We start from the raw sequence: 57,671 nt of genomic DNA on the forward strand, positions 1-57,671 counted from the left end.
CCCCGGTCTCTTCTGAGACCGGGGTTTTTCTTTTGCCTCGCCGCCCCCAAGCCCCTGTAGGAGCGCGCTTGCGCGCGATCGGACCTCGCCGCAACACCCCATCGCGCGCTAGCGCGCTCCTACAGAAAGCTCGAAACTCCAAACACAGCCAAGACTCCGCGAACCTCCGGTGGGCGGAGGCTCATGGCAGCCTGTGGGGTGGGGGATACGCGCGGACGCAATCACTCGTATGACGCTGGCGGATGCAATGATGCTTCCGCCCACGAAGGATCAATCCGCAAGATGACGGTTCGTGACACACGTCCATCCCATCGATAGGCGGAAAAGGCAATCTCTCCGCCCAGGCGGGGCGGTTCCAAGGCTCACCGTCGCCGTGACTATCGTTAGGGATATCCCGACACCACAAATAAAAAGCCCGGACCGCGATGGCCCGGGCTTTTTTCGTTGTGATCCCTCAACGGATGTTGATCTGCGTAACGATCGTATTCCACGGGGAGTTCAGCGACGTGTTCTGATATTTGAACGTACCCGACTGCTGGCCATCGAGGTTGTATTCGTTGAGCCAACCGGCCACCGTTTGTCCGGCGGTACAAGGCCAGGTGTACTGGTTGCCGGTGATGCAGACAGATGTATGGCCGATCTGGGCCGAGCCTGGCAGCTGGCCACCATTCATCGAAACGAAGGGGTTGCCGCCGTAGCCGATCTCAAGCACGGCCGTACGCAACTGCGCACCACCATGGTCGCAACTGGTCGAAAGCTGGCCCGCAGACGGGTACTCCCACCCACAGTTCGAGGAACCGACAGCGTAGACGATGATGCGGGTCAGGGGAGGCGCAGGGGCGAAGGGTGCGGCAGAAAAGCCGTTCGTCATCGGCGGCGCGACAATGTCGCCACGCTGGAGAAGCGGTTCTAGCGCAGTGACGGCTGACGGGACATCTGCGGCCTGCTGGGCCTGGGAGGCTCCACAGACGATCATCGCTGTGGCGAATAGGACGGCACGGTAGGTCATCGATAGGGGTACTCGTGAAAGGGTACGAAAGCGATCGTCGAACGCGTCGATCGCCGCGGGTGCCAAGGAGATTCGCCGGCTCGAATAAACGTGTCCGAAGAGGGGCCTTGCACGAAACCTTCGCCGCGCCATGGCGAAGGCCCGAGCATGATCCGTGCATCGCGCGGTGAAGGATGTCGGCAATCGGGCGATCGATAGGCTGAATTGGCAGCAAGCGCCGTTGGCCGATGCGCGACCGCCGCATGACACCTCACCGATAAGGCGGCATGATGGTTCCGTACGACGTAGCGACGGAAAGACCATGGATCCACGACTCAATCGACGCCAAGAAGAACTCATCGCCCTTGTGCAGAGGGAAGGCTTCGTCGGCGTCGACGAACTGGCCAGCCATTTCGACGTGGCGCCGCAGACCATCCGGCGTGACCTGAACCTCCTGGAAGACGGTGGCCTGATCCGTCGTTACCACGGTGGTGTCAGCGCGCCTTCCAGCGTGGAAAACGTGGCCTACGACGCGCGCCAGTCACTGCAAGCCGTGGAAAAAGGCCGGATCGCCCAGGCCATCGCCCGGGAGATCCCGGATGGCTCATCCCTGTTCATCAACCTGGGCACGACAAACGAAGGCGTCGGCCGGGCACTGCTTGACCATCGAGACCTGCGCGTCATCACCAACAACCTCAATATCGCGATCCTGCTGAGCCAGAATCCTACCTTCGAGGTGATTGTCGCCGGCGGCGTGGTGCGTCGACGCGATCATGGTGTCACCGGCGAGGCGACGATCGAGCTGATACGGCAGTTCAAGGTCGACTACGGCATCATCGGCATTTCAGGCATCGAGCTCGACGGCACCCTGCTGGATTTCGACTTCCACGAAGTCCGCGTCGCGCAGGCGATCATCGAACATTCCCGCCAGGTCTTCCTTGGTGCGGACCACAGCAAGATCGGCCGCAACGCGATGGTGCGCCTGGGTGACTTCTCGCGGGTCGATGCCTGGTTCACCGATCGCACGCCGCCGGACGAGTTGCTTCCCGTGCTCGAAAGCTCGAACACGCAGCTCCACATCGCCGGCGACTAGCCTTCCTGCACCGCGAGGGCCGGTTCATCCGCGCGAGCCCTCGCAACGACATCTGTCATTCAACGCAGGGTTCCCACGCATATCCCGCGCCGTCGTTCCGGATACGCCCCAACCCCGGAAATGGCGCGTGCGCTGCACCGACGATATCTCCTCGCCGCGCCATCGCATTGAGGAACGCTTTGCGCGTCGCGTGCGCTCGCATAGGATCGCTGTCGTAACAGACGGTCACGCCGGGCGTGACCAGTTGCACCGCGGCGACATGGAACAGATCCCCGCAAAACACGATATCGCCGGCATCCGTGCGTACCCGATATCCGGTGTGCCCACAGGTGTGACCTGGCAGGGGTTCCGCCGAGATATAACCGAGCCAGGTCGTTCCCGGCTCGAACGGCCGGTAGCGTCCTTCCCGGAGATACGGGGCGAGTGTCCGTCGGGCATGTTCGAACGTCGCGCGAACGCTGCCGTCGACATCGGCAGGTTCACCGTTATCCAGCCAGAACTCGGATTCGTCGCGAGGCACATGTACGGTGGCCCGTGAAAACACGGCCTCGCCATGGTGCGTCAGGCCGCCCATGTGATCCGGATGAAGGTGCGTCAGAAGTACGATATCGATGTCGTGCGGATCGTACCCGGCGGCCATGAGCTGCAGGGTCATCCTCCCGAGCGTGGCGTCCTGGAGATGGCCCGCCCCGGTATCGATCAGCGTACGGTGCGTACCGTCGTCCACTAGGAAGGCGTTCACGTGACTGGGAACCACGGCGTCCAGGTGGGCATCTTCCAGCAGATCGCCCAACGGCGTGTCACCACTGCGTAGGACATCGTGGGCGCATAGAGGAAAATGCCCGTCGCACAGGGCGGTGATCGTCAGCGCGCCGAATACCGTCCGGTGAAAGGTCGCGTCGTCCCTGGTGGATGACGAAGGCTGTCGAAGCAGTACGGGGAGGTTGTCACACATGGGAAGGAATGCCTGGGTAAGGGATTCCAGCGTGCCGTTCCCATCGCATCGCGCACACTGACAGCCGTGTGCGTCAGTCCTTCAGGAATGTTCGGGCTCGCCGCCCAGCATGCGCATGGCGATATCGGCGAGGGCGCGCACGCGATCCATGCCGCGCATGTCTTCGTGGTAGCCCATCCAGATATGCCGTGACGGCGGCTCCTCGCCAAGGTCGATGCGTCGCAGGCCGATCGTGGTGTCGCCCACTGCGCGGGGCAACACCGCAAGCCCCATGCCCCGCTGGCATAGCCGGGCCTGTAGGGCGCGATGGTTCGACACGATGACCGGGCGTGCATGCGGCAACATTTCTTCCAGCCAGTCCACTTCGGGATAGCGGTGGACCGAGGTATCCATCAGTACAAGATCGGTCCCGCGTCCGTCGCCCCGTGTGGGTGTCGTGGCATCGTCCCGTGCGTACAGTCCGTAGTCGATCCGGAGGAGGCGGCACTGCACGACACCCGGTTCCTCGAAAGGCACGACACGAAAGACCACATCGGCTTCTCGACGGGAAAGGTCATAACGCCGGGAACTGACCATCAGCTCCGGCCGGATGCCGGGATGATCCTGAAGCACGGCTTCGATGACCGGCGGCAGGATATAGGTGGCGAACCAGTCGGCGGACGAGATCCGTAGCGGACCGGCCAATGTACCGTCCTCCCCGGCCAGCCGGCGCTGGATCGCCAGGGCGGAGGCTTCCATCTCCTCGGCAAGCCGGAGTACGCGAGCGCCGGCGTCCGTGAGCAACACACCGTCCGTATGCCGCTGGAACAGGGGCTGGCCCGTGTCCTCCTCGAAGGCCCGGACCCGTCGTCCGACGGTCGGGTGGCTGAGGCCCAGCGTCCGTGCAGCGGCGCCCAGCGAGCCCTGGCGGGCCACGGCGAGAAAGATACGAACGTCACTCCAGTCCACGGCCGGGCTCCTGTCGGCGAAGATTCCGACTGTGCGTGAGCCGGGGAGGGCTGGCAAGCCGGCTTTCCGGCTGCCGGCTGACTTGCCGATTCGCTGCAATGCAGCGTGCGATGTTCGTTTGTGTTCGAATATGCTCATTTCAACGCGGGCTAGGCGCCGCTGATCGTGTGAAATGTTCGTATTTGCGCAAGTTTTGGCAAATCGGTCCCCGAAACGAACGTACCCGAGCGTAGGGTTTCACCCCTCAGCGTCGTCTCGCCTCCAGCCAAGCGGAGTGCGTGATGGTCGAGCAGGTCGATGTTCTGGTGGTAGGTGGTGGCGTGAACGGCGTGGGCATTGCCCGCGATGCCGTAGGTCGCGGCCTGAGCGTGTGGTTGTGCGAGCGCGACGATCTCGCCTCGCATACGTCCAGCGCCAGCACCAAGCTGATCCATGGCGGCCTTCGCTACCTGGAGCAATTCGAATTCGCCCTGGTGGGAAAGGCGCTGGCGGAGCGCGAAGTGCTGCTGCGTGCCGCGCCGCACATCATCTGGCCGTTACGTTTCGTGTTGCCGCACCAGCCTCACCTGCGTCCGGCGTGGATGATCCGCATCGGCCTGTTCCTCTACGACCATCTCGGCCGCGGCCGTCGCACCCTGCCGGGCTCGCGCCGCGTCCGCTTCGGCAAGCACGTCACCGGTGAACCGCTGCGCGACGAATTCACCCAAGGCTTCGTGTACTCCGACGCCTGGGTGCAGGACGCCCGCCTGGTGGTCCTCAACGCCATGGATGCCGCCCGTCGCGGTGCCCACATCGAAACACATACCCGCTGCGTCAGCGCTCGTCGCGACGGCGATGGCTGGACGGCCGAACTGGAAGCCCGCGACGGTTCCCGTCATTTCGTCAAAGCCCGCGCCCTGGTGAATGCCGCCGGTCCCTGGGCCGCCTCGTTCCTCGACGACGTGGCCCATGTGAAGCACGATCACTCGCTACGCCTGATCAAGGGCAGCCACATCGTGGTGCCGAAGATCTTCGACCATCGCTACGCGTACATCTTCCAGCAGCCGGACCGGCGCATCGTCTTCGCCATTCCGTACGAGCGCGATTTCACGCTGATCGGCACGACGGACATCGAATACAAGGACGATCCGTCGCATCCGACGATCTCGGACGACGAAACCGCCTACCTCTGCGAAGCGGCCAACCGCTACTTTAAGAAACAACTCACGACAAGCGACGTGGTCTGGAGCTACAGCGGCGTCCGTCCGCTCCTTCAGGACGATTCGGGCAAGGCCTCCGAAGTGACGCGCGACTACCTGCTCGATATCGACCAGCACGGCGCGCCGCTGCTCAACGTATTCGGTGGCAAGCTCACCACCTTCCGCAAGCTGTCCGAGGAAGCCGTGGACCGTCTCGCCCCCCTGCTGGGCAACACCAAGCCGGCCTGGACCGCCGACGCGCCGCCGTTGCCCGGCGGTGACGAACGCGACATGGACGAACTGATCGCCGACCTGCGCTCCAGCCGCCCGTGGCTGACCGAAAACCACGCCTGGCGCCTCGCCCATAGCTACGGTACCCGTGCGCGCGACCTGCTTGGCGAGGCCAGCGGACTCGACGCGCTGGGCCAGCATTTCGGCGCCGACCTCTACCAGGCCGAAGTCGATTACCTCGTGCGCCACGAGTGGGCGACCGAGGACGAAGATATCCTCTGGCGCCGTAGCAAGCTCGGCCTGCGTATCGACGCGCAGGGCGTGCGCCAGCTCACCGATTACCTCGCCCGTCGTTTCCCGAAGAACGAAAAAACAACGAACCCATAGTACGGGGACGGGCTCCACACCGTGCAACCAATGGAGAGTCAGGTCATGCGGCAACAGATAGGCGAATTGATATCCGAGGCGTTGGCGATGTTCATCATCATCGCCTTCGGTGATTCCGTGGCGTGCATGTATGTGCTCTACGATCCCAGTCCGTACCAGAACGCCTATTGGGGCGTCTGTATCGCGTGGGGCCTGGCGGTGACCATCGCGATCTACGCGACGGCTTCGGTATCGGGCACGCATGCCAATCCCGCGGTGACCTTGGCCCTGGCGATATTCCGCGACTTCTCGTGGAAGAAAGTGGTGCCGTACTGGGTCGCCCAGGTCATCGGTGCCTTCCTCGGCGCGGCCATCGTCTATGCCCTGTTCGGGCCGGTGATCGACCACTTCAACGCCACGCATAACCTCACGCGCGAAGCGGGTGGCGCGGCCGGCGTGTTCTTTACGCATCCGGGCCTGGCCATCACGCCGATGCATGCGCTGTCCGACCAGATCATCCTGACCGCGTTCCTGCTGTTCGGCATCTTTGCCATCACCGAGCAGTACAACGAGACGGCGCCGGGTGCGAATTCCGGTGCGCTCATCATCGGCCTGCTGGTCGCCACCATCGGCGCGTCGATGGGTTATCTCGAAGCCTGGGCGATCAACCCGGCCCGCGATTTCGGTCCGCGCCTGTTCGCCTACTTTGCCGATTGGGGCCCGTCGGCCCTGCCGTCACCCGACAACTACTGGTGGATCCCCATCGTGGGTCCGCTGATCGGCGGTGTCGTCGGCGGTGGCGCGTACCAGCTGCTCGTGCATCCCTTCCTGCCGGCCCGGCAGCGTGCGCTTGAAGAAGCGTGCCTCGCGGCCGCCAAGTCTTCCACGCACAACGTTAAGTGAGGCCAGTCATGAGCAAGAAATACATCCTGGCGATCGATCAGGGCACGACCAGCTCGCGCACCATCCTGTTCGATCACGACGGCAACATCGCCGGCACCGCGCAGCGCGAATTCACGCAGATCTTCCCGCAACCGGGTTGGGTGGAACACAACCCGCGCGAGATCATGACCAGCGTGCTGTCGACCATGACCGAGGTCATCAGCAGCTCCGGCATCGATGCGTCGCAGATCGAAGGCATCGGCATCACCAACCAGCGCGAGACGGCGGTGGTCTGGGAGAAGTCCACGGGCCAGCCCATCTACAACGCCATCGTGTGGCAGTCGCGGCAGACGGCCGATATCTGCGAAAAGCTCAAGGCGGCCGGTCACGAGGAGATGGTCCGCGAGAAGACGGGCCTTCTGATCGATGCCTACTTCGCCGGCACCAAGGTGCGCTGGATCCTCGACCACGTCGAAGGCGCGCAGGAGAAAGCGGAAAAGGGCGAGCTGCTGTTCGGCACGATCGATACCTGGGTGATCTGGAACCTCACCGGCGGCAAGGTGCACGTCACCGACTACACCAACGCCTCGCGCACGCTGATGTACGACATCTACAAGCGTCAGTGGGACGATGAGCTACTGAAGATGCTCAACGTCCCGAAGTCGATGCTGCCGGAAGTGAAGTCGTCCAGCGAGGTGTACGGCACGACGCTCGCCAAGCATTTCTTCGGTCGCGAGGTCCCCATCGCGGGTGTCGCTGGCGACCAGCAGGCCGCTCTGTTCGGCCAGGCGTGTTTCGAACCGGGCCTGGCGAAGAACACCTACGGCACCGGTTGCTTCATGCTGATGAACACGGGCGAGAAGGCCGTGCGTTCGAAGAACGGCCTGCTCACTACCATCGCCTGGGGCGTCGACGGCAAGGTGGAATACGCGCTGGAAGGCAGTATCTTCGTCGCCGGCTCGGTCATCCAGTGGTTGCGCGACGGTCTGCGCATGCTGGGCAAGGCATCGGATTCGCAGTCGTACGCGGAACGCGCGAAGGACAACGACGGCGTGTACTTCGTGCCTGCTTTCGTGGGCCTCGGCGCGCCGTACTGGAAGAGCGATGTGCGCGGCGCCGTGTTCGGCCTGTCACGCGGCACCACCAAGGAGCAGTTCATCCGCGCCGCGTTGGAGTCGATGGCCTACCAGACGCGCGACGTCCTCGAGGCGATGCAGAGCGATTCCGGTATTCAGCTGAAGGAACTGCGCGCCGACGGTGGCGCCATCGCCAACGACTTCATGGCGCAGTTCCAGGCCGACATCCTCGACGTGACCCTGCTGCGTCCGAAGGTGCAGGAAACCACGGCACAGGGGGCTGCCTACCTCGCCGGTCTTGCGGTGGGCTTCTGGAAGAGCAAGGACGACATCGCCAAGCGCTGGGCGGTGGACCACCAGTTCAAGCCGTCGATGTCGAAGGAACGCCGCGACGACCTGTACGAGGGCTGGAAGCAGGCAGTGAACGCGACGATGGGCTTCAAGCCCCGCAATTAAAGCGTTTGTAGGAGCGCGCTTGCGCGCGATGGGGTACTCGGTAAGAAGCCTCCATCGCGCGCAAGCGCGCTCCTACAGAAAGACGACGCAAAAAAAGGGGCGGCGCATCACTGCGCCGCCCCTTCTTTATCGATGCCTCAAGCCAGCTCGTAACCGAACTGTCCCTTGAACTCGGCCGCGAACTGCTCGTACGTGAAGTACTGGTTCTGCGTGCCCGGATGTTCGACCTTCAGCGCGCCCATCAGCGACGCCATGTTGCCGATGGTCTTCCAGTCGTAGCCCTTCATGATGCCGAAGATGAGGCCGGCGCGGTAAGCGTCGCCGCAACCGGTGGGGTCGACGACCTGGCGCTCGCGCGCCGGACCGATCTCGATGACTTCGCCGTTGACGTGGATCTGCGAACCGCGCGGGCCGAGGGTGACGATGTAGGCCTCCACCTTGGACGCGATGTCGGTCGCGCTCCAACCCGTGCGCTGCTGCAACAGCTGCGACTCGTAGTCGTTGACGATGACGTACTTCGATTTTTCGATCATCGAGCGGAACTCGTCGCCGTTGAACAGCGGCATCGCCTGGCCCGGGTCGAAGATGAAGGGCACGCCGCGCGCGGCGAACTCGTCCACATGCTGCAGCATGGCTTCGCGGCCATCCGGCGCGACGATGCCGAACTCGTAATCCGGGATGTCACGCACATGGTTGTCGTGCGCGTTGGACATGGCGCCCGGATGGAAGGCGGTGATCTGGTTGTTGTCCAGGTCGGTGGTGATGAAGCACTGCGGCGTGAACATGTCGTCGTACTGGCGCACGCCGTCGAGACGGATGCCGTGCTTTTCCATGTGCGTACGGTACGGACCGAAATCCTGGCCGACGGTGGCCACCGGCATCGGGTCGCCGCCAAGCAGCTTCAGGTTGTAGGCGATGTTGCCCGCGCAGCCGCCGAACTCGCGGCGCATGGCCGGCACCAGGAACGACACGTTCAGGATGTGAACCTGATCCGGAATGATGTGGTTCTTGAACTGGTCCTGGAACACCATGATGGTGTCATAGGCGAGCGATCCGCAGATTACGGCAGTCATGCGTTGGTGACCCTGAAGTGATTGGCGCGGCCGTGACCCGGCCGCCGCGAACTCGGACCGCGCGGGGTCCGGTAAACCCATCGATGGTACCCAAAAACTTTCCCGCAGGCGATATCCGGGTACGTACAGATTTACGGGATCGGTACAGCATTCTCACGCATCATCCGGACTTACAAGGCTTTCTTAACGTCTTTGCCCTTGCGTGGGCGAGGGCGCCAATCTAGACTTCCACGCTTACTTTTTCCCGCAATTGGCGCCCGCCGCATCATGTTTAAGAAGTTCCGCGGAATCTTTTCGAACGATATTTCCATCGATCTCGGCACGGCGAATACGCTTATCTACGTGCGGGGCCAGGGCATCGTCCTCAATGAGCCGTCGGTTGTCGCGATCCGCCAGGACCGCGGCCCGGGTGGCCCGCGTGCCGTCGCGGCCGTGGGTGGCGACGCCAAGCGCATGCTGGGTCGTACCCCGGGCAACATCGCCACGGTGCGTCCGATGAAGGACGGCGTCATCGCCGACTTCACCATGACCGAGGCGATGCTGCAGCACTTCATCAAGCAGGTGCACCGCTCGCGCATGCTGCGCCCGAGCCCGCGCGTGCTGGTCTGCGTGCCTTGCGGCTCCACCCAGGTGGAACGCCGCGCCATCAAGGAATCGGCCGAAGGCGCCGGCGCCCGCGACGTGTTCCTCATCGAGGAGCCGATGGCCGCCGCGATCGGTGCCGGCATCCCGGTACACGAGGCCCGCGGCTCGATGGTCCTCGATATCGGCGGCGGCACCTCCGAGGTGGCGGTGATCTCGCTGAACGGCATCGTCTACTCGCAGTCGGTCCGCGTCGGCGGCGACCGCTTCGACGAAGCCATCATCAACTACGTGCGCCGCAACCACGGCACGCTGATCGGTGAATCCACCGCCGAGCGCATCAAGCTCGAAGTGGGCTGCGCCTTCCCGCAGAGTGAGGTCCGCGAGATGGAAATCTCCGGCCGCAATCTCGCCGAAGGCGTGCCGCGCATGTTCACGATCAACTCCAACGAAGTGCTGGAAGCCCTGCACGAGCCGCTCTCCGGCATCGTGGCGGCGGTGAAGGCGGCGCTGGAGCAGACCCCGCCGGAGCTCTGCTCCGACGTGGCCGAGCGTGGCATCGTGCTTACCGGTGGTGGCGCCCTCCTGCGCGACCTGGACCGCCTCATCTCCGAGGAAACCGGCCTGCACGTTCAGGTGGCCGACGACCCGCTCACCTGTGTGGCCCGTGGCGGCGGCAAGGCGCTGGAGATGATCGACCAGCACGGCAGCGACTTCTTCGCCTTCGAATGATGACCGCGCGCCCCGCGCATTTGGCCGGAGCGCGCTGACCCATGGCCCTGAATCGCGACGACAAGTCGCCGCTGTTCTCGCCTGCGGTGGCGGGTACCCTGCGCCTGATCGTCTACCTCGCGCTCGCCTGCGTCATCATGGTGATGGATCACCGCAGTGGCTGGCTGGCCAACGTGCGGTATGGCCTGTCGCTCGTGGTGGAGCCCATCTACCGCGTGGCGGGTCTGCCGTCGCAGGGCTTCCACGCGGCCACGGTGGCCTTCGCCGATCGCCAGGCTCTCACCGAGGCCAACCAGCGCCTGCGTGAGGACTTGCTGCTGGCCAACGCCAAGCTCAACCGCATGGCCTCCGTCGCCGAGCAGAACCAGCGTCTCAAGGAGCTGCTGGACACCCAGCACAGTCTTTCGCTGAACGTGCAGCTGGCGCGTCTGGTCGGCGTGGACCTCGGCGTGTACCGCCATCGCATCGTTCTGAACGTGGGCTCGCGCGACAAGGTGCAGCCCGGCCAGGTGGTGATCGATGCCCGTGGCGTCATGGGCCAGATCGTCGAGGTGATGCCCACCACCTCCGTCGCCATGCTCATCACCGACCCGAACCACGCCATCCCCGTGACCATCGAACGTACCGGCCTGCGCACCATCGCCTATGGCTCGCGCGCGGGCGACATGCTCACGCTGCCCAATATTCCGGTCGCGGCCGACGTGCAGGTGGGCGACAAGCTGGTCACCTCCGGCCTTGGCGGTCGTTTCCCGCCGGGCTTCCCCGTGGGCGAGATCCGCGACGTGGCACAGACCCCCTCGGGCACCTTCCTTTCCGCGCAGGCGCGGCCCGCCGCCGACCTGGACCGCAGCGAGGACGTCCTCCTCCTGCACGACCTGGCCGAGCCGGCCGGTCCGCCGCCGCCCGCGCCGAACGCCGGTCCGCCGGCCAGCCTGGCGCCGGATCTGAACGCGCCGCCACCGCCGACCTTGCCGTCGGTGACCGCGCCCAGCGCCACGCCTACGCCCACCCGTGCGGCCAGTTCGGGGACGCAGCCATGAACAAGGTTCGCGTCCGCGTCTTGTGGTTCTCGGCCACGCTGGTCCTCTCGCTGTTCCTGATGCTGATCCCGATGCCGGGGTTGCTGGCGCCGTTCAAGCCGTACTGGCCCGCGCTGGTGCTGCTCTACTGGTGCCTGCAGTCCGGTGATCGTGTTTCGCTGGGCATGGCGTTCTGCCTGGGTATCGCCGCCGACCTGTTCGACGGCATGCTGCTCGGCGAGCAGGCCCTGCGCCTCACCGCCATGGTCTTCATCGCGTTGCGCTTCCGCTCGCGCCTGCGCTTCTTCCCGATGTGGCAGCAGTCGCTGGCCGTGCTTGGTCTGCTGGTGAACGATCGCATCCTGCTTTTGCTGGTGCGTGTGTTCGGCGGCGACCCGCTGCCGCCGCCGGAGTTCTGGATTTCGCCGCTGGTCGGCGCGGCCCTGTGGCCGTTCGTGTTCCTGATCCTCGACGACCTGCGTGCGCGCCTGCGCATCCATGACGCATGAGTCGCAAGCGCGCCTCGCTGAAGGAGCTTCGCGGCGAAACGGCGCTGTTCCGCCGGCGCGCGTTCGCCGGCTTCGCGCTGATCCTGCTCGGCCTGTGCGCGGTGGTCACGCGCTATGTCTACCTGCAGGTCTACCACCACGACGAGTTCGTGGCCCGCTCGGAGCAGAACCGGATCAAGCCCCGGGCCATTCCGCCCGCGCGTGGCCTGATCTACGACCGTAACGGCGTCCTGCTGGCTGACAACGTCCCCGCTTTCCGTCTTGAGGTCACCCCCGAGCAGGTCGGCAACATGGACGAGATGCTGGCCCGTCTCGGTGCCGTGGTGCCGATCAGCGACGATGACATCACTACCTTCAAGAAGCAGGTGAAGCAGAGCCGTCGTTTCGACGGCGTGCCGCTGAAGCTTAAGCTCACCGAAGACGAGATCGGCCGCTTCGCCGTGAACCGCTGGCGCTTCCCCGGCGTGGACGTGGTGCCGTACCTCACCCGTCGCTATACGCTCGGTCCGCTGATGGCCCACGTCATTGGCTATGTGAGCCGCATCGACGCCGACGACCTGCAACGCGTGGACGAAGCCCGCTACAAGGGCACCACGCATATCGGCCGCATCGGCATCGAGCGCTCGTACGAGGATCTGCTACACGGCGCGCCCGGCTACGAACTGGTCGAGGTGAACGCCGACGGCCGTACCCAGGCCGTGCTCGACACCACGCCACCCACGCCGGGCAAAAACATCTACCTCACCATCGACGTGCGCCTGCAGAAGGCCGCCGCGGAGGCGATGGCGGGGCGTTCCGGTGCGGCCATCGCCATCGATCCGCGCAATGGCCAGGTGCTGGCCTTCGTCAGCGTGCCCGATTTCGATCCCAACCTGTTCGTCAACGGCATCAGTTCGGTGGACTACAAGGCGCTGACCACGGCCCCGGACAAACCGCTATACAACCGCGCGCTGCGCGGCGTGTATCCGCCGGGCTCGACGGTGAAGCCGTTCATCGCCCTGGGTGGCCTCACGCTGGGCCTGCGCCGCCCGTCGGACACGGTGCTGTCGACCGGCGAGTTCTGCATTCCCGGGCAGTCGCGCTGCTATCGCGACGACGTGCGTGGCGGTAACGGCACGGTGAACATGGTCCGTGCGATCGAGCTGTCGACCAACACCTATTTCTACAAGCTTGCCCTCGACATGGGCATCGACCGCTTTTCCGACTGGATGGGCCGCTTCGGCTTCGGCAGCAAGACGGGCATCGACCTCGTGGGCGAAGTGACGGGCATCCTGCCGTCGCGCCAATGGAAGGCCACGCGCAGCAAGTCCGGCTGGTTCCCCGGCGAAACCATCATTGCGGGCATCGGCCAGGGATATTGGGCGGTCACGCCGTTGCAGTTGGCCCACGCCACTGCGACCTTCGCCGGCCGCGGCATTCCGTATACGCCGCACTTGATGCTTGATACGCAGGACGGCGTGGATGCGCCGCGCGAACGCCAGGCTTTCCCGCCCACCGGCCCGTCACTGATCCGCAAGCCCGCCGACTGGGACACGGTGAACGAGGGCATGGAAGCGGTGATCAACTCGGGCAAGGGTACGGGCCGGAAACTCGGTGGCGGATTCCCGTACCTCATCGCGGGCAAGAGCGGCACAGCGGAGCGCTTCTCGCGTAAGACCGACGCCTACGACACCAACAAGAACACGGCCTACCTGGCTACCCGACACCGCGCGCTGTTCATCGCCTACACCCCGGCGGACGATCCGAAGATCGCCGTGGCCGTGGTGCTCGAGGCCGGTGCGTGGGGCGCGGCGGATTCCGGTCCCATCGCACGCAAGATTCTCGACCAGTGGGTGGTCGACGAGGGCGGCCAGCGTCCGGTCGACACCACGCCGGGACAGGTCGTGACCGCCGACGCGCTGCCCGAAGCCGCGCCGGCCGAAAACTCGTCCGTGCAGGGCGCGCAGCCCGCCGAGGCCTCCAGCGTGCTTGTGCCGCCCGAAGACGACGGGGAGGACCAGTAACCATGATCGAACAGCTTTCCGTCCGCCTGAAACGCTTCGGCCTGCGCCTGCTCACCCGGCCGCGCCTCGACCTGCCGCTGCTGCTGGCGCTCATCGTGCTGGCCGGTGCCGGACTCTCCACGCTGTATAGCGCGGGCGGGGGTAACTATTCGCTGGTCGGCGGCCAGGCTGCGCGTTTCGTGCTCGGCGGCGTGCTGATGGTGATCATCTCGCGTATCCCGCCGCCCGTACTGCGTTCCTGGACGCCCTGGCTTTATGCCGGCAGCACGGCCTTGCTGCTCGTGGTGGCGGTGCTTGGCGAAGGGCGCGGCGCGTATCGCTGGCTTGATCTTGGCGTGATGCGCTTCCAGCCCTCCGAGCTGCTCAAGCTGACCATGCCGATGATGGTGGCCTGGTACCTGCACCCGCGCCAGTTGCCGCCCAGTTGGAAGGACATCATCGTGGTGGGCCTGCTCATCGCGGTACCCGCCGGCCTCATCGCGGAGCAGCCCGATCTCGGCACGGCCTTGCTGGTGGCTGGCGCGGGTGCGTTCGCGCTGTTCCTTTCGGGCATGGCCTGGTGGCGCATCGGCCTGCTGGTGGGCAGCGCGGCGGCCGCCGTGCCGGTGGCCTGGCAGTTCCTCCACGAGTATCAGCGCAATCGTGTGCGCACGCTGCTCGATCCGGAATCGGACCCGCTCGGCAACGGCTGGCACATCATCCAGTCGAAGATCGCCGTGGGCTCCGGCGGCATGTTCGGCAAGGGCTGGCAGCACGGCACGCAGTCGCGCCTGGACTTCCTGCCTGAGCACACCACCGACTTCATCTTCGCCGTGTTTTCCGAGGAATTCGGGTTGGTCGGCGTCATCGCGATCATGGTGCTTTACGCCTTCATCATCGGCCGTTGCCTGTGGATCGCGATGAACGCCCGCGACACCTATTCCCGCCTGCTGGCCGGCGCCATCGGCATGAGTTTCTTCGTGTACGTGGCGGTGAACGGCGGCATGGTGGCCGGCATCCTGCCGGTAGTGGGCGTGCCCATGCCGCTGGTGAGTTACGGCGGTACATCGGCGGTGTCCCTGCTCACCGGTTTCGGCGTGCTGATGTCGATCCACGCGAACCGGAAGCTTCACGACTCGGCCTGAACGAGGGCCGAAGCGTGCCCCGGAACCGCCATCCACGCGTGCTACGCTTCGGCGCATGGATGATGTTCTGACTGCGCGCCGCGCCCGACCCGCTCGACTCCTCCCGCGCCTCGCCGGCGCGATGATGGCTCTTCCCCTGATGTTCGCCGCCGCGTCGGCGCATGCCGAGACCCATCCCGGGCAGGCCGCGCTGGTGCGCGAGGTGGCGCGCGATACGGGCAAGAATCCTGCCGCGCTGAACAAGCTGCTCGACAGTGCGAAGAAACAGCAGTCGATCATCGACGCGATGAACCGCCCGGCCGAGGGCAAGCAGTGGAAGGACTACCGGCCGATCTTCCTCACCGAAGAGCGCATTGCCGCCGGCGCGGAGTTCTATCGCACGCATCGCCAGCTGCTCGACGCCATCGGTCGCAAGTACGGCGTGCCGCCGGAATACATCGTCGCGATCGTCGGCGTGGAGACCTTCTACGGCCGCAACACCGGCAAGTACAAGGTGCTCGACGCGCTCACGACGCTGGCGTTCTACTATCCCAAGCGCGCCCCGTTCTTCCGCGGTGAGCTGAAAACCCTGCTCGAACTGCCGTCCAACCACCTGGGCGGTCCGCTCGACACGCTGACCGGCTCCTATGCCGGCGCGCAGGGCTGGGGCCAGTTCATGCCCACGTCCATTCGCGAATGGGGCGTCGACTACGACGGCGACGGCCGTATCGACATGAAGGGCTCGATGGGCGACATCTTCGCCAGCGTGGCCAACTATTTCGCCCAGCACGGCTGGGAAACCGGCGGCCCGGTCGCCGCCCGTGCGCAGCCGGACCGTCGCGCTCGCGCGCCTGAAGTCCCGAAAAACTGGAAACCGGTGGCTCCGGTCGAGTCCTTCGTGGCCGACGGTTTCGCACCCGTGAAGCATCTCGACCCGGGTCGCGACGCGCAGGTGCTGCGCCTCGACGGCCCGTCGGGTGACGAGTACTGGTTCACCTTCCAGAACTTCTACGTCATCACCGCCTATAACCGCAGCCCGATGTACGCCCTCGCCGTCGATCAGCTGGCGCAGGAGATCCGCGCCCGCGTGAAAGGTCCAAACGCGCGATGACGGGGCTGGTCGGGGGGCTGGCCAGGTACTTCATCGTCGTTCCCACGAACGAGGTCTCCACCTCGTCGCCGCCTCACGTCGTTCCTGCGTACGCAGGAACCCAGGGCGAAGCGCTCGATGTCGCTGCTTCGTCCGAGCGCCCGACGCTGGGTTCCCGCGCACGCCGTAACAACGGCCGTATCGGTAGCATCGTCCGCTGGCTGGTAATCCTGCTGCTCGCGATGTTCCTCGTCGGCTGCGGCGGTGGAAAGAACACCCGCCCCAGCTCGCGCGGCGGCAAGTCGTCCTCCCGTGGCTATGACGACATCAGCAAGTCGCAGTCGTCGCGCTATCGCTCCAGCCGCGACAGCGTGCCCACCGACATTCCCGACGTCAGCAAGCTTCCCGAGCCGGTGCCGAAGGTGGAGCCGCGCTCGCTCTACGGCAACAAGACGCCGTATTCCGTGCTGGGCCAGACCTACAACGTGCTCGACAGCCCGCGCGGGTACGTCGAGCGCGGCATCGCCTCGTTCTACGGCAACAAGTTCCACGGCTACAAGACCTCGAACCTCGAGGAATACGACATGTACCAGTTCTCGGCGGCGCACAAGACGTTACCGCTGCCGAGCTACGCGCGTGTCACCAACCTGGAGAACGGCAAGAGCGTGATCGTGCGCATCAACGATCGCGGGCCGTTCCACGAAAACCGCGTCATCGACCTGTCCTTCGCCGCCGCCGTGAAGATCGGCGTCTGGCCCAAGGGCACCGGCCTGGTCGAGGTTCGCGCCATCGATCCGCGCGATCCGTCCTCGTCGGCGGCTCCGCCCATCGTCGCGGCGGCACCCCGGCCCGCGCCGGTCACGGCACCGCCGCCGCCATCGCGTCCGGCGTATTCGCCTCCGCCGCCCTCGGGCCGCACGGCGCCGTCGCCGTCTGCGGTGGCGACGGGCGTGGCGCTGGCATCCGCACCGCGTCCGGCGCCGACATCGACCACCTCCACGCCCGTGGCCACCGGTAACCCCGACGATGCAGGCCCCGTGGCCGGCATGACCGAGGTCTCCGCCGCCGAGGCCTTGCCGCCGTTGGCGGCGGCGGGGCAGGGCGCCCGACCGGCGTCGACCGGTTCGGTCGCCGCGCCGGCGAGCCAGGCACCGGCCAGGCCGGTCGTGGCCGCTGCCGTGCCTGCGACACAGCCGACCGCCGTGCCCGGCAAGCCCAGCATCTACCTCCAGGTCGGCGCGTTTTCCGACGCGGCGAACGCTTCCCGCGTGGCCGACCAATTGAACCGGGCGGGTCTTGGCCCGGTCAGTGTCATCGAGACCTCACTCGGTGGCCGCACCGTGAAACGCGTCCGCGTCGGCCCGCTGGCCGATGTGGACACCGCCGACCGGGTCACCGACCAGATTGCGAAAATGGGCCTGCCCAGGCCCCAGGTCGCGGTAGACTGACCCTCTTTTTTCCTGCTTTTGACTGGACCGTTGAAATGATGAAGCTCTTGCCCCGTTCCCTGTTCGCTTTCGCCGCCGCCGCGCTCGTCGCCGGCGTGACCGTGGCGCAGCAGACGCCGCCCCGTCCCAGCGTCCCGCGTCCGGTGATGCCGGAAGCACCGGTGCCGCCGCCGCCGGATGTCGAGGGCAAGAGCTGGGTGCTGATGGACTACAATACCGGGCAGATCATCGCGTCGAAGGAACCGGACCTCCAGGTCGAGCCGGCCTCGATCACCAAGGTGATGACCGACTACGTCGTCTCCGCCGAGGTCGCCAACGGCAAGATCCACATGACCGATCCGGTCACGATCAGCGAGAACGCGTGGCGTGGCGGCGGTGCCGGCACCGACGGTTCCACCAGCTTCCTCAAGCTCAACAGCCAGGTGCCGCTGAAGGACCTGCTGTACGGCCTGATCATCCAGTCGGGCAACGACGCCGCCATCGCGCTCGCCGAGCACACCGCGGGTTCCGAGCCGGCGTTCGCCAACCTGATGAACGCCTATGCCAAGCAGATCGGCATGACGCACTCGAACTTCGAGAATGCGTCGGGCTACCCCATTTCCAATCACTACACGACGGCCCGCGACATCGCGATCCTTTCGCGTGCGCTCATCCACGACTTCCCCGAGGACTACGCGATCTCGGCCGTGAAGGAGTTCGAGTGGAACGGCATCAAGCAGCACAACCGCAACCTGCTGCTGTGGCGCGACAACACGGTGGACGGCATCAAGACCGGCCACACTGCCGCCGCCGGCTACTGCCTTGCCGCCTCGGCCAAGCAGGGCGACGCCCGCATGATCGCCATCGTGATGGGCGCCGGCAGCGAGAAAGGCCGCGCCGATGCCGCGCTGGCGCTGATGAACTACGGCTTCCGCTTCTACGAGGCACACAAGCTCTACGACGCCAACAAGCCGCTGGCCACGCCGAAGCTTTGGAAGGGCGCCGAGAACACCCTGCCGCTGGGCGTGAGCGAGAACGTGCTGGTCTCGGTTAAGCGTGGCGACTACGACAAGCTCAAGGCCAACCTCGACGTTCCCTCCACCCTGATCGCCCCGTTCAAGAAGGGTCAGCAGGTTGGCACGCTGCGCGTGACGCTCGACGGCCAGCCGGTGGTCACCGTTCCGCTGGTCGCGCTGAACGACGCGCCGGAAGGCGGCTTCTTCTCGCGCCTGTGGGACACGATCATGCTGTGGTTCCACAGCGACAGCGACAAGAAGTAAGGAGCGCGCCATGCGTGAGATCGACTTCAGCCAGGCCCAGAAGGACGGCAAGGGCTTCCAGTTTCCCGGTGAGTTCGAGATCACCGCGATCGGCAACGCCAACGCCGGTCTCGACAAGCACGTGCCGGTGCTGCTCCACGGCATCGGCCTGGAGGTGCTCCACGAGACCCTGTCGACCAAGCTCACGCCGGCCGGCAACTACCAGTCGGTGACGGTGACCTTCGTGGCGCCCAGCCGCGAGAAGTACCTGGAAGCGCACAGCACCTTGCGTGCCGACGAAAATATCCGCTTCACGATGTGACGCCCCCGTAGGAGCGCGCTTGCGCGCGATCGGGCAGGGCGATACGCCCCCCCGATCGCGCGCAAGCGCGCTCCTACCGTCTTTAGGTCGGGCCCTTGCATCCGTGAAGCCCCACCCGCAAATTCCCTGAATCCGCCTACCCGGGCCCAAGTCGTTTCCCCCATGACCCTCCCCCTCAACGTCCGCAGGCTGGGGCGCGTCCCCTACGAATCCACCTGGAAGGCCATGAGCGCCTTCACCGACAACCGCACCGACGACACCGTCGACGAGTTGTGGGTGCTGGAGCACGATCCGGTCTTCACACTGGGCCAGGCGGGTCTCGAAGAACACGTGTTGTTCGCCGGGGATATCCCGGTGGTGCGCGTGGACCGGGGCGGGCAGGTCACCTACCACGGACCGGGCCAGATCGTGGCCTACCCCATGATCGACCTGCGCCGCGTAGGCGTGGGCGTCCGCGAGCTGGTCGACCGCATCGAACAGGCCCTGATCGACACCCTTGGCGAGTGGAATATCGGCGCCGAGCGCAAGGACGGCGTCCCGGGCGTCTACGTGGCCGGCGCCAAGGTCGCCGCGCTGGGCCTGCGCATCCGCCGGGGTTGCAGCTTCCACGGCCTGGCCTTCAACGTAAACATGGACCTGGAACCCTTCCACCGCATCAATCCCTGCGGCTACAAGGGTTTGGAGACCACCCAGGTGATAGACTTGGGCGGTCCGTCGCGGCTGGCGGACGTGGAAGATGTCCTGATCCAGGAATTCTGCAAGCAGTTCGGCTTCCACGCCGTGCCGGCCGACGCCACCCTCCCCGAACTCCCCGCGCGCCTTGCGGTCTGAAGGCCTAGTTACCATGAGCCAGACAGCCACTTCCCCCTCCCGCAGCATCCCCATCGCCGTCGTCGACAAGCCCGGCGAGAAGATGCTGGGCAATGACAAGATCGCGCTGAACCGCGCGGGCTTCGATGCCGATCAGCCTGCGCTGCGCAAACCCAGCTGGATCCGCGTGCGTCTGCCGCAGGGCAACGCCGTGCAGCAGCTGAAGTCGCGCCTGCGCGAAAACTCGCTGGTCACCGTGTGCGAGGAAGCCTCGTGCCCGAACATCCACGAGTGCTTCTCCAAGGGCACCGCCACCTTCATGATCCTCGGCGAGGTCTGCACCCGCCGTTGCTCGTTCTGCGACGTGGCCCACGGCCGCCCGCTGGCGCCGGATCCGCTGGAGCCGGCACGCCTGGCCGAGACCATCCGCGACATGCGCCTGAAGTACGTCGTGATCACCTCGGTGGACCGCGACGATCTGCGTGACGGCGGCGCCGAGCACTTCGCCTCGTGCATCCGCGCGGTACGCCATGCCAGCCCGAACATCCGCATCGAGATCCTCACCCCGGATTTCCGCGGCAAGGGCCGCATGGAGCGTGCGTTGGAAGTGATGAAGGACTTCCCGCCGGACGTCTTCAACCACAACCTCGAGACCGTGCCGCACCTTTACCGCGAAGTGCGCCCCGGTGCCGATTACCAGTGGTCGCTCGACCTGCTCAAGCGCTTCAAGGCGCAGCACCCCGACGTCCCGACCAAGTCCGGCATCATGCTGGGCCTTGGCGAAACCTACGATCAGGTCATCGAGACCATGCGCGATCTACGCGCCCATGACGTCGACATGATCACGATCGGCCAGTACCTGCAGCCGACGGCGCACCATCACCCGGTGGTCCGCTACTGGACGCCGGACGAGTTCGAGGCGCTGCGCGTCGCCGGCGAGGAGATGGGTTTCTCCCATGTCGCTTCCGGCCCGTTGGTGCGATCCTCCTACCATGCCGACCTGATGGCCCACGCCGCTGGCGTCGTCGAATAACCGAATAGCACTCCGAGGCTTCCATTACATGACCCTTCGCCCCGTGTCGCTCGCCCTCCTGCTGGTCCTCGCTACCGCCGGCGCGCAAGCCCAGAATGCTTCCCAGCAGCCGCAGCCGGGCGCGACACCGGCGGTGAAGAGTCCGACGCCGCCCGCGGCGAAGAGCCCCGCGCCGCAGCCGAAGGACGCCTCGGAGGCGGCCACCTCGCCCGAGCCGCAGCGCAAGGAGTCCACCCTTCCGCTCAAGCCCACGGCCGCCGAGGCGCAGGCCTCGCAGCTGTCCGCGCGCTTCCTGACCCGCTTCCACTACCAGGCCCAGCCGCTCGACGATGCGATGTCGGCGAAGATCTACAAGGCCTACTTCGACTCGCTCGACAGTGAGAAGGTCTTCTTCACCCAGGAAGACATGGCCAAGTTCGAACCGCTGAAGACGCAGTTCGACGACGCCATCTGGAACCAGGACCTCTCCGGTCCGTTCTCGGTGTTCAACCTGTACATCACCCGCGCCGTCGACCGCATGAACTACGCGCGCGGCCTGCTGAAGAAGGGCTTCGACCTCACGGGCAACGAGAGCTTCAACTTCGACCGCAAGAAAGCCGCGGTGCCGAAGGACCAGGCCGAGCTGGACGACATCTGGCGCAAGCGCACGATGAACGACTGGCTGCGTCTGAAGCTGGCCGGCAAGACCGACGACGACATCCGCAAGACGCTCGACAAGCGCTACGCGAACTACATCACTCGCGTGCGCCAGCTCGACGACGAGGACGCGACCCAGGCCTTCATGACGGCCTACGCGAACTCCACCGACCCGCACACTGATTACCTCGGTCCTCGCGCGGCCGACGCCTTCGACATCGCCATGCGTCTCTCGCTCGAGGGCATCGGCGCCGTGCTGCAGGCGCGTGACGACTACACCACCATCCGCGAGCTGGTCCCCGGTGGCCCGGCGATCAAATCCGGCAAGATGAAGCCCGGCGATCGCATCGTTGCGATCGGCCAGGGCGAGACCGGCACGATGGTCGACGTGGTTGGCTGGCGCCAGGACGACGTCATCAAGCTGATCCGCGGCAAGAAGGACACCACGGTTCGCCTGGAGATCCTGCCGGCCGACGCTGGTGTGGACGGCAAACACGAGATCGTGACCCTGGTGCGCAAGAAGGTCACGATGGAAGAGCAGGCCGCCAAGTCCAAGGTCATCGACGTGAAGGATGGCGACGTCACCCGCAAGATCGGCGTGATCGAACTGCCCACCTTCTACCAGGACTTCGGCGCCCGTCGTCAGGGCGACGCCAACTTCAAGAGCGCCACGCGCGACGTGAAGAAGCTGCTGACCGCGCTGAAGGCGCAGAAGGTCGAAGGCATCATCATGGACCTGCGCAACAACGGCGGCGGCTCGCTCAATGAGGCCACCGAACTCACGGGCCTGTTCATCGACACCGGCCCGGTGGTGCAGGTGCGCGACGCACGCGGCCAGGTCGAAGCCCAGGGCGACGACGAGCCGGGCATGTCGTGGGACGGCCCGATGGCTGTCATGGTCAACCGTGGCTCGGCCTCGGCGTCGGAGATCTTCGCCGCCGCCATCCAGGACTACGGCCGCGGCATCATCATCGGCGAGCCCACCTTCGGCAAGGGCACCGTGCAGAACCTCGTCGATCTCGACAAGTTCGGCAAGGCCACCACGGGCGAGGACGCCAAGTACGGCGAGCTCAAGATGACCATCGCCGAATTCATCCGCATCAACGGCGACAGCACGCAGCTGCACGGTGTGACACCGGACGTCCGCTTCCCGGAAAACGGCGACGCGAAGGAATTCGGAGAGTCGACCTACGACAACGCGCTGCCGTGGCGCCACATCGATCCGGCCGACTACAAGCCGGTGGCGAACCTCAAGCCCATCGTCGGTCCGCTCAACCAGAAGCATGAGACCCGTGTCGCGACCTCGCCCGCTTGGAAGCTGATGCTCGACGAGCTGGCGCAGTACAAAAAGATGCGCGACAAGACGGACATCTCGCTGAACTTCGCCACCCGTCAGGCCGAGCGCAAGCAGTTCGACGCCACGCAGGCCGATTTCCGCAATCGTCGCAAGGCGATCTTCGGCGACGCCAGCGAAGACACCACCGACGACGCGAACAACGGCGACGACGGCCTGAACGCCAACGAGCGCAGCATCAAGTCCGACCTCAAGCAGGAAGCCGACGCCAAGAAGGCCAAGGACACCCCGCTCGACGAGGCCGCCCACATCGTCAGCGACGAAGTGGCCCTCATCAAGGGCGACGCGAAGCTCGCTTCGCAGGTGCTTCCGTACGGTGGCCGCAAGGTCGACGCCGCGCAGACGGCCCAGGCCGAAAAGCCGGCACCCACGTCGCCGTAACCCTGTAGGAGCGCGCTTGCGCGCGATGGGGCGCCTCGATGCCCCCATCGCGCGCAAGCGCGCTCCTACAACAACAGACCCACACCATGTCCGATCCCGTCCGCCTTTCCCATCGCGTCTGCGAGCTGTTCGGGCTTTCCCGCGCCGATGCCGAGCAGTTCATCCAGAACGGCTGGGTATCGGTAGATGGCCAGGTGGTCGAGGCACCGCAGCACAGGGTCACGACCGAGCGCGTCGAACTGGATCCAAACGCTCGCCTGGACGCCGTGGAGCCCGCCACGATCCTGCTGCACAAGCCGGCGGGTATCGATATCGACGATGGCGGCAAGGTCATTCTTTCGTTGGTGACGCCGGAGACCCGTTGGGTCGACGATCCCAGCGGCGAGCGCCTGCTGCGTCGCCATTTCCATCGGTTAACTGCGCTGGTGCCTCTTGATGCCGAGGCCAGCGGCCTGGTCGTGCTCACCCAGGACGGCCGCGTCTGGCGCCGCCTGACCGAGGACGCCGCTCTTATCGAGCACGAGTACGTCGTGGAAGTGTCGGGTCAGATCGCGGCCGGCGGCCTGGAGCGCCTCGGTCACGGCCTCCGCTTCAACGGCTACGCGTTGCCGCCGTGCAAGGTCAGTTGGCAGAACGAGACCCGTCTGCGCTTCGCGATCAAGGGTGTCGGGGCGGGACAGTTGCGCGATATGTGCAAACAGGTCGGACTGGAGGTCGTGTCCATCCGCCGCCTGCGCATCGGGCGCGTCGCCCTGGGCAAGGGCCCGAACGGCGCGATGCCGGCAGGGACGTGGCGCTACCTCCCCGTAGGCGACCGCTTCTAACCCAGCCCTTGTAGGAGCGCGCTTGCGCGCGATCCCGCGTAGCGGGCCAGATTACCAATGCGAAATCAGTCCCAATCTTCCTCGGCGGCTTCACGCCCCTGCTGGCGGATGATCCATTCCTCGCGCGCGTCGTTGATGGACTGGCGCACGCTGTCGAGATCCACCTCGCTCTCGTCCGGCGTGAATTCGCCGGTCAGTTCGGTATCCGGAAGCAGGTCGCCCGCCTCGAACAGGGCCCACATCTCCTCGCCGTACCAGGTATCCAGCAGCTCCGGCGCCCAGCGTCCGAAATAGGCGGTGAGGTTGTTCACGTCGCGCAGCAGCATCGTGCGCGCGGCGTTGTTGCCGCCGGCGCTGACCACCTGCGGGAAATCGATCACCACCGGGCCGTCCGGGCCGACGAGCACGTTGTACGGCGAGAGATCGCCATGAATCAGGCCACAGCACAGCATCAGCACCACCTGGCGCACCAGCACCTGGTGGAAATCGCGGGCCTGCTCCGGCGTGAGTTCGACTTCGCCCAAGCGGGGGGCCGAGAAACCGTCGGGGTCGGTGACCAGTTCCATCACCAGCACGCCGTTGAAATAGCCGTAGGGTTCCGGCACGCGGACCCCGGCGGCGCGCAGCTGGTAGAGCGCGTCGACCTCGGTGTTCTTCCAGGCGTCTTCCTGCTGCTTGCGGCCGTACTTGGTGGCCTTGCCGATCGCGCGGGCCTCGCGGCTGCCGCGCACCTTGCGGCCTTCCTGATACTGCACACGTTGCTGGAAGCTGCGTTGCGCCATGTCCTTGTAAACCTTCGCGCAGCGCACGTCGTCGCCGGTACGAACGACGTACACGGCCGCTTCCTTGCCGCTCTTGAGCGGTCGCAGTACCTCGTCGATGACGCCGTCATCGATCAGCGCCTGCAAGCCTTGGGGAGTCTTCACGTATTTCTTGGGTGGTGTGGGCGCCGAAAGGGCGACCTCTAGCCATAAATTTTCGCATTTCCGCGCCATTGCCACCACGCCGCCGTCCAAAAACCGGGTATTCACATGGCCGTTGCTAGCCTTTGCCGCGAATTCCACGGAGGCAAGGGCCCGCCCATGATCGATTTTCTCGACCGTCTCGGCATTGACCACGCGACTCGCGTGCTGATCCTCGGCTACGGCATACGCATCGGCCTGTCGCTCGTCGCGCTGGTCATAGGTTTCTGGATCGCCGCACGCCTCGCCAACGTTGGCCGACGCGCCCTGGAGCGCGCCCGGGTCGACGTCACGCTGGCCAATTTCCTGCGCAATGGCATCTACGGCCTGCTGATCGCCTTCCTCATCGTCCAGGTGATGGGCATGGCGGGCATCCCCACGGCCTCGTTCATCGCAGCCCTCGGTGCGGCTGGCCTGGCCATCGGCCTGGCCCTGAACAGCTCGCTGTCCAACCTCGCTTGGGGGGTGCTGCTGATCATGTTCCGCCCCTTCCGCATCGGCGATTACGTGCTGGTCGGCGGCGTCGAGGGCACGGTGCAGAACATCAACCTGATGCACACCTACATCATCACCGCCGACAACCGCGAGGCGGTGGTGCCTAACGCGAAGGTGGGTGGCGACGCCATCATCAACTTCAACGTGCGCGGCACCCGCCGCTTCGAGTTCAAGGTGGGCATCGGCTACGGCGACGACATCGGCAAGGCCATGGAGGTGATCCAGGAACTGTTCGCCGCCGACCCGCGCATCCTCAAGGACCCGGCGCCCGGCGTGTGGACCGATACCCTCGGCAATTCCAACGTGAACCTGGTCATCCGCGGCTGGGCCACCGTGGCGGACATGTACGGCGCCCAGACCAACCTCCTGCGCCGCATCAAGGAACGCTTCGCCGAGGAGGGCCTCACCATCCCGTCGTCGCAGACCGATATCCGCCTGATCCAGCCCGGCCAGGCACCGAACTGACACCCACTGTAGGAGCGCGCTTGCGCGCGATGAGGCCTGCGAGGGCTTCGCAGATCGTTGTTCCTTCTTCGATTTGGGCCGGGGATCGCGCGCTAGCGCGTTCCTACAGAGAGGTTGGGGCGGCTTCAAACGCCCCAAACAACCGTTTGAATCGTGGGAATCGCCTCGCGAGGGATTACAATCGATGGGTTGCGCCGCAGCACGGCGCCCATCATTCCCCCGCCGCCGGGTTTGCCGCCCGTCGACGCAAGTTCCTGAGGAGGTTCCATGGCCGACGTCAAAGAAGCCCGCGTCCCCGATATCGGTGGAAAAGCGGTTCCCGTCATCGAAATCATGGTCAAGGTCGGCGATCGCGTCGAAAAGGACCAGAGCCTGGTGACGCTCGAATCCGACAAGGCCACGATGGAAGTTCCGGCGCCGTTCGCTGGCGTCATCAAGGAACTGAAGGTCAAGGTCGGTGACGAGGTCGACGAAGGCGCCGTGATCGCGCTGGTCGAAGCCGAGGGCGATGCCCCGGCCGCCAAGGCCGAAGCCCCGAAGCCGGCGGAAAAGGCCGCCACGCCCGCTCCGGCCGCTCCGGCACCGGCTCCGGCCGCCGCCAAGGCTGCTGCACCGTCGAAGGCCTCCGGCCCGGTCGACGTCAACGTCCCGGACATCGGCGGCAAGCCGGTGCCCATCATCGAGATCATGGTCAAGGTCGGCGACACGGTCGAAAAGGACCAGAGCCTCATGACCCTCGAGTCGGACAAGGCCACGATGGACATCCCGGCGCCTGCCGCCGGCGTCATCAAGGAGCTGAAGGTCAAGGTCGGTGACGAGGTCAACGACGGCGACCTGATCGCCATCCTCGAAGGCCAGGGCAGTGGCGAAGCCGCCGCGCCGGCGCCGACCAGCCAGCCGGTCGTGTCCGAGGCTCCGGCCCCGGCGCCAGCCCGTGAAGCCGCCCCGGCTCCGTCGAAGTCCGCCGAGGCGCCGGCCGGTGGCGCGCCGCGCACGCCGCCGGTGTCGTTCGATGCGTCCGTCATCATGCCGGGCAACGCCCCGTACGCCAGCCCCGCCGTGCGCGCCTTCGCGCGTGAGTTGGGCGTGGACGTCGCCGAGGTGAAGGGTAGCGGCCGTGGCGGTCGCATCCAGCGCGAAGACATCACCGCCTACGTCAAGAACGTGATGACCTCCGGTACGCGTCCGTCTGCCGGTGGCGCCGTCGCCGGCGGCAACGGCCTGACCCTGCTGCCGTGGCCGAAGGTCGACTTCTCGAAGTTCGGCGAGGTGGAAGAAAAGCCGCTCTCGCGCATCCAGAAGATCTCCGGCGCGAACCTCGCCCGCAACTGGGCGATGATCCCGCACGTCACGCAGTTCGAAGACGCTGACATCACCGAGCTGGAAGCCTTCCGCAAGAAGCTCGGCGAAGAGAACAAGGACCTCAAGGTCACCCCGCTGGTGTTCCAGATCAAGGCGGTGGTCGCGGCCCTCAAGAAATTCCCGACCTTCAACGCCTCGCTCGACGAAGCGGGCGAGAAGCTCACGCTCAAGAAGTACTTCCACGTCGGCATCGCCGTGGACACGCCGGACGGCCTGGTCGTGCCGGTGATCCGTGACGCCGACAAGAAGGGCCTGCTCGAACTCGCCGCCGAACTGGGCGAGATCTCGAAGAAGGCGCGCGACAAGAAGCTCACCGCCGCTGACATGTCCGGTGGCTGCTTCTCGATCTCCTCGCTCGGCGGCATCGGCGGCACGGCGTTCACGCCGATCGTCAACGCGCCGGAAGTGGCGATCCTCGGCGTCTCCAAGGCGCAGATGAAGCCGGTTTGGAACGGCAAGGAGTTCGCGCCGCGCCTGATGCTGCCGCTGTCGCTGTCGTACGACCATCGCGTCATCGACGGTGCGCTGGCTGCGCGCTTCGCCGTGTACCTGGCCCAGCAGCTCGGCGACATCCGTCGCCTGTTGCTCTGACGCGAGGGACACGGACATGGCAAACATCGAACTGAAGGTTCCCGACCTCGGCGGCTCGCACGACGTGCCGGTCATCGAGATCCTGGTCAAGGTCGGCGACACCGTCGAGAAGGACCAGAGCCTCATCACCCTCGAATCCGACAAGGCCACGATGGACGTGCCCGCCTCGCAGGCCGGCAAGATCGTCGAGATCAAGGTTAAGGTCGGCACCGAGGTGAACGAAGGCACGGTCATCGCCACCATCGAAGCGGCTGGCGACTCGTCGTCGGAGAAGGCCGTCGGCCAGGCCGCCATGAAGGAAGCACCGGCAGCCGCGACTCCGTCGCCCGCCCCGCCGCCGCCGAAGCCGGAAGCCCCGCGCGCCGCCGCGCCGCAGGCGGCCGGTGCCTCGGGTCGCAAGGCCGACATCGAATGCCAGCTCGTCGTGCTCGGTTCGGGCCCGGGCGGCTACACCGCCGCCTTCCGCGGTGCGGACGTCGGCCTCGACACCGTGCTGGTAGAGCGCTACGAAACACTCGGCGGCGTCTGCCTCAACGTGGGCTGCATCCCGTCGAAGGCGCTGCTGCATGCGGCGGCCGTGATCGAGGAAGCCGAAGCCATCGGCGCGCACGGCATCAGCTTCGGCAAGCCGAAGATCGATCTCGACAAGCTGCGATCGTTCAAGGAAAAGGTGGTCGATCAGCTCACCGGCGGCCTCGGCAAGATGGCCAAGGCGCGCAAGGTGCGTACCGTCACCGGCGTCGGTAGCTTCATCTCGCCCAACGAGATGGAAGTGCAGACGGCCGAGGGCGTGAAGCTCATCCGCTTCGAGAACGCCATCATCGCCGCCGGCTCGCAGTCGGTGAAGCTGCCGTCGTTCCCGTGGGACGACGAGCGCGTCATCGATTCCACCGGCGCGCTCGAACTGCGTGACGTGCCGAAGAAGCTGCTCGTCGTCGGCGGCGGCATCATCGGCCTGGAAATGGCCACCGTCTACGCCTCGCTGGGCGCGGATGTCACCGTCGTCGAACTCGCCGACCAGCTCATGCCGGGCGCCGACATCGACCTGGTGAAGCCGCTGCAGCAGCGCATCGCCAAGCGCTACAAGGGCATCCACCTGAAGACCAAGGTGGTGAAGGCCGAAGCGACGAAAAAGGGCATCGAAGTCACCTTCGAAGGCGAAAGCATCCCCGAGACCACGCTATTCGATCGCGTGCTGGTGTCGGTCGGCCGTTCGCCGAACGGCAATAAGGTCGGCGCCGAGAAGGCCGGTGTGGAAGTTACCGATCGCGGTTTCATCCCGGTCGATCGCCAGATGCGCACCAACGTGAAGCACATTTTCGCCATCGGCGATCTCGTGGGCCAGCCGATGCTGGCGCACAAGGCCACGCATGAGGCCAAGGTCGCGGCGGAATGCGCGGCGGGCATGAAGAGCTTCTTCGACGCACGCGTGATCCCGTCAGTGGCCTACACCGATCCGGAAATCGCCTGGGTCGGCGTGACCGAGCGCGAGGCGAAGGAAAAGGGCCTGAAGATCGGCGTCGGCAAGTTCCCGTGGGTGGCCTCCGGTCGCGCCATCGGCATTGACCGCACCGAAGGCTTCACCAAGCTGCTGTTCGACGAGGAAACCCATCGCATCGTCGGCGCCGGCATCGTCGGTCCGCATGCGGGCGACCTCATCTCCGAACTCGCCCTGGCGATCGAAATGGGTTGCGAAGCCGGCGACATCGGCCGCACCGTGCATCCCCACCCCACGCTCGGCGAATCCGTCGGCATGGCGGCCGAGGTGTACGAGGGCACGATCACCGATTTGTATATTCCGAAAAAGAAGTAACGTTCCGCTCAAGAAACACCCGGTAAGCGACCTCGTCGCCTATCGGGTGTTTTTTTATGCCTGGCATGTGCGAGATCGCGTCTCCGGCGCGAACCACTTTTCTGTAGGAGCGCGCTTGCGCGCGATCACACGTCGCGATATGCCCCATCGCGCGCAAGCGCGCTCCTACAGCCAGATGGCGTTCCAGTAGGGGTAGTCGCCGATGTGGTTTACGAGGCCGGCACGTAGCGGATTGGCCACGATATAGCGAGCGACCGCACGTAGGTTTTCGTCTGTTCGCAAAGCGCGATCGTGGAAAGCGCGCTGCCAGAGTGGAGACGTACGTCCTTGCGTCTTGAATGTTCGGGTGAGGCGCGACCGCAAGCTCGCCACGACACGGGACAGCTCCCGGTCACCCAACTTCACCATGACATGGATATGGTCCGGCATGACGACCCACGCCAGGCACTCGGCACCTTTCCATGTCGTAGGGGCATGGATGAGTCGCGAGGCTATCCGTGCCGCACGATAGTCGCGAAACACCGGCGCCCGGTTCCAGGTGACGCATGTGATGACATAGACGCGGCCCGGTTCCGAGACCCGGCCGTGGCGTAGCGAAGCATGTCCGCGTTTCCAACTCATCTGGGAACGATGGCGATCCTGGATTGTTCGCGATATCGGTGAATATCTCCGGATGTTGTAGGAGCGCGCTTGCGCGCGATGGGAGCTGGCGGCGACCTGCCATCGCGCGCAAGCGCGCTCCTACAGACAGGTTGTAGCCATATCGCAAAGGTCGGCCGCTTGTGGCATCGTCGCCCGATGCCAGCCCCTCAGCCAGCTCATTACCTCCGTCGCCTGGGCATCTGGGATGCCGCGATGATCGTTATCGGCGGAGTCATCGGGGCGGGCATCTTCCGTACGCCGGCGGCGGTCGCCAAGAGCACCGGGTCCGGTTGGGAGGTGTTGCTGCTCTGGACCATCGGTGGACTGCTGACCCTGGCCGGCGTCCTCTGCTACGCCGAACTGGGTGCCCGGCGCCCGCAGGCCGGTGGCACCTACGTCTACCTGCGCGAGGCCTTCGGGCAGCTTCCGGCCTTCCTGTTCGGCTGGACGATGGCGTTGATCAACTACCCCGGCAGTGTCGCCGCGGTGGCCACCACGTTTGCCGACTACGCCACCCGGGCTATCGGGCTTCCGCACGAGTGGGTCAAGCCCGTCGCCGTCGGCGCCATTAGCTTCATCGTGGCGGTGAACCTGTTTGGCATCCGCGCCGGTGCCCTGGTGCAGAACATCTTCACCGTGCTGAAACTCGGCGCCGTGGCGCTCCTGATCGTCGTCGGCCTATATCTCGCGCATGGCCACCTCGGCCTCGCCTTCGCCCCGGACACCACTCGCGATGTGCCGGCCGGCATGGTCGTCGGTGCGTTGCTTCCCGCGATGTTCGCCTATGGCGGCTTCCACTACCTCAACGATCTCGCCGGCGAAGTCCGCGATCCGCAGCGCACGCTGCCCCGCGCCCTCGGCCTGGGCATGGCCAGTGTCGTCGTCTGCTACGTGCTGGTGAACGTCGCCTACATGGCCGGCCTGGGTCACGCGGGCCTTGCCGCAAGCACCGCGCCGGCCGCCGATTTGATGCGCCGTGTGTTTGGGGAATCTGGCGCGACGGTCATCGCCGTCGGTATCGCATGCTCCACGTTCGGCTATTGCAGCATCGCCATCGCCGGCGGTGCCCGCGTGCTGCAGGTGATGAGCGCGGATGGCATGTTCTTCCGTCCCATCGCCCGCATCGAACCCCGCACCGGCGCGCCGCAGGTCGCGCTCATCGCCCTGGGTGGCTGGGCGATCGCGCTGATCCTGTCCGGCAGCTTCGAAGCCTTGGTCGACTACACCACGGTCGGCGAGTGGCTATCGCATGCCTTCGGCATCGCGACGATCTTCTGGTATCGCCGCAAGCTGACGTCCGAGCCGTCGCCGTACCTTGTGCCCGGCTATCCCTGGCTGCCGTTGATCTTCACCACGACGGTGCTCTGCGTCATCGTCGCCACAGCCATCGCACAACCGCAGAACGCCGGCATGAGCCTGCTGATCATCGCGATCGGCGTGCCGACGTATTACCTGTGGCGGCGTCGCCTGAATCGCGCGAAGTAAGCGGCTGTCATCGGCCTGTTGCCGGCTGCCGTCGGATCGCCGCTGAAGCGGCTCCCATCCGAAGGGGTGGGAGCGGACCGTGTCCGCGATCCGGCGGCAGCCGGCACGGGCCGGTGTCGTCGGATGTTCATCTGTTCCGTGGCACAGTCGGCCGATGCGTCCACTCATCTCCCTCCTGCTGTTAGGTGCCAGTGCTTCCGCGCACGCGGAAACGCTGGATCTTGCGAATCCAGGCGCCACGCTCCAGGTGAGCGCGAAGGACGCCACGCTAGACCCCACGGTCCGCAAGGCCGCCGACGGGCGTAGCCTCGTGGCTGCCACGTTCCGGCCATCGCCATCGCCGTCGCTGGTGCTCGCGCCGAAACAAGGTTCGTGGCATTGGCCTGCCAGCGGCACGTTACGTTTGGACGTGCAGAACGGCATGCCCTGGCCGGTGACGCTGGTGGTCGATATCGCCTCGGGCGACAAGCATCTGAAGACCACGGTCGGGCTGCCCCCCGGGCCGCCGCAGGTCCTCTCGATTCCGCTCGCGGCGACATCGCCGCGTGCGTTCGGCATGCAGGTCGGTCCGCCGATGCCGTTCGACGACGGCAAGACAAAACGCCTGGTTGCCACCAGTGTCGATGGTGCGATCGACGGCGGCGCGGTCACGACGGTTACGTTGTCGATGCCGCAGCCGGGTGCTGCGCAAACCGTGCTCTTCGGCAAGGTGGACGCCGTTCCCGGGGACGCGGATCTGCGTGCCGCCTACACCGGCATCGTCGATCGCTACGGGCAGTTCACCCGGACCACCTGGCCGGAAAAGATCGACAGCGACGCTTCGCTGAAACAGCGCGCGAACGCCGTCACCGCACCGGCCGAGGTGCGCGGACTCGACCGTTACGGCGGCCGAACCGACCTGCCGGCGTTGAAGGTCACCGGCTGGTTCCACACGCAAAAGCAGGGCGGCCGCTGGTGGCTGGTCTCGCCGGAAGGCCACGCCTTCTTCTCGCTCGGCGTCAACGCGGTGAATCGCACCGACGGCCGCACCTACGTGCAGGGCCGCGAGTTCATGTTCACCGACACTGCTGGCGCGAAGGGTGCCTTTGGTGGGGCTTCCGACAGTCGCAGCGACAACGGTTCGCAGCGCGACAACGGAATGAATCATGGCCGCTGGTGGGACATCTACGCGAACAACGTCGCCCGCACGCTCGATGGCGACGTCGAAGCCGCCTGGCGCAAGCGCAGCGCCGATCGCCTGCGTGCCTGGCGCTTCAATACGCTGGGCAACTGGAGCGATCCCGCATTCGCGAACGACAAGCGCATGGCCTACACCGTGCCGATCCTGATCCACGGCGACTTCAACACGGTGAGCACGGGATACGACTACTGGGGACGCATGCCCGATCCCTTCGATCCGCGTTTCGTCCGCGCGACGGAAGCGGCGATCGCCAACGCGACAAACGGTGTGCGCGACGATCCCTGGTTGCTGGGCTACTTCGCGGATAACGAACTGGCATGGGCAGGGCAGGGGCCGCAGGGCCGCTGGGCGCTCGCGGTGGGTGCGCTGGCGCAGGGGCCGGACAGTCCCGCGAAACAGGCCTTCCTCGAATACCTGAAGAAAACCTACCCGGACGCGGGTGCCTTCGCCAAGGCCTGGGGCGTGGAAGCACCAGACTGGAATCGTGTCGCCGCGACCGGTTTCCATGCGCCCGATCCTTCCGAAGCGCATCCCGCCATCGCCAGCGACTACATCGCCTTCCTGAAACTGTATGCGACGCGCTACTTCCAGACGGTCGCCGACACGTTGAAGAAGACCGATCCGCACCACCTGTTCCTCGGCGGCCGTCTCGCGGTGCGCACGCCCGAGGTGGAGGAAGCCAGCTCGCGCTTCGCCGACGTCACCAGCATCAACACCTATACCGACCTGCCGGAACACGGTTTCGACGTGGCCGAATTCAAGCGGTGGGACAAGCCGGTCCTGATCACCGAATTCCACTTCGGGTCGGCGGATCGCGGTCCGTTCGGCAATGGCGTGGCGGCCGTGGCGAGCGAGGACGAGCGGGGCAAGGCCTATGCGCGTTTCGTAGACGCGGCCGCCGCCTCGGGCGTCGTCGTGGGCACCCACTGGTTCCAGTACGTGGACCAGCCGGTCACCGGGCGCATCCTCGATGGCGAGAACGCACATATCGGGCTTGTCGGCATCACCGACATCCCGTTCGAAGGGTTTACCCGCGCCGTGACGACCGTCAACGCGCGCGTTGGCGGCGGATCAGGCGGCGGGCGATAGTTGCAAGCCGACGCGGGTCTCCCGAATCACGTTACGGCCCAGCGCGAAGGCGAACGGCTCGGCGATGCCTACCAGTGCGCTGATGGCGACGTTCTGGTTCACCGCGTAGCTCATGGAAAAGGCAATGCTGAAATGCGTCGCCGCGTACTTGATCTTCCTGGCCATGGCCGGACTCTCCAATAAGAATGAATCTCATTATGGGGATGGCATTCCCGGAGTCCAACTGATGGTTTGGATGATACCGATAGATCTTTTCTATCGATGGACGGTCGTCCCCACCACCATCACGACGACCATGACCAGGGCCACCGCCATGCAGGCGCTGGTGGGCTTGACCCGTCGCGCGTCCACGCGGGGCACGAGGCGCCACACCAGGAAAGCACCCAGCAGCATGTCGGCCACCAGCACGCCGCGCATCCAGGGCAGGGCGAACAGCGACTGCCCGACGGCGGCCCCGTGCTGGGCGGCGATCACGAGTCCGCAGGTCGCCACGATCGCCAGGGCCCAGAGCAGGCTGGCGAAGTACGCCCGGTTGAACACCACGGGCACGCGCTCGAGCCAGCGCAGGCTGGCCCATACCATCACCGCCGGAACGACGGCGGCGGCGCTGGAATAGATGATCCACCAGATGGCGGCCGAGAGCAGGGTCAGCAGCGACTGGGTCATCAGTCGCTGACACCGAAGCGGCGTAGCGCCTTGCTCATCAGCCAGGCGGGGCCGATGAGCAGGTACTGGAGGTCGGTGAAGAAAGATGGGCGGCGGCCCTCGATCTTGTGGCCGATGAACTGGCCGACCCAGGCCACCACGAAGACGCCGATCGCCAGCCAGGCCAGGCCGGTCATGCCGATGCTGCGGTAGAGCAGGTCGGTGACCAGGGCCAGCACGATAAAGGCCCCCGCCATGGCCAGGCCGACCTTTCGCGACAGCCGGTAGTAGTAGAAGCAGAACGCCAGGAACATCGCCAGCACGGCCCAAAGACCAGGTCGGCCGAGCCAGGACGGCACCGGAATGAGCCAGACCAGGGCGACGACGGTCCAGGTGATCGCCGGCACGCAGATCCAGTGGATCAGGCGGTTGGTGGGGTTCTGGTGGTCGCGGCTGTAGTTGCCGAACCAGGTGGCTGCGTCGCGCATGGGCTGGAGGTTCTTTTTTGGCGGAAAGCGTCCTCGTTGGGACGCTTCCACCTTCTACACCGCCAAGGCGGCGCGCTCAATTCGCGGCGCCGCATTTCGTGCCGCGTCGGGTCGATCAGCTCAGGCGCAGATCGGCGAGCCGGTCCAGCGCTTCCGCGTACTTGGCGGCCGTGCCGTCGATGACGTCGGCGGGCACTTTCGGGGCGGGCGGCTGCTTGTTCCAGCCGATCTGCTCCAGGTAATCGCGCACGAACTGCTTGTCGTAGCTGGGCGGGCTGATGCCCACATCGTACTGGTCCGCAGGCCAGAACCGCGAGGAATCCGGGGTGAGCATCTCGTCCATCACGTGCAGCACGCCGTGTTCGTCGGTGCCGAACTCGAGCTTGGTGTCGGCGATGATCACGCCGCGCTCGGCGGCGTAGGCGGCGGCGAAGGCGTAGATCTTCAGCGTGGCCTCGCGCACGGCGTTGGCCAGATCCGCGCCGACATCGGCCACCACCTTCTCGAAGCTGACGTTCTCGTCGTGGTCGCCCACGGCGGCCTTGGTCGAGGGGGTGAAGATCGCTTCGGGCAGCTTCTGCGCCTGCTTCAGGCCTTCCGGCAACCGGATGCCGCAGATGTCGCCGCTGGCCTGGTAGGACTTCCAGCCCGAGCCGATGATGTAGCCACGGGCGATCGCCTCGACCGGCACCGGCTTCAGGCGCTTGGTGATCACGGCGCGCTTTTCGTAGAGCTTCGGGTCCACGCCGGCCGGCAGCACCGAGGCGACGTCTTCACCGGTGAGGTGATTCGGAAGGATGTGCGCCGTCTTGGCGAACCAGAAGTTGGAGATCTGGGTGAGCATCTCGCCCTTGCCCGGAATCGGATCGGGCAGCACCACGTCGAAGGCCGAGAGCCGGTCCGTCGCCACCATGAGCAGGCGGTTGCCGGGCAGGGCGTAGACGTCGCGGACCTTGCCGCGATGGATGAGGTCCAGGCCGGGCAGGTCGGATTGGCTCAGGGTGGTGGGCACGGCGGGGCTCCGGTGAGGCGGGGAATCCCCTCATTGTACCGGCCCCTCCCCATGTAGGAGCGCGCTCGCGCACGATAAACCCACGAAGCGATGACGCCGGATCCGACTTGTCGCAGGCCGCGCCACACAGCGCGGTCCGTGCGGACGCCCTGCTAGAATCTGCGACTTCAGCCCCCACGAATTGTCCATGCGAATCCTGACGACCGCGGCAATCGCCCTGGCCCTGTGTGCCCCTGTCCTCGCCGCGCCGCCTGCGAAGCCGGCGCGCCTGGGGCTGTGCGCGGCGTGCCACGGCGAAAACGGCATGGCGCGGATTCCCGGGGCCCCGAATCTCGCCGGGCAGAAACCCGACTACCTGCGCGAGGCCTTGCGCCAGTACCGCGACGGCCGCCGCGACATCCCCGTGATGCGCGCCGCGGTCGGTCCCCTCTCCGATGCGGAGCTCGACCAGCTCGTCGAGTGGTTCTCCGCCCAGACCCCTTCCAGGGCCGCTCCATGAACTTCTCCGGTACTCTCATCGGCGCCGTGATCGGCATGTGGCTCACCCACAACCTGCTCGGCGCCCTCGTCGGCGGCGCGCTGGGCTTCATGTTCGACGCCAGTCGGCAGCAACGCCGCCGCGCGCCGACCCAGGGTGGCTACGTGGGCCCGCTGTTCGCCCTGATCGGCGCGGTGGCCAAGGCCGACGGCCGTATCTCCGAAGCCGAGATCGCCATCGCCGAACGCATGATGTCGCGCATGGGCCTCGACCAGGACGCGCGCCGCCAGGCCATCGAGGCCTTCAACGAGGGCAAGCAGCCCGAGTTCAACGCCACCCAGGTCATCGACGAGCTGCGCCAGTGGGTCGGCCACCGCCGCGACCACGCCTTCCCGGTGATCGATGTCGTGATCGACACGGTGCTGGCCGAGGGCGCCCCCTCGCCCGAGAAGATGGCGATCCTGCGCCAGCTGGCCTTCGCGCTGCGCGTGAGCGACATGGAGCTGATGGCGCTCATGGCGATGAAGGGCTATGCCTGGAACGGCGCCACTGGCGGCGGCCGCAGTCATGGCGGTGGTGGCTATGTGCCGCCGCAGCGAAATACCCAGGGCCCCGATCCGTACACCGTGCTCGGCATCCAGCGCGATGCCGACGAGCGTGCGGTCAAGCGCGCCTATCGCAAGCTGATCTCGGAAAACCATCCCGATCGTCTCGGCGATCTGCCGGAAGACATGCGACGCGGCGCGGAAGCACGCGCCAGCGAGATCAACGCGGCGTACGAGCGCATCAAGGCCGAACGCGGTTTCAAATAGATCATGTAGGAGCGCGCTTGCGCGCGATAAGCCAACGAAGCGGTGACGCGGTAGGCTGCGGTCGCACGCAAGCGCGCTCCTACAAGGTTGATATCCCCAGGCGAACCCACAAGGTACCGATCATGGCCAAGCAATCCCCCATTATCGCCCCGTCCATCCTTTCCGCCGACTTCGCCCGACTTGGCGAGGACACGCGCAAGGTCCTCGACGCCGGCGCGCAGTGGGTGCACTTCGACGTGATGGACAACCACTACGTGCCCAACCTCACCATCGGACCGATGGTGCTCAAGGCGCTGCGCGACTACGGCATCACCGAACACATCGACGTGCACCTCATGGTGAAGCCGGTGGACCGCATCGTGCCGGACTTCGCCAAGGCCGGCGCGCGCAGCATCAGCTTCCATCCCGAAGCCTCCGAGCATGTGGATCGCACCCTCCAGCTGATCAAGGATGAAGGCTGCCAGGCGGGCCTGGTGTTCAATCCGGCCACATCGCTGGACTGGCTCGACCACGTGATGGACAAGATCGACACCATTCTCATCATGTCGGTGAACCCGGGCTTCGGCGGCCAGAAGTTCATCCCGCACGCGCTGGAGAAGATCCGCCAGGCCCGCGAGCGCATCGATGCCAGCGGCCGCGCCATCCGTCTCGAAGTGGACGGTGGCGTCAACGTCGACAACATCGGCCAGATCGCCGCTGCCGGCGCGGACACCTTCGTGGCCGGTTCGGCCATCTTCACCGCCCCCGACTACGCGGACGTGATCCGCCGCATGCACGCGGCCATCGACGCCGCTTGAGGCGCTACGACGGCGGAGCCTCCGTGGTGGTATGTTCCTCGCTGCTCGGGGGAGCACATCACGGAGGAACCGCCGATGAAGACGTACGTCGTTCTATCGCTGTGCCTTGGCCTGACCCTTGCCACCGCCCTGCAGGCGGGCGAACGGCCTGAGCCGCTGCCGGACCAGAAGGACCAGGTGTCCAAGCTCATGGCGCCATGCCCTGCCGGACTGGAACGGTTTCTTCCGGGCGATTACTACTTCTGCGCCGCGACGCGGCATTACTGGAGCGGAGCCTTCGGTGCGGCCCGCGAAAGCCTCAAGGATGCTGCCGCCTGGGCGAGCAAGCCCGCGCAGTACGCCCTCGGCATCATGTACTTCAATGGCGACCGCACGGAAAAAAACCGGCCGCTGGGGCTAGCCTGGCTGGCCCTTGCCGCCGAGCGCCACGATCCCGTCTACGAGCCCGCTTTCATTTCGGCCTTCAAGTCGGTGTCGCCGGACGAACTCGCACAGGCCAATGTCTACTGGACAGAGCTGAAGGCGAAGTATGCCGATGCGGTGGCTGGCCCCCGTGCCGAACGCCGCTTCGATCGCGAATACCGACAGATCCTCTGGTTGGCCAACTTCGGTGGCGGCATCTTCATCGATGGCGTCACCGCGCCCAGCGGAACCGATCCCTCCATCGGAGGGGGCGTGCAGAGCGGCCTTTCGTTCACTCACTATCTGCGGGAGCAGAAGGAGGAGTTCTTCTATGGCTACTCCGAGCATGTGACGGTGGGCGACATGCAGTTGGTCCCCATCAGCGATGTGGTACGCCGCACGCAAAAAAGCTCCCCCGACCATCCGGTGGGGGAGTGAAGGGGCTCCGGGGGCGGAGCGTCCCGAGGGAAAGCGGAGTCAGGGCATAAACAGGGCTTCCGGCCCCGCGACCGGCGCGCGTCCCTGCGCGCCGGTCGTTCCTGTGCCGTCCCTGGCACGTTCCACGAAGTCAGTGCAGTCCGAACAGGATGCCCAGGACGAGTGCGCCAAGGGCGAGCATCACGCGCAGGGGTTCGAAGTCGCGTTCCAGTTCGGTGTTGTCGGCGTCGAGCTTGGTCTTCATGCGTATCTCTGTTCCGGGCGGGCGCCAGGTGGCCCGCCGTGGTGCCTAGTTCATCGCCCCGTGGGGCGGCGGCGACGGCGCCGCAGGGGCAATCTACCGACTGTTTATGGCAAAGCCCGGGCAAAGTGACCCTGGAGCGCCCCAGCGCTTGCGAAAGACGCGCCGCGCGTTGCACCCTGCGCACGTCGATTCACTTCTCACGGAATGCACATGGCCCGCAGCATCGCCATCGTCGAAGACGAACCCCTGATCCGCGCCAACTACGTCGAGGCGCTGAACCGCTTCGGTTACGAGACGCGTGGCTATGGCTCGCGCTCGGAGGCCTCCAACGCCTTCGCCATGCGCCTGCCGGAGCTGGTCATCATCGACATCGGCCTGGGTGACGAGCCCGAAGGCGGTTTCGATCTTTGCCGCGAGCTGCGGGCCAAGTCGGCCACGCTGCCGCTCATCTTCCTCACCGCCCGCGATTCGGATTTCGACGTGATCTCGGGCCTGCGCCTGGGCGCCGACGACTACCTGTCGAAGGACACCAGCCTGCACCAGCTCGCCGCGCGCATCGCGGCGCTGTTCCGTCGCATCGAATCGCTGAAGGCGCCCGCGTCGAGTGAGACGGTGATCGAGTATGGTCCGCTGCGCCTGGAATCCGAGCGCATGCGCGTCACCTGGAACCAGACCGAGATCCCGCTGACCGTCACCGAGTTCTGGATGGTCCACACGCTGGTGCGATTCCCCGGCCACGTGAAGAACCGCGACCAGCTCATGCGCGAAGCCGAGCTGGTGGTGGACGATGCCACCATCACCTCGCACATCAAGCGCATCCGCAAGAAGTTCGTCGCGCTGGCGCCGGATTTCGACGCGATCGAAACGGTGCACGGCGTCGGCTACCGCTGGACGCCGTAAAGCGATCTGCCCGATGCCTGCCACCGTTGTAGGAGCGTGCTTGCACGCGATAAGCCGACGAAGCGGTGATGCCGCTTACGACATGCGCCGTCGCCTGTCGCGCGCAAGCGCGCTCCTACAGGGTGGCGGTGCGGTATGAATCTCCGACGCAAACTCCTCCTCGTCGCCCTCTGCACGCTGGCCCTTCCCGTGGCCGGCTGGCTTTACGTACGGCAGATGGAAACCCTGCTACGTGAAGGCCAGGCCCAGGCGCTGGTGGCCTCGGCGCGTGCGCTCGCGCGCAGCTTGGTCGTGGTGGATGCGCCGTTGCCGCCTGCCGGGAAATCCTGGTACGTGCAGCGCGCCAACGTGCCCATCACCATCGACGGCTACGGTGACGACTGGGCGCCGCTGAGCCCCTGGGCCCAGTCGCTCGACCGCAACGCGCGGGTGATGCTGGCCGAAGACGATCGCTGGTTCTACGCCTATATCGATGTTCGTGCGCCCTCGCGTCGCCGTGCCGACGCGGGCGATCGCCTGGCCCTCTCGGCCGACCATCTCATCGTCACCATCGCCAGCGGTGACGACGCCCAGCGCTATCTATTGGCCAGCGCGGCGCCGGGACCGACCACGGCCATCGCCCTCGATCCCGGGGCGGGCGTGCTGCCCGACCGCATCAACGCGCAATGGCAGGAAGACGGCGGTGGCTTCCATGCGGAGTTCCGCCTGCCGCGCGGCCTGCGCCTGGATCATTTCGGCGTCGGCGTGCACCTGGCGGCCGACGGCAATGTCGAGCCCTTGTCCGCCGACAACCGCCCCTTGCTCGATTTCTCCCAGTCGCTTTCGCAGGAGCTGGCGCGGCTGGCGCCGGATGGCGTGCGTGTCCGCGTCCTTTCGCCGGACGCCTGGTTGCTGGGCCAGGCTGGCCGCCTTTCGTTGCCCGACATGCCGGCGGCCGAGCGCCCCGGCTGGTTCGCTTCGCTGGTCTACCGTTCGCTGCTGGCCACGCGTCTGGACGATGCCGCGCCGTGGGCCGAGGACGCGCCCCGCATCGATCTGCCCGAGGTCCGCCGGGCGCTCCAGCAGGATCATCCCTCCACGGCATGGCGCGCCGGCGAAGCACGCGGCAGCGTGGTGCTCGCCGCAGCCATGCCGGTGACCATGCGCGGCAAGCTGCACGGCGTCGTGCTGCTGGAGCAGCCGAGCCGTTCCGTACCGTTGCTGGCGAACCGTGCGCTGTTTGGTCTGCTGATCACCAGCTTTGTCGTGCTGCTGGTTGCCGGCGGCGTGTTGCTCATGTTCGCCACGCGCCTCACCTTCCGCTTGCGTCGCCTGCGCAACGCCGCCGAGCGTGCGCAGGCCAACGACGGACGGCTGGATGGCCCGTTCCCGCTTACCGACGCCACCGACGAACTGGGCGACCTCGCGCGCAGCTTCGAGCGACTGTTCGAGGTGGTGGGCGGATACACCGACTACCTGCGCACGCTGGCGTCCAAGCTCTCGCACGAACTCAACACGCCGCTGGCGATCGTGAAATCGTCGCTGGACAACCTCGACCATGCGGGTCTGCCGAAGGAGGCCGAGCCCTATCTCGCCCGCGCCCGCGACGGCGTGGCGCGACTGGGCGCGCTGGTCCGAGCGATGAGCGAGGCCAGCCGCATGGAGCGCGCCATCGCGGCCGCCGAGGCCGAGGACGTGAACCTCGCCGAGATCGTCCAGGGCTGCGCCGATGGGTACCGTGAACTGGCCGGCCAGCGGCGCCTCGACACGGAACTGCCACCCGATCCGGTGCATATGCATGTCGCGCCCGAGCTGATTGCCCAGGCCCTGGACAAGCTGTTCGACAACGCCATCTCCTTCACCCCCGCCGACGGCTGGCTGCGCATCAGCCTGCGCACGGTGGCCGACGGCGCCGAGATCGAACTGGCCAACCAGGGGCCGCCGCTGCCGGCCGCGATGCAGGGCCGACTGTTCGATTCGCTGGTGAGCCTGCGCGACAAGGCCACCCCGGGCGACGCCCCCCACCTGGGCCTGGGCCTCTACGTCGTCCGCCTGGTCGCCGAGCGCCACAACGGCACGGCCAGCGCCCGCAACATCGAAGGCGGCGTGGCCTTCACCCTCCACCTGCGCGGCATGCCCCGCCAGCGCCTGGCCTGAGGAGCCTCACCCTTGCAGGAGCGCGCTTGCGCGCGATCGGCCGACCCGGCGCGCGTCACATCGCCCTTTCGGCCTACAATCGGGAGTCACCCCTCAATGCACTGCCCATGATCTCCCGCGAACAATTCGACGCCTATGCCGCGCAGGGCCACACCCGTATCCCGCTGGTGCGCGAGGTCTTCTCGGACCTCGATACCCCGCTGTCGGTGTACCTGAAGCTGGCCGACGGCCCGTACACCTTCCTGTTCGAATCGGTCGAGGGCGGCGCGACCTGGGGACGCCACTCCATCATCGGCTTGCCGGCGCGGCGCGTGTATCGCCTGCGCGGCCACGAACTGGAAGTGGAGGAGAGCGGCGAGGTCATCGAGCGTCGCCATCTCGACGATCCGCTCGCCGAGATTGAGGTGCTGCGCAAGCAGTACGACGTGCCGAAGCTTCCCGACCTGCCGTTCTTTACCGGCGGCCTCGTCGGCTACTTCGGCTTCGAGACCATCGGCTACATCGAAGAACGCCTCGCCCAGTGGGACAAGCGCGACGAACTCGGCACGCCCGACGTCCTGCTGATGCTGGCCGACGAAGTGGCCGTGTTCGACAACCTCAAGGGCCGCCTGTATCTCATCGTGCACGCCGACCCGTCGCGCCCGCAGGCCTATGCGGAGGCGTCGCGTCGCCTCGATACGCTGGCCTTCCGCCTGCGCCAGGGTGGCGTCTCCTACCCGCAGTTGCAGCAGCCGGCCGCGCTCGACGAATCCGATTTCAAATCCTCGTTCACTCGCGAGGAATACGAGGCCATGGTTCGCAAGGCGCAGGAATACATCCGCGCCGGCGACATCTTCCAGGTGGTGCCCTCGCAGCGCCTGAGCATCGGTTTCAACGCGCGCCCGGTCGACGTCTACCGCGCGCTGCGCGCGATGAATCCGTCGCCGTACATGTTCTTCATCGACATCGGCACCACGCAGATCGTCGGCTCGTCGCCGGAGATCCTCGTGCGCCTGCTCAACGGCCGCGTGGTGCTGCGTCCCATCGCCGGCACGCGCCGCCGTGGCAAGGACGAGGCCGAGGACAAGGCCCTCGAAACCGAGCTGCTGGCCGACCCGAAAGAGCGCGCCGAACACCTCATGCTCATCGACCTGGGCCGCAACGACGTGGGCCGCGTCAGCGAGACGGGCTCGGTGGAACTGGCCGAGTCCTACGTGGTGGAGCACTACTCCCACGTCATGCACATCGTCTCCCAGGTCGAGGGCAATATCCGCGGCGACATGAGCTTTATGGACGTCATCAAGGCCACCTTCCCGGCGGGCACGGTCAGCGGTGCGCCGAAGATTCGCGCCCTGGAGATCATCCAGGAGCTGGAGCCCTTCAAGCGCAACATCTACGCCGGCGCGATCGGCTGGCTGGGGTGGTGGGGCGACGCGGACACCGCCATCGCCATCCGTACGGCCGTGATCCAGGATGGCCGCCTGCACGTGCAGGCCGGCGGCGGCATCGTCTACGACTCCGACCCGGCCGCCGAGTGGGAGGAAACCATGAACAAGGGTCGCGCGCTGTTCCGTGCCGTCGCCCAGGCCGCCAAAGGACTCTGAACCATGGACACCCGCGTTCTCATCGTCGCCGGCTCCATCGCCGTCATGGCGGCCACCAGCAATGCACCCGTGCAGGCCCGCGAGGCGTGGAGCGACGACGTCGCCTCGCGCACGCAGGCGCTGGCGCTGCTGGAAACACTCAACGCCGACCTGCTCAGCCATCCCAGCGCCACGCTCACCTTGGAGCGCTGGTGCGGTGATCACGGCCTGGCTGGCGAGGCGAAGATCCTCGCCCGTCGCGTGAAGGGCCAGGACAAGCCGTTGGCTCCCGAAGATCGCAAGGCCCTGGGCATCGGTCCCGACGAGCCGGTGCGCTACCGTCGCGTGCAACTCGCCTGCGGCGAGCACGTGCTGTCCGAGGCCGATAACTGGTACGTTCCCGCGCGCCTCACCGCGGAGATGAACCACATCCTCGACACCACCGACCAGCCCTTCGGCAAGGTCGTGCAGGATCTACATTTCCGTCGCCAGACGATCAGCGCCGACCTGCTCTGGGCGCCGCTGCCCAAGGGCTGGGAAATGGACGCGCCGCTACCCGCCTCGCACCCTGGCGCGCTGACGATCCCGCACGAGGTGCTTCGCCATCGCGCGGTCCTCTACACCGCCGCCAACGAGCCCTTCAGCCTGGTGGTGGAGACGTACACCTCCGAGGTGCTGGCGTTCGGCAAGCGCTAGGGATGGGGGCGGACCGTGTCCGCGAACCCTCAGGTCAGCTATCGCGAAGGAGGCCATGTCTTTGATGGTGGGGGTTTCCTGTTTCACTCGCACAATGCCGGCTGCCGCCGGATCGCGGACACGGTCCGCTCCCACCAAGCGCGCTCTTGAGGGTAATACCTCCCGGCTACCCCATCCGGCCGAATTGCCTCGCCGTCGCCCCGGGACGAACCTGTCCCCGTCGCCGACGGAGGGCGTTCCATGAGCGTGTCGACCTTGCCCGGTGCCCGGATGGCCACCGTCACCCCCAGCGCTGCCGCCTTCGGCGCGCTGCTCACGGTCGCGGGATCGCCGCGCCTGGGACCCCAACCGAACTCGCTCGACAATGCCGTCAGTTGTGCCACGCACTGGGTACGCCTTTCCGACGGTCGTCGTCCCGATGCGATGTGGCTGGAAGCCGGGGCGATGATGCAGAAGCGCGTCGCCCGCGGTGAATGGCTTCGCTACCTGCGCCGCATGCGCGTCGATCGCGGGCCGCTGCTGTCGCGCGAATGGTTCGAGGTGACTCGCGTACGCGACCCGAGTGGGTTGCCCGAAGGCGATTACCTCAACGTGATCTTCATCTCGCGCTTCGCCCACGCGACCCAGTACGAGACGGTGTCCCTCGCACCCGGCGCACAAGGCTGGCTACCCGTAGGCTACGTGGTACGCCCCGTCCAACGCGACGGCACACTGTAGGAGCGCGCTTGCGCGCGATGGGGTGTGCCGTAACGTGTGATCGCGCGCAAGCGCGCTCCTACAGGGCTTCGTCCAGCGCTTTGTAGAAGCGTTCGGGGGCTTCGAGCATCGGCGAATGCCCCAGTCCCTCCAGCGGAATCAGCTTTGCCCCGGGGATCCGCTCCGCCGCCTCGCGCCCCAGCACCGGGTAATCGCCGAGCTTCGCCTGCACATCCGATGGCGCCGCATCCCTGCCCACCGCCGTCCGGTCACGCTGCCCGATGATCAGCACCGTCGGTACGCGGATCTGTGGGAACTCGTAAACCACCGGCTGGGTAAAGATCATGTCGTACGTCAGTGCCCCGGCCCACGCCGCGGCCTCCTTGCCGGAGCCTTCGTACATCCCCGCCTGCATCACCACCCACGGGTCGTATTCCGGCTTCCACGTGCCATCGTAATAACTCTTCAGCTGGTACGCGCGAATACTCGCGTACGAGGTCTTCAATTCACCGCGATACCAATCATCCACGCTGCGCCACGGCACGCCTTTGGCTTTCCAGTCCTCCAACCCGATCGGATCGACCAGCACCAGCTTCTCGACACCTTGCGGGAACATCAGCGCATACCGTGCGCCGACCATGCCGCCCATCGAATGCGCGACGACGGTGGCCTTGTCCACGCCCAGGCTTGCCAGCAGTGCATGGGTGTTCGCCGCCAGCTGGTGGAAGCTGTATTGGTAGCCATGCGGCTTGGACGACTTGCAGAAGCCGATCTGGTCGGGAATCACCACGCGATACCCTTCGCCGCGCAAGCGCTCGGCCGTGGCGCCCCAATACGCGCCGCAGAAATTCTTGCCATGCAGGAGCACGACGATGCGCCCGTTCGGCTTTGTCGGTTTCACGTCCATATAGGCCATTTCCAGCGACTGGCCCTGGCTTTCCACCGGGAACATGGCGACGGGATAAGGGTATTCGGCACGTTCCAGCCGAGGACCGAGGTCCTTCACCGCGGGCGCGTCATCGGCGAAAGCGGCAAGCGGAAGGAGGGCGAGGCAAAGCAACAGGCGACGCATGGGCAAACTCCCGTGACGGATGTCCCAAGACTAACGCCGTCGATGCGCAGGTCGTGTTGGCAAAAGGCATACTGGGGCGCCGATTCCCCTTCAAGGGCCTACGCCATGACAGACCAGGACACCCCGGCACGCGAATACACCCGCCCCCCGATGACGCGTGGCGTCGATCCGCAGCGCATGAACTGGTTATGGCAACTGGTGTTGCAGGCCACCGACCTCGATCCGGCCGATGTACGCCAGGCGTTGAACGCCGTCGGTGTCGCGGCCACGGACCAGCGACTGGCGAGCTGGCAGGCGTCTGATCGCGACGAGAACTACTTCCCGCTGACCATCGCCGAACTGGAGCGCAACCTGCGCGCGGTCATCGCCTGGAAAGCGAAGCGCACGCAGGTTGCCGAAGACATCGTCGCTCAGGAATAGCGTTCGGACAGGAAACGGAAGAACGCGCGCAGGCCCTGCGCTTCGCCACCGCGCGGATGCGCCGGGCGATCGCCGTCGTTCCACGAGTAGGTGTCCAGGTGCATCCAGTTCTGGCTGTCGGGGATGAACCGCTCCATGTACAGCGCCGCCGTGATCGCACCGGCGTGGCGTGACGGCCCCGCGTTGGCGAAGTCGGAGATGTAGGAGTCGAGCATGCGGCGGTACGGACGCCACAGCGGCAGGCGCCACATCGGGTCGTGTACCGCTTCGGCCGCGCCGATCACGTGGTCGGCGAGCTGGTCGCGATTGGTGAACAGCGCCGGCAGGTCCGGCCCCAGCGCGACGCGCGCGGCACCGGTGAGGGTGGCGAAGTCCACGATCAGGTCAGGTGCCTGCTCGGCCGCGAAGGCGAGGGCGTCGCAGAGGATCAGGCGACCTTCGGCATCGGTGTTGTCCACTTCCACCGTGTGGCCACCACGGGTGCGGATGACCTCGCCCGGGCGCATGGCGTTGCCGGCGATGGCGTTTTCGACGGCGGGCACCAGCAGGGTAAGGCGCACGGGCAGGCGCGCGCGCATGACGAGGCCGGCCAGCGCGATCGCGTGTGCCGCGCCGCCCATGTCCTTCTTCATCCAGCGCATGCCGTCGGACGGCTTGATGTCCAGGCCGCCGGTATCGAAGCACACGCCCTTGCCCACGATGACCAGCTTGGGGTTGGAGTTCTTGCCCCAGGTCAGCTCGATGAGGCGCGGCGGACGATGGCTGGCGCGACCCACCGCGTGGATGGTGGGGAAGTTCGCTTCCAGCAGTTCGTCGCCGACCCACTCGCGCACCTTCGCCTTGTGCTCGGCGGCGTGCGCGCGGATGGCCTCGGACAACTGCTCCGGACCCATGTCCTCAGTGGGCGTGTTGACCAGGTCGCGCACTTGCATGGTGGCTTCGATCACCGGCTGCAGCGAACGCAGGGTGGCGCCTTCCACACACAGCGATGCCGGCTCGCGACCCTTGGTGTTGCGATAACGCTCAAAGCGATACGCGCCCAGCGCCCAGCCCAGGGCGAGCAGGTCGTGGTCGTCGATGACGCCGTCGTCGGCGATCTCGTAGCTGCCCTCCGGCAGGCGGCGCGGCAGGTCGCCGAAGGACGGCAGTGGATCGGTGCGATCCACGCCTACCAGCACGCGGGCGACGTGGCCCTTGGCATCCGGCAGCAGGGCGACGGCACCCGGCACGGGCCGAAACCCGGTCGTTGCCAGCCACTGGCGGTGTGCCGCTCCCAAGCGCGCTTCGGAGGCTGCCATGCCAGCAGCATCGACGGTTTCGATGAGGACGACGTTGCGCTTTCCAGACCTGCGTTCGATCAACGACATTACGGCTCCCGTGCCTCGCGGTGGTTGGCGACCGCGTCAATGGGTGGTTGCAATCGGTGGGTGCCTATTCTACCGGTGCGCGTCGACGGCGGTGTCAATCCAGTCGGCAAGAGCGGTCATGTCGGCGAACTCGAAATCGGGCTCGGGACCATGCGACCAGCGCTCGCCCGTACGATTAAGCCAGACCGTGCGCAGGCCGGCCTGATGTGCGCCGACCACGTCCAGTAGCGGATCGTCGCCCACGTGGAGGATCTCGGCGGGCGAGACGCCCAGTTCGGCGGCGGCGGCGAGGAAGATCTTCGGATCGGGCTTGGCCACGCCAATCTGGCCGGCACTCAACCGTGCCTTGAAGAGGTGGTGCAGGCCGATCATTTCCAGGTCGGCATTGCCGTTGGAGACGCTGGCGATGGGCACCTTGGCGGCGATCCGTTCCAGCGCGGCGAGGCTGTCGGGATACAGCTCCACGTTGTTGCGTGCCACGTAGTAGATGCGCCACAACGCTTCGACCGGGGCATCCTCGATGCCGCAGGTGGCGAAGGCATGACGGATGGTGAGGCGGCGCTGCTCGCTGAAATCGTGGGCGAGATGGGGGTAATCGTTGGAGATCTTCTCGCGCAGCTCGCGCATGGCCTCGATGGGCCATGCGCGGGCGACGACGGGATGATGTTCCTTGAGCCAGCGGTCGGCGCAGTGCTCGGCCTCGATCAGGGCCGGCAGTACCGGCCACAGGGTGTCGTCGAGGTCGAGCGAGACGGCGCGGATCAGCACGGCTTAGCGCGCACCGATCTTGAGCACCTGGCCGGGCTTGACGTTGTTGTCCTTCAGGCCGTTCAGGGCGCGAAGGTGGTCCACGTCGATGTTGTTGCGCTTGGCGATGGAGTAGAGCGTGTCACCGGCCGACACCTTGTAGGTGCGCGACGCGGCGGCAGGCTTCTTCTCGGCCTTGGCGGTTTCCTTCTTCTCGACCTTGGCCGGCTTCGCGTCGACGGCCTTGGCAGGCTTGGCCTCGCTGACCTTCGGGGTTTCGATCTTGTCCGAGGGCTTCTCGGCACCGTTGGCCGCCGGGGCCAGCGGCTTGGCGACCGGCTTGCCCTTCACGGTGACGACGTCGGTGGTGACCTTGGCGAACTTGCCGCCGCGCTTCACGTTGTCGGAGACGGTGACGGCTTCGGCGCGGATGCCGGTGAAGGCCGCATGCGCCGTGGTGGCGACGCTGCCCTGCACCTTCGCGAACTGCGACGGCTCGGCGGCCACGGCCGATGCCTTGGCTTCCTTCGTCTTGCCGCCCTTGCCCTTGGTTTCGGCCTTGGCGACGGCTTCCTTCGACGGTTCGGCGGCGGCTGCGGCCGCAGCGGCCACGGTCGGCGTGGTCATCGGCTGGCCCGCCGTCGGACGCGTGCCGACGATGGAGGCGATCTTCGCGCGACGTGCGGCATCGCCCGAGGCGAGCGCCATGCCATCGGCGTACGGCACCAGGCTATGCGCGCGCAGCAGCGAGCTGCCGGCGCTGGAGGTGACGAAGGAGAGGAACTCCTTCACGTCGGCCGCCTTCGGGCTGGTGTCGTTGCTGACCAGGTAAAGCTCGGTGTAGAGCGGATAGCTGCCGCTGGACACCGTGGACGACGACGGCGCGATACCGTCGATCGAAAGGATCTTGAGCTTCTTGTTGCCCGCCGCACCCGCGAGGGTGGTGGCGCCGAGGCCATGGCGATCGAGGGTGACACCCTCTTCAAGCTTGGCGACGTTCACGTACAGGCGCGGCGAGGCCACCGGCTGGTTGCCGCGTCCGAACAGCAGCTTGCGCATGCTGAACTCCACGCCGTCGCCGGGGCTGGCCACCGAGTAAAGGTTGATCGGCGCATCGTCGCCGCCCAGTTCCTTCCAGTTGGTGATGCGGCCCATATAGATCTCGTGGAGATCCTTCAGCGACAGGTTGCTCACCGGGTTGGACGGGTAGGTGACCATCACCAGCGCGTCCCACGCCACCGGCGTGAAGGTCAGCGACTGTTCCGCGGCACCCATGCTCGGACGGGCCGAACCGGCGAGGTCCGCCGTGCCCTTGACCACGGCATCGATGCCGGAGGCGGTGTTGAAGGGCTGCAGTTCGATCTTGCCCTTGCCGGACTTTTCCCAGGCCTTGGCGACATCGGTGACCACGCCGCGCGCGGTGGTGATGTCGCCACGCCAGACCAGTTGCGATCCGGCGGCAAGAACGGTGGCGGAGGCGCTAAGGCCGATCAGCGTGGCGGTGAACAGTCGCGCGAGACGAAGAGACATGGACGGCAAGAACCTCGGAAGGAACGGGGTTGGGCTGGAAGGGCGCAATTGTGGGCTATTGAGGGCCCGCGCGCACCATTGACGTCGTTCAGCATCCTGCCGGTGGTATTCCGAACGTTAGCTGACGCTGTCGGCGCGTGGGCCCATCGCGCGCAAGCGCGCTCCTACAGGACCACGTAGTAGACCGCGTTGTCACGGACGATCGAGAGTAGCAGCTGCCTGATGGGCAGCGAGCCCGTCGTCGGCAGCGACTTCACGCCGTTGATCCGTTGCTGGGCGATGGCGACGATCACGTCGCCGTCACGCAGCCCGGCCTGGTACGCGGCGGAGCTGGGCGACACCCCGCTCAGTGCCACGCCATACAGGCCCTGCGATTTCTGTTCCGGCGAGAGGTCGTTCAACGTGATCCCGGCCAGGCGCTTGTCGACCTTCGCGCCGTCCAGTGTCGCCAGCTTCACCGCTTCGATGGTGGCCTCCACGTCGCGCGGCGTGCCGTCGCGCCTCACCGCCAGCTTCACCTTCGCGCCCAGCGGCAGCAGGCCCTCGGCGTTGCGCAAGTCCTGCGCACCACGCACCGGCTTGCCGTCGATGCTGGTAAGCACGTCGCCTGTCTGCAGGCCCGCGCCATCGGCCGGCGAGCCTTGGTTCACCCGCGTGACAACGGCACCGGTGGTGTCCTTCAGCCCTAGTGCCTGGGCGATGCGCGGCGTGATGTCCTGCACCTCCACGCCCAGGTTTCCGCGGCGGACCTTGCCGTAGGCCAGCAACTGCTTCATCACCCCGGTGGCGAGGTCGGTGGGGATCGCGAAGCCGATGCCGACGTTGCCGCCCGACGGCGTGAAGATCATCGAGTTGATGCCGACCAGTTCGCCGCGCAGATTCACCAGTGCACCGCCGGAATTGCCGGGATTGATCGAGGCGTCGGTCTGGATGAAATTCTGGAAGCCCTTGCCCAGGCCCGAACGACCCAGCGCGGAGACCATGCCCGAGGTCGCCGTCTGGCCCAGGCCGAACGGATCGCCCACCGCCACCACGAAATCGCCGACGCGCAGCTGCGAGGAATCCGCGATGGGCAGCGCCTGGAGATGCTCGGCGGGAATCTGCAGCACCGCGAGGTCCGTGTCCGGATCGGTACCGACGATCTTCGCCTTCAGATCGCGGCCGTCCTGCAAGGTGACCGTGATGTCGTCCGCGCCACCGGCCACATGGTTGTTGGTGAGCACATAGCCCTTCTCGGCATCCACGATCACGCCCGAGCCCAGGCTCTGCGCTACGCGCTCGCGGGGCACGCCCTGGTTGCCGAACAACTGGCGGAACAGCGGGTCGTCGAAATACGGATCGCGGGTGCGCACGCGCGTCTTCGTGGAGACGTTCACCACGGCCGGCGTCACCTTCGCCAGCATCGGCGCGAGAGAGGGCAGCGGTTCACCGTTGACGGCCGGCGGCAAGGCCGCGAAGGCGGGCGAGGCCAGCAACATGGCAAGGGCCGCGCCGAGTAGCGAACGACGACGGTACCGATGAAGACGAGAGGGCATGCAGACGCTCCTTGGCAGGTGTGCTCCGGGCACGTGGATCGCCGCTTTCGACCACGCCGGCACGCATCGGTTTCATGACGCGCGAAAGGTGTTTCCGACACTTTACATCGCCACTGGCCGGGGGTAAGGTTCGCCTCGAACGCAACCACAACATCTTGTGTTTTGTTATCGGGTCTTCATCAACTTGTGGTGGTGTCGATCCTGAGGTTCACGCTACAAGCCATCGTCGGCAAACGGATTTCCGTAGACGACGTGGGTGGTACGAAAGATGGTCGGCGTCGCTCTCGGGGGGAGGCGTCGAGGAATGCACCGACGCTGGCATAGAAAAGCCGGACACACGACCGGCTACGAGGATCGCAACGACATGAGCAGTGCACGTGCGCAAGCCATGGGGCTCGACACCGCGACCATTCCGCTCCAGCCCGCCTCGTACGACATCTGGGACAAGAAGTACCGCCTGAAGGCCAAGTCCGGCGAGGCGGTGGATGCTTCCGTCGACGCCACCTGGCAGCGCGTCGCCCGCGCGCTCTCCGATGTGGAAGCCACGCCCGAGCTGCGCGAGCACTGGTACGACCGTTTCCTCTGGGCGCTGCGCCGCGGCGCGATCCCCGCCGGCCGCATCACCTCCAACGCTGGCGCGCTGGCGCACAAGCCCGCCACCTCCACGATCAACTGCACCGTCTCCGGCACCATCCATGACTCGATGGACGACATCCTGGAGAAGGTGCACCAGGCCGGACTCACCCTGAAGGCCGGCTGCGGCATCGGCTACGAGTTCTCGACGCTGCGCCCGCGCGGCGCCTACGTGTCCGGCGCCGGTGCCTACACGTCCGGTCCGCTGTCCTTCATGGATATCTACGACAAGATGTGCTTCACCGTCTCGTCCGCCGGCGGCCGCCGCGGCGCGCAGATGGGCACCTTCGACGTGAGCCATCCGGACGCCAAGGAATTCATCCGCGCCAAGCGCGAGAACGGCCGCCTGCGCCAGTTCAACCTCTCGCTGCTCATCACCGATGGCTTCATGGAGGCCGTGGAGCACGACAGCGATTGGCCGACCGTCTTCCCGATCCACGTGAAGGAGCGCGACGAGGTCGACTTCGACGACGCCAGTCAGGTCGTCTGGCGCGAATGGCCCACCACCGAGAACTATGTCGTCCGCGAGGATGGCCTGGTCGCCTGCAAGATCTACGGCCACATCCGCGCCCGCCATTTGTGGGACATGATCATGGTCTCGACGTACGACTACGCCGAGCCCGGGTTCATCCTCATCGACCGCGTCAACGAGATGAACAACAACTGGTGGTGCGAGCACATCCGCGCCACCAACCCCTGCGGCGAGCAGCCGCTGCCGCCGTACGGCTCCTGCCTGCTGGGCTCGGTGAACCTCACCGTGTTCGTGCGCGACCCGTTCGGCCCCAAGGCCCGCTTCGACTGGGACGAGTACCGCGAGGTCGTCCGCGTCTTCACCCGCATGCTCGACAACGTGGTGGAGATCAACGGCCTGCCGCTCGAAAGGCAGCGCGAGGAGATCCTCTCCAAGCGTCGCCACGGCATGGGCTTCCTGGGCCTGGGTTCCACGATCACCATGCTGAAGATGCGCTACGGCGCCGCCGAGGCGGTGGCATTCACCGAGGACGTGTCCCGCGAGATGGCCGTGGCCGGCTGGGAAGTGGCCCTGGACCTGGCGAAGGAAAAGGGACCAGCGCCCGTGCTGGCGCGCGACTATGCCGTGACCGGCGACATGCTGCGCAAGCGCCCGGAGATGGTGGCCGACGGCTGGAAGGTGGGCGACACCATTCGCGGCAGCGTGCTCCACGCGACGTACTCCCGCTACATGCAGCGCGTGGCCGGCGTGGCCCCGGAACTGGTGGCGGCCCTGGCTGAGACGGGCGCCCGCTTCACCCACCACACCTCCATCGCCCCCACCGGCACCATTTCGCTGAGCCTGGCCAACAACGCCTCCAACGGCATCGAGCCCAGCTTTGCCCACCACTACTCGCGCAACGTGATCCGCGAGGGCAAGAAATCGAAGGAAAAGATCGAGGTCTACAGCTACGAGCTGCTGGCCTACCGCGCTCTCATCAACGGCGAGGCCATGCCTTTCACCGACGACCCCAAGGCGCGCCTGCCCGAATACTTCGTGGCGGCCGACGATATCGGCCCGAAAGAGCACGTGGACATCCAGGCCGCCTCGCAGAAATGGATCGACAGCTCCATTTCGAAAACGGCCAACGTGCCCACCGATTATCCGTACGACGATTTCAAAGACATCTATTTTTACGCCTACAAGCAGGGTCTGAAGGGCTGCACCACCTTCCGTTTCAACCCCGCCGCGTTCCAGGGAGTGCTCGTCAAAGAGGCCGATCTTGAGAGCACCCTCTACCGCTTCGAATTGGAAGACGGTAGCGTTGTCGAACTGAAGGGCAACGACGAAGTTGAATATGACGGCGAGATGCACACCGCCGCCAACTTATTCGATGCCCTGAAGGAAGGTTATTACGGCAAGTTCTGACCCCCGCGGAGAGGGAAAATTTATGTCCATTGAAAACCAGACCGTCGAGGGCGAGTTGCCCGTTAACGACATCCAGCCCGAAGACAACGTCACCACCGTCACCGGTGAAGACGTTGCCTCGGACACCCACGCCTCGTCCGAGGAGTCGACCGAAGCCCATGCTCCGGTCGCCCCGAAGCCGGTGGTGAAAAAGAAGCCGGTCGCCAAGAAGGTGATCGAGGCCGTCCCGGCCCCGGCGCCGGCCGACCTGTTCGGCGGCGAAGCCAACCACAGCGATTCCGATTTCGCCGACCACCCGGTCGTCGCGGTCGTCAAGGAAAAGAAGCCGCGCAAGCCGGCCGTGAAGAAGGCCAAGCCGGCTCCGGCCGCCGTCGCTCCGGTGGTGGAAGAGGCTCCGGCCGTCGAAGCCCCGGTCGCCGCGGCGCCGGTGAAGAAGGCCCGCAAGGTCGCCAAGAAGGTCGCCGCCAAGCCGGCCGCCGTCGAAGCTGCCCCGGCGAAGAAGGTCTCGGCCAAGAAGGCTCCGGCGAAGAAGGCCGCGGCTGAAGAGGCCGCTCCGGCCAAGAAGTCGTCCGCGAAGAAGGCCACCAAGAAGGCCGCTTCGAAGAAGGCTGCACCGAAGAAAGCCGCTGCCAAGAAAGCCGCCCCGAAGAAGGCTGCGGCCAAGAAGGCGGTGAAGAAGGCTGCTCCGAAGAAGGCTGCCGCCAAGAAAGCGGTGAAGAAGGCCGCTCCGAAGAAGGCCGCCGCCAAGAAGGCGGTGAAGAAGGCCGCTTCGAAGAAGGTTGCCGCCAAGAAGGCGGTGAAGAAGGCCGTCTCGAAGAAGGTCGCCGCCAAGAAGGCACCGGCGAAGAAGGTTTCGGCCAAGAAGGCCGTGAAGAAGGTCGCCGTCAAGAAGGGCGGCCGCAAGGCAGCTGTGAAGAAGGCCGTCAAGAAGGCAGCCAACCGCGTCGTCCGCAAGGCGACGGCCGCCAAGAAGGCGGTGAAGAAGGCAGTCGGCAAAGTCGCCCGCAAGGTGACGGGCCGCGCTGCTGCCAAGAAGACGGTCCGCAAGGCCGCAGGTAAGACGGTCGCCCGCAAGGCGACCGGCAAGAAGACTGTCGCCAAGGCGGCGGTCAAGAGGTCCACTGCCAGCAAGACCGGCCGTACGTCGGCGCGTAAGACCGCCGGCCGTGGCCGTCGTAAGTAAGTAGCACCCATCCGACCCGGCGCTCGCGCCGGGTCGGATACCCGCGGCGACCCCGCGACCCGGTCAGCAGGAACACGCACCATGGCGATCAGGATCGACAAGAAGATCAAGGGCTACCAGGTCGTCAAACCCGACGACAAGCCCGCACCGATCGCCGCACCGGCCGAGGAGCCCGAGGCCGAAGTCATCCAGATGCACGAAAGCCTGGAGCGCCCGGAGACCCTCGTCGGCAACACGTACAAGATCAAGTCGCCGCTCTTCGAGCACGCGCTGTACGTGACCATCAACGACATCGTGCTCAACCCAGGCACCCCCCACGAGCAGCGCCGTCCCTTCGAGCTTTTCATCAACTCGAAGAACATGGACCACTTCCAGTGGATCGTGGCGCTCACCCGTATTCTCTCCGCCGTCTTCCGCAAGGGAGGCGACGTGACCTTCATCGTCGAAGAGCTCAAGGCCGTCTTCGACCCCCGTGGCGGCTACTTCAAGGCCGGCGGCATCTACATGCCCAGCATCGTCGCCGAGATCGGCGCCGTCATCGAACAGCACATGAAGTCGATCGGCCTGATCCACGACCCCGACATGAGCGAGGCCACCCGCCAGCTCATCGCGGAAAAACGCGCCGCCTACGAAAAAGCCACCGCCACGACACCCCCTGTAGGAGCGCGCCTTGCGCGCGACCCAGCCGCCGAATCATCCCCGACGGATGCCGAGCCTCCCAGCCACACCAACGCAGCCGGCTTCCCTGCTGGCGCGACGCTGTGCAGCAAGTGCAATACCCAGGCCCTGGTGATGATGGACGGGTGTCAGACGTGTTTGAATTGTGGGTATTCGAAGTGCGGGTAAGCGTGACCCCATGACCCGCACCACTACTTAAGTCTCCCGGTCCCTCTTAATGAGTCCTTTGAGCTCATCGACCGTAATGACCTCTTTCTTTCGATGCAGCATGGCGTGACAGTTAGGACATACAGGGATCAAGTCCCTAATAGGATCAACGACGTAGGGCCCGTTGATTGTTGAGATCGGGGTATGGTGGTGAACGTGAATGAAGCCGTTGCCCCATGGGCCATAGGCTTTCCCGAAGTCAATGCCGCACACCTGACACTGGTGGCCATAATGCTTTATGCATTGGGCCCTGGCTGAGGGGCTTCGTTCGTAGCGTTTGGCAATCGTCTCACTTGTCGCGCCCTCGATACGAAGCTCATCCTGATACGGAGTGGCGTCAGGAATATCGCTAGCGTTGTCCTGGGGCGTAAATGACCAACGGACCCCCACTGGAACTGTATCGTCCACCTGTGCGGGGTATCCGAGGCCTATATAGATAAAAGGCTCGGAGTTGTTCTCACGAAAGAAGATATGGACCTCCGCGCCAGGCTGAACCATGCGTGCGATGGATTCATGAGTGGCCTTGGCCCCGGTTTTACCTGTCCAGATGAGATCTCCTTTATCAAAGCTATTTGGATAGTCGTGCCCAGTCCTTCCTGCAACTCCAACATTGCAGAAAATGAAGTGTGCGCCCCGGTACGCGAAGTAGCCGTTGACGTACGGCCCCCATTTGGGGACAGGATGATCTTGCCCCCGTTTC

The 57,671-nt window shown here is 65.8% G+C and carries 51 protein-coding genes and 1 pseudogene; 36 read left to right on the forward strand and 16 right to left on the reverse strand.

The window, feature by feature from the left end:
- Window positions 1-454 precede the first annotated feature (454 nt).
- Window positions 455-1,009, reverse strand: a complete 555-nt coding sequence (locus tag GAK28_RS22090) for a DUF4879 domain-containing protein (RefSeq protein WP_291784478.1) — start codon at window positions 1,007-1,009, stop codon at window positions 455-457.
- Between the two features lie 301 nt (window positions 1,010-1,310).
- Between GAK28_RS22090 and GAK28_RS22095 the strand changes: the two genes are divergently transcribed.
- Window positions 1,311-2,081 (forward strand): DeoR family transcriptional regulator, encoded by a 771-nt coding sequence (locus GAK28_RS22095; protein ID WP_291784481.1) that lies wholly within the window; start codon window positions 1,311-1,313, stop codon window positions 2,079-2,081.
- Window positions 2,082-2,136: 55 nt separating this feature from the next.
- Here the strand turns inward: GAK28_RS22095 and GAK28_RS22100 are convergent, their stop codons facing one another.
- Both GAK28_RS22100 and GAK28_RS22105 read right to left on the reverse strand, forming a co-directional pair.
- Window positions 2,137-3,036, reverse strand: coding sequence for an MBL fold metallo-hydrolase (locus GAK28_RS22100; RefSeq protein ID WP_291784483.1), 900 nt, complete (start codon window positions 3,034-3,036; stop codon window positions 2,137-2,139).
- A gap of 81 nt (window positions 3,037-3,117) precedes the next feature.
- Entirely contained in the window at window positions 3,118-3,984 is an 867-nt protein-coding gene (locus GAK28_RS22105) for a LysR family transcriptional regulator (RefSeq protein WP_291784485.1), read from the reverse strand.
- Between the two features lie 281 nt (window positions 3,985-4,265).
- On the opposite strand from GAK28_RS22105, the gene glpD reads away from it, so the two are divergent.
- Genes glpD through glpK form a run of 3 tightly spaced genes read left to right on the forward strand, consistent with a single transcriptional unit; the run spans window position 4,266 to window position 8,173 of the window.
- Entirely contained in the window at window positions 4,266-5,780 is a 1,515-nt protein-coding gene (gene glpD / locus GAK28_RS22110; protein ID WP_291784487.1) for a glycerol-3-phosphate dehydrogenase, read from the forward strand.
- Between the two features lie 30 nt (window positions 5,781-5,810).
- Entirely contained in the window at window positions 5,811-6,662 is an 852-nt protein-coding gene (locus tag GAK28_RS22115) for an MIP/aquaporin family protein (RefSeq protein ID WP_291784489.1), read from the forward strand.
- A gap of 8 nt (window positions 6,663-6,670) precedes the next feature.
- Complete coding sequence (glpK, locus tag GAK28_RS22120) at window positions 6,671-8,173, forward strand: glycerol kinase GlpK (protein WP_291784491.1); 1,503 nt, start codon at window positions 6,671-6,673, stop codon at window positions 8,171-8,173.
- 137 nt (window positions 8,174-8,310) lie between these two features.
- On the opposite strand, the gene GAK28_RS22125 is transcribed toward glpK, so the two are convergent.
- Window positions 8,311-9,246 carry a carbohydrate kinase family protein gene (locus GAK28_RS22125; protein ID WP_291784493.1) on the reverse strand — a complete coding sequence of 312 codons (936 nt, stop codon included), beginning with the start codon at window positions 9,244-9,246 and terminating at the stop codon, window positions 8,311-8,313.
- A gap of 267 nt (window positions 9,247-9,513) precedes the next feature.
- Here GAK28_RS22125 and GAK28_RS22130 point away from each other — a divergent pair, with 267 nt between their 5' ends.
- The 14 genes and pseudogenes from GAK28_RS22130 to GAK28_RS22195 all read left to right on the forward strand — a co-directional run bounded on the left by GAK28_RS22130 (window position 9,514) and on the right by GAK28_RS22195 (window position 24,330).
- Window positions 9,514-10,560: a rod shape-determining protein gene (locus GAK28_RS22130; RefSeq protein ID WP_291784495.1), complete on the forward strand. Its 1,047-nt coding sequence runs from the start codon at window positions 9,514-9,516 to the stop codon at window positions 10,558-10,560.
- A gap of 41 nt (window positions 10,561-10,601) precedes the next feature.
- The gene (mreC, locus tag GAK28_RS22135) at window positions 10,602-11,600 is read left to right on the forward strand and encodes a rod shape-determining protein MreC (RefSeq protein ID WP_291784497.1); all 999 of its coding nucleotides are present in this window, start codon (window positions 10,602-10,604) and stop codon (window positions 11,598-11,600) included.
- A complete protein-coding gene (gene mreD / locus GAK28_RS22140; protein ID WP_291784499.1) occupies window positions 11,597-12,088 on the forward strand; it encodes a rod shape-determining protein MreD in 492 nt (163 codons plus the stop codon). The genes mreC and mreD overlap by 4 nt, the downstream gene beginning before the upstream one ends.
- Window positions 12,085-14,091 (forward strand): penicillin-binding protein 2, encoded by a 2,007-nt coding sequence (gene mrdA / locus GAK28_RS22145; RefSeq protein ID WP_291784501.1) that lies wholly within the window; start codon window positions 12,085-12,087, stop codon window positions 14,089-14,091. The genes mreD and mrdA overlap by 4 nt, the downstream gene beginning before the upstream one ends.
- A 2-nt stretch (window positions 14,092-14,093) precedes the next feature.
- Window positions 14,094-15,215, forward strand: a complete 1,122-nt coding sequence (rodA, locus tag GAK28_RS22150; RefSeq protein WP_291784503.1) for a rod shape-determining protein RodA — start codon at window positions 14,094-14,096, stop codon at window positions 15,213-15,215.
- Between the two features lie 124 nt (window positions 15,216-15,339).
- Window positions 15,340-16,305: a lytic murein transglycosylase B gene (gene mltB, locus GAK28_RS22155; protein WP_291784505.1), complete on the forward strand. Its 966-nt coding sequence runs from the start codon at window positions 15,340-15,342 to the stop codon at window positions 16,303-16,305.
- Window positions 16,306-16,526: 221 nt separating this feature from the next.
- Window positions 16,527-17,081: pseudogene (locus GAK28_RS22160) on the forward strand (septal ring lytic transglycosylase RlpA family protein); the annotation flags it as partial.
- A 249-nt stretch (window positions 17,082-17,330) separates the two neighbouring features.
- Window positions 17,331-17,732 carry an SPOR domain-containing protein gene (locus GAK28_RS22165; RefSeq protein WP_291784573.1) on the forward strand — a complete coding sequence of 134 codons (402 nt, stop codon included), beginning with the start codon at window positions 17,331-17,333 and terminating at the stop codon, window positions 17,730-17,732.
- Window positions 17,733-17,770: 38 nt separating this feature from the next.
- On the forward strand, window positions 17,771-18,991 hold the full coding sequence (locus GAK28_RS22170) for a D-alanyl-D-alanine carboxypeptidase family protein (protein ID WP_291784575.1): 1,221 nt from the start codon (window positions 17,771-17,773) through the stop codon (window positions 18,989-18,991).
- A gap of 10 nt (window positions 18,992-19,001) precedes the next feature.
- The gene (locus GAK28_RS22175; protein WP_291784507.1) at window positions 19,002-19,292 is read left to right on the forward strand and encodes a DUF493 family protein; all 291 of its coding nucleotides are present in this window, start codon (window positions 19,002-19,004) and stop codon (window positions 19,290-19,292) included.
- A 162-nt stretch (window positions 19,293-19,454) separates the two neighbouring features.
- Window positions 19,455-20,123: a lipoyl(octanoyl) transferase LipB gene (gene lipB / locus GAK28_RS22180; protein WP_291784509.1), complete on the forward strand. Its 669-nt coding sequence runs from the start codon at window positions 19,455-19,457 to the stop codon at window positions 20,121-20,123.
- 13 nt (window positions 20,124-20,136) lie between these two features.
- Entirely contained in the window at window positions 20,137-21,135 is a 999-nt protein-coding gene (gene lipA, locus GAK28_RS22185; protein WP_291784510.1) for a lipoyl synthase, read from the forward strand.
- Window positions 21,136-21,163: 28 nt separating this feature from the next.
- Window positions 21,164-23,506, forward strand: a complete 2,343-nt coding sequence (locus tag GAK28_RS22190) for a carboxy terminal-processing peptidase (RefSeq protein WP_291784512.1) — start codon at window positions 21,164-21,166, stop codon at window positions 23,504-23,506.
- Window positions 23,507-23,592: 86 nt separating this feature from the next.
- Entirely contained in the window at window positions 23,593-24,330 is a 738-nt protein-coding gene (locus GAK28_RS22195) for an rRNA pseudouridine synthase (RefSeq protein WP_291784514.1), read from the forward strand.
- Between the two features lie 65 nt (window positions 24,331-24,395).
- On the opposite strand, the gene GAK28_RS22200 is transcribed toward GAK28_RS22195, so the two are convergent.
- A complete protein-coding gene (locus GAK28_RS22200; RefSeq protein WP_291784516.1) occupies window positions 24,396-25,256 on the reverse strand; it encodes a PA4780 family RIO1-like protein kinase in 861 nt (286 codons plus the stop codon).
- Window positions 25,257-25,412: 156 nt separating this feature from the next.
- On the opposite strand from GAK28_RS22200, the gene GAK28_RS22205 reads away from it, so the two are divergent.
- The 3 genes from GAK28_RS22205 to lpdA all read left to right on the forward strand — a co-directional run bounded on the left by GAK28_RS22205 (window position 25,413) and on the right by lpdA (window position 30,018).
- Complete coding sequence (locus GAK28_RS22205; protein WP_291784518.1) at window positions 25,413-26,252, forward strand: mechanosensitive ion channel domain-containing protein; 840 nt, start codon at window positions 25,413-25,415, stop codon at window positions 26,250-26,252.
- 267 nt (window positions 26,253-26,519) lie between these two features.
- Entirely contained in the window at window positions 26,520-28,205 is a 1,686-nt protein-coding gene (gene aceF, locus GAK28_RS22210; protein ID WP_291784520.1) for a dihydrolipoyllysine-residue acetyltransferase, read from the forward strand.
- A gap of 16 nt (window positions 28,206-28,221) precedes the next feature.
- Entirely contained in the window at window positions 28,222-30,018 is a 1,797-nt protein-coding gene (gene lpdA / locus GAK28_RS22215; RefSeq protein WP_291784522.1) for a dihydrolipoyl dehydrogenase, read from the forward strand.
- 165 nt (window positions 30,019-30,183) lie between these two features.
- Here the strand turns inward: lpdA and GAK28_RS22220 are convergent, their stop codons facing one another.
- Window positions 30,184-30,639, reverse strand: a complete 456-nt coding sequence (locus GAK28_RS22220) for a transposase (RefSeq protein ID WP_291784524.1) — start codon at window positions 30,637-30,639, stop codon at window positions 30,184-30,186.
- A gap of 177 nt (window positions 30,640-30,816) precedes the next feature.
- Here GAK28_RS22220 and GAK28_RS22225 point away from each other — a divergent pair, with 177 nt between their 5' ends.
- Window positions 30,817-32,145, forward strand: coding sequence for an amino acid permease (locus GAK28_RS22225; RefSeq protein ID WP_291784526.1), 1,329 nt, complete (start codon window positions 30,817-30,819; stop codon window positions 32,143-32,145).
- Window positions 32,146-32,299: 154 nt separating this feature from the next.
- Window positions 32,300-34,414, forward strand: a complete 2,115-nt coding sequence (locus GAK28_RS22230; RefSeq protein WP_291784528.1) for a beta-agarase — start codon at window positions 32,300-32,302, stop codon at window positions 34,412-34,414.
- Here GAK28_RS22230 and GAK28_RS22235 read toward each other — a convergent pair.
- The 4 genes from GAK28_RS22235 to GAK28_RS22250 all read right to left on the reverse strand — a co-directional run bounded on the left by GAK28_RS22235 (window position 34,397) and on the right by GAK28_RS22250 (window position 36,559).
- Entirely contained in the window at window positions 34,397-34,579 is a 183-nt protein-coding gene (locus tag GAK28_RS22235; RefSeq protein ID WP_291784530.1) for a DUF2061 domain-containing protein, read from the reverse strand. The genes GAK28_RS22230 and GAK28_RS22235 overlap by 18 nt on opposite strands.
- A gap of 90 nt (window positions 34,580-34,669) precedes the next feature.
- Complete coding sequence (locus GAK28_RS22240; protein WP_291784532.1) at window positions 34,670-35,080, reverse strand: hypothetical protein; 411 nt, start codon at window positions 35,078-35,080, stop codon at window positions 34,670-34,672.
- A complete protein-coding gene (locus GAK28_RS22245; RefSeq protein ID WP_291784534.1) occupies window positions 35,080-35,547 on the reverse strand; it encodes an Mpo1-like protein in 468 nt (155 codons plus the stop codon). Before GAK28_RS22245 ends, GAK28_RS22240 begins: the two co-directional genes overlap by 1 nt.
- 115 nt (window positions 35,548-35,662) lie before the next feature.
- A complete protein-coding gene (locus GAK28_RS22250; protein WP_291784536.1) occupies window positions 35,663-36,559 on the reverse strand; it encodes a phosphoribosylaminoimidazolesuccinocarboxamide synthase in 897 nt (298 codons plus the stop codon).
- Between the two features lie 187 nt (window positions 36,560-36,746).
- Between GAK28_RS22250 and GAK28_RS22255 the strand changes: the two genes are divergently transcribed.
- From GAK28_RS22255 to GAK28_RS22295, 9 genes are all read left to right on the forward strand, one after another.
- Complete coding sequence (locus tag GAK28_RS22255; protein ID WP_291784539.1) at window positions 36,747-37,058, forward strand: c-type cytochrome; 312 nt, start codon at window positions 36,747-36,749, stop codon at window positions 37,056-37,058.
- Window positions 37,055-37,849, forward strand: coding sequence for a co-chaperone DjlA (gene djlA / locus GAK28_RS22260; RefSeq protein WP_291784541.1), 795 nt, complete (start codon window positions 37,055-37,057; stop codon window positions 37,847-37,849). Before GAK28_RS22255 ends, djlA begins: the two co-directional genes overlap by 4 nt.
- A 122-nt stretch (window positions 37,850-37,971) precedes the next feature.
- Window positions 37,972-38,646, forward strand: a complete 675-nt coding sequence (gene rpe, locus GAK28_RS22265) for a ribulose-phosphate 3-epimerase (protein WP_291784543.1) — start codon at window positions 37,972-37,974, stop codon at window positions 38,644-38,646.
- Window positions 38,647-38,721: 75 nt separating this feature from the next.
- A complete protein-coding gene (locus tag GAK28_RS22270; protein ID WP_291784545.1) occupies window positions 38,722-39,486 on the forward strand; it encodes a hypothetical protein in 765 nt (254 codons plus the stop codon).
- A 454-nt stretch (window positions 39,487-39,940) separates the two neighbouring features.
- Window positions 39,941-40,630, forward strand: a complete 690-nt coding sequence (gene pdsR, locus GAK28_RS22275; protein ID WP_291784547.1) for a proteobacterial dedicated sortase system response regulator — start codon at window positions 39,941-39,943, stop codon at window positions 40,628-40,630.
- A 135-nt stretch (window positions 40,631-40,765) separates the two neighbouring features.
- Entirely contained in the window at window positions 40,766-42,766 is a 2,001-nt protein-coding gene (locus tag GAK28_RS22280; protein WP_291784549.1) for an ATP-binding protein, read from the forward strand.
- A 107-nt stretch (window positions 42,767-42,873) separates the two neighbouring features.
- Window positions 42,874-44,349: an anthranilate synthase component I gene (trpE, locus tag GAK28_RS22285; protein WP_291784551.1), complete on the forward strand. Its 1,476-nt coding sequence runs from the start codon at window positions 42,874-42,876 to the stop codon at window positions 44,347-44,349.
- 3 nt (window positions 44,350-44,352) lie between these two features.
- Window positions 44,353-45,024, forward strand: a complete 672-nt coding sequence (locus tag GAK28_RS22290; protein WP_291784553.1) for a hypothetical protein — start codon at window positions 44,353-44,355, stop codon at window positions 45,022-45,024.
- Between the two features lie 240 nt (window positions 45,025-45,264).
- Entirely contained in the window at window positions 45,265-45,741 is a 477-nt protein-coding gene (locus tag GAK28_RS22295; protein ID WP_291784555.1) for a DUF4019 domain-containing protein, read from the forward strand.
- 58 nt (window positions 45,742-45,799) lie between these two features.
- On the opposite strand, the gene GAK28_RS22300 is transcribed toward GAK28_RS22295, so the two are convergent.
- Window positions 45,800-46,792: an alpha/beta hydrolase gene (locus GAK28_RS22300; RefSeq protein ID WP_291784557.1), complete on the reverse strand. Its 993-nt coding sequence runs from the start codon at window positions 46,790-46,792 to the stop codon at window positions 45,800-45,802.
- A gap of 105 nt (window positions 46,793-46,897) precedes the next feature.
- Here GAK28_RS22300 and GAK28_RS22305 point away from each other — a divergent pair, with 105 nt between their 5' ends.
- Entirely contained in the window at window positions 46,898-47,212 is a 315-nt protein-coding gene (locus GAK28_RS22305) for a hypothetical protein (protein WP_291784559.1), read from the forward strand.
- On the opposite strand, the gene GAK28_RS22310 is transcribed toward GAK28_RS22305, so the two are convergent.
- From GAK28_RS22310 to GAK28_RS22325, 4 genes are all read right to left on the reverse strand, one after another.
- On the reverse strand, window positions 47,203-48,579 hold the full coding sequence (locus tag GAK28_RS22310) for a leucyl aminopeptidase family protein (RefSeq protein WP_291784561.1): 1,377 nt from the start codon (window positions 48,577-48,579) through the stop codon (window positions 47,203-47,205). The genes GAK28_RS22305 and GAK28_RS22310 overlap by 10 nt on opposite strands.
- 69 nt (window positions 48,580-48,648) lie before the next feature.
- Window positions 48,649-49,347 (reverse strand): HAD family hydrolase, encoded by a 699-nt coding sequence (locus GAK28_RS22315; RefSeq protein ID WP_291784562.1) that lies wholly within the window; start codon window positions 49,345-49,347, stop codon window positions 48,649-48,651.
- 3 nt (window positions 49,348-49,350) lie between these two features.
- Window positions 49,351-50,856, reverse strand: coding sequence for a substrate-binding domain-containing protein (locus GAK28_RS22320; RefSeq protein ID WP_291784565.1), 1,506 nt, complete (start codon window positions 50,854-50,856; stop codon window positions 49,351-49,353).
- 164 nt (window positions 50,857-51,020) lie between these two features.
- Complete coding sequence (locus GAK28_RS22325) at window positions 51,021-52,391, reverse strand: Do family serine endopeptidase (protein WP_291784567.1); 1,371 nt, start codon at window positions 52,389-52,391, stop codon at window positions 51,021-51,023.
- 364 nt (window positions 52,392-52,755) lie between these two features.
- Here GAK28_RS22325 and GAK28_RS22330 point away from each other — a divergent pair, with 364 nt between their 5' ends.
- The 3 genes from GAK28_RS22330 to GAK28_RS22340 all read left to right on the forward strand — a co-directional run bounded on the left by GAK28_RS22330 (window position 52,756) and on the right by GAK28_RS22340 (window position 56,932).
- Window positions 52,756-54,903: an adenosylcobalamin-dependent ribonucleoside-diphosphate reductase gene (locus GAK28_RS22330; RefSeq protein ID WP_291784569.1), complete on the forward strand. Its 2,148-nt coding sequence runs from the start codon at window positions 52,756-52,758 to the stop codon at window positions 54,901-54,903.
- Between the two features lie 670 nt (window positions 54,904-55,573).
- A complete protein-coding gene (locus tag GAK28_RS22335; protein WP_343161909.1) occupies window positions 55,574-56,086 on the forward strand; it encodes a hypothetical protein in 513 nt (170 codons plus the stop codon).
- 81 nt (window positions 56,087-56,167) lie between these two features.
- Complete coding sequence (locus GAK28_RS22340) at window positions 56,168-56,932, forward strand: NrdJb (protein WP_291784571.1); 765 nt, start codon at window positions 56,168-56,170, stop codon at window positions 56,930-56,932.
- A 27-nt stretch (window positions 56,933-56,959) separates the two neighbouring features.
- Here GAK28_RS22340 and GAK28_RS22345 read toward each other — a convergent pair whose 3' ends face one another.
- Window positions 56,960-57,469, reverse strand: coding sequence for an HNH endonuclease (locus GAK28_RS22345; RefSeq protein WP_291784577.1), 510 nt, complete (start codon window positions 57,467-57,469; stop codon window positions 56,960-56,962).
- Window positions 57,470-57,671: the final 202 nt, after the last annotated feature.

This window comes from Luteibacter sp. (genome assembly GCF_009912395.1).
Classification (GTDB): Bacteria; Pseudomonadota; Gammaproteobacteria; order Xanthomonadales; family Rhodanobacteraceae; genus Luteibacter.

Coding starts and splice junctions, on each gene's coding strand:
- GAK28_RS22090 (WP_291784478.1), bottom strand. CDS start 1,009: ATGACCTACCGTGCCGTCCTATTCGCCACAGCGATGATCGTCTGTGGA.
- GAK28_RS22095 (WP_291784481.1), top strand. CDS start 1,311: ATGGATCCACGACTCAATCGACGCCAAGAAGAACTCATCGCCCTTGTG.
- GAK28_RS22100 (WP_291784483.1), bottom strand. CDS start 3,036: ATGTGTGACAACCTCCCCGTACTGCTTCGACAGCCTTCGTCATCCACC.
- glpD (WP_291784487.1), top strand. CDS start 4,266: ATGGTCGAGCAGGTCGATGTTCTGGTGGTAGGTGGTGGCGTGAACGGC.
- GAK28_RS22115 (WP_291784489.1), top strand. CDS start 5,811: ATGGAGAGTCAGGTCATGCGGCAACAGATAGGCGAATTGATATCCGAG.
- glpK (WP_291784491.1), top strand. CDS start 6,671: ATGAGCAAGAAATACATCCTGGCGATCGATCAGGGCACGACCAGCTCG.
- GAK28_RS22125 (WP_291784493.1), bottom strand. CDS start 9,246: ATGACTGCCGTAATCTGCGGATCGCTCGCCTATGACACCATCATGGTG.
- GAK28_RS22130 (WP_291784495.1), top strand. CDS start 9,514: ATGTTTAAGAAGTTCCGCGGAATCTTTTCGAACGATATTTCCATCGAT.
- mreC (WP_291784497.1), top strand. CDS start 10,602: ATGGCCCTGAATCGCGACGACAAGTCGCCGCTGTTCTCGCCTGCGGTG.
- mreD (WP_291784499.1), top strand. CDS start 11,597: ATGAACAAGGTTCGCGTCCGCGTCTTGTGGTTCTCGGCCACGCTGGTC.
- mrdA (WP_291784501.1), top strand. CDS start 12,085: ATGAGTCGCAAGCGCGCCTCGCTGAAGGAGCTTCGCGGCGAAACGGCG.
- rodA (WP_291784503.1), top strand. CDS start 14,094: ATGATCGAACAGCTTTCCGTCCGCCTGAAACGCTTCGGCCTGCGCCTG.
- mltB (WP_291784505.1), top strand. CDS start 15,340: ATGGCTCTTCCCCTGATGTTCGCCGCCGCGTCGGCGCATGCCGAGACC.
- GAK28_RS22165 (WP_291784573.1), top strand. CDS start 17,331: ATGACCGAGGTCTCCGCCGCCGAGGCCTTGCCGCCGTTGGCGGCGGCG.
- GAK28_RS22170 (WP_291784575.1), top strand. CDS start 17,771: ATGAAGCTCTTGCCCCGTTCCCTGTTCGCTTTCGCCGCCGCCGCGCTC.
- GAK28_RS22175 (WP_291784507.1), top strand. CDS start 19,002: ATGCGTGAGATCGACTTCAGCCAGGCCCAGAAGGACGGCAAGGGCTTC.
- lipB (WP_291784509.1), top strand. CDS start 19,455: ATGACCCTCCCCCTCAACGTCCGCAGGCTGGGGCGCGTCCCCTACGAA.
- lipA (WP_291784510.1), top strand. CDS start 20,137: ATGAGCCAGACAGCCACTTCCCCCTCCCGCAGCATCCCCATCGCCGTC.
- GAK28_RS22190 (WP_291784512.1), top strand. CDS start 21,164: ATGACCCTTCGCCCCGTGTCGCTCGCCCTCCTGCTGGTCCTCGCTACC.
- GAK28_RS22195 (WP_291784514.1), top strand. CDS start 23,593: ATGTCCGATCCCGTCCGCCTTTCCCATCGCGTCTGCGAGCTGTTCGGG.
- GAK28_RS22205 (WP_291784518.1), top strand. CDS start 25,413: ATGATCGATTTTCTCGACCGTCTCGGCATTGACCACGCGACTCGCGTG.
- aceF (WP_291784520.1), top strand. CDS start 26,520: ATGGCCGACGTCAAAGAAGCCCGCGTCCCCGATATCGGTGGAAAAGCG.
- lpdA (WP_291784522.1), top strand. CDS start 28,222: ATGGCAAACATCGAACTGAAGGTTCCCGACCTCGGCGGCTCGCACGAC.
- GAK28_RS22220 (WP_291784524.1), bottom strand. CDS start 30,639: ATGAGTTGGAAACGCGGACATGCTTCGCTACGCCACGGCCGGGTCTCG.
- GAK28_RS22225 (WP_291784526.1), top strand. CDS start 30,817: ATGCCAGCCCCTCAGCCAGCTCATTACCTCCGTCGCCTGGGCATCTGG.
- GAK28_RS22230 (WP_291784528.1), top strand. CDS start 32,300: ATGCGTCCACTCATCTCCCTCCTGCTGTTAGGTGCCAGTGCTTCCGCG.
- GAK28_RS22235 (WP_291784530.1), bottom strand. CDS start 34,579: ATGGCCAGGAAGATCAAGTACGCGGCGACGCATTTCAGCATTGCCTTT.
- GAK28_RS22240 (WP_291784532.1), bottom strand. CDS start 35,080: ATGACCCAGTCGCTGCTGACCCTGCTCTCGGCCGCCATCTGGTGGATC.
- GAK28_RS22245 (WP_291784534.1), bottom strand. CDS start 35,547: ATGCGCGACGCAGCCACCTGGTTCGGCAACTACAGCCGCGACCACCAG.
- GAK28_RS22255 (WP_291784539.1), top strand. CDS start 36,747: ATGCGAATCCTGACGACCGCGGCAATCGCCCTGGCCCTGTGTGCCCCT.
- djlA (WP_291784541.1), top strand. CDS start 37,055: ATGAACTTCTCCGGTACTCTCATCGGCGCCGTGATCGGCATGTGGCTC.
- rpe (WP_291784543.1), top strand. CDS start 37,972: ATGGCCAAGCAATCCCCCATTATCGCCCCGTCCATCCTTTCCGCCGAC.
- GAK28_RS22270 (WP_291784545.1), top strand. CDS start 38,722: ATGAAGACGTACGTCGTTCTATCGCTGTGCCTTGGCCTGACCCTTGCC.
- pdsR (WP_291784547.1), top strand. CDS start 39,941: ATGGCCCGCAGCATCGCCATCGTCGAAGACGAACCCCTGATCCGCGCC.
- GAK28_RS22280 (WP_291784549.1), top strand. CDS start 40,766: ATGAATCTCCGACGCAAACTCCTCCTCGTCGCCCTCTGCACGCTGGCC.
- trpE (WP_291784551.1), top strand. CDS start 42,874: ATGATCTCCCGCGAACAATTCGACGCCTATGCCGCGCAGGGCCACACC.
- GAK28_RS22290 (WP_291784553.1), top strand. CDS start 44,353: ATGGACACCCGCGTTCTCATCGTCGCCGGCTCCATCGCCGTCATGGCG.
- GAK28_RS22295 (WP_291784555.1), top strand. CDS start 45,265: ATGAGCGTGTCGACCTTGCCCGGTGCCCGGATGGCCACCGTCACCCCC.
- GAK28_RS22300 (WP_291784557.1), bottom strand. CDS start 46,792: ATGCGTCGCCTGTTGCTTTGCCTCGCCCTCCTTCCGCTTGCCGCTTTC.
- GAK28_RS22305 (WP_291784559.1), top strand. CDS start 46,898: ATGACAGACCAGGACACCCCGGCACGCGAATACACCCGCCCCCCGATG.
- GAK28_RS22310 (WP_291784561.1), bottom strand. CDS start 48,579: ATGTCGTTGATCGAACGCAGGTCTGGAAAGCGCAACGTCGTCCTCATC.
- GAK28_RS22320 (WP_291784565.1), bottom strand. CDS start 50,856: ATGTCTCTTCGTCTCGCGCGACTGTTCACCGCCACGCTGATCGGCCTT.
- GAK28_RS22325 (WP_291784567.1), bottom strand. CDS start 52,391: ATGCCCTCTCGTCTTCATCGGTACCGTCGTCGTTCGCTACTCGGCGCG.
- GAK28_RS22330 (WP_291784569.1), top strand. CDS start 52,756: ATGAGCAGTGCACGTGCGCAAGCCATGGGGCTCGACACCGCGACCATT.
- GAK28_RS22340 (WP_291784571.1), top strand. CDS start 56,168: ATGGCGATCAGGATCGACAAGAAGATCAAGGGCTACCAGGTCGTCAAA.
- GAK28_RS22345 (WP_291784577.1), bottom strand. CDS start 57,469: ATGGTTCAGCCTGGCGCGGAGGTCCATATCTTCTTTCGTGAGAACAAC.